The 57,232-nt window shown below is 63.5% G+C and carries 51 protein-coding genes (2 of these 51 running past the window's edge); 22 read left to right on the top strand and 29 right to left on the bottom strand.

Annotation, left to right across the window (positions count from 1 at the left end; translation table 11 throughout):
* From NTU39_RS03795 to NTU39_RS03775, 5 genes are all read left to right on the top strand, one after another.
* Nucleotides 1-691, top strand: the 3' portion of a protein-coding gene (locus tag NTU39_RS03795) for a fumarylacetoacetate hydrolase family protein (protein WP_150665424.1). The gene continues 8 nt to the left of window position 1, outside the view; only the last 691 of its 699 coding nucleotides appear in the window; the start codon falls outside the window, past its left edge; the stop codon is at nt 689-691.
* Nucleotides 692-701: 10 nt separating this feature from the next.
* Entirely contained in the window at nt 702-1,343 is a 642-nt protein-coding gene (gene maiA, locus NTU39_RS03790; protein ID WP_150665423.1) for a maleylacetoacetate isomerase, read from the top strand.
* A 94-nt stretch (nt 1,344-1,437) separates the two neighbouring features.
* Nucleotides 1,438-2,655: a 3-hydroxybenzoate 6-monooxygenase gene (locus NTU39_RS03785; protein ID WP_257959232.1), complete on the top strand. Its 1,218-nt coding sequence runs from the start codon at nt 1,438-1,440 to the stop codon at nt 2,653-2,655.
* Between the two features lie 111 nt (nt 2,656-2,766).
* Nucleotides 2,767-4,110 (top strand): MFS transporter, encoded by a 1,344-nt coding sequence (locus tag NTU39_RS03780; RefSeq protein WP_257959231.1) that lies wholly within the window; start codon nt 2,767-2,769, stop codon nt 4,108-4,110.
* Between the two features lie 119 nt (nt 4,111-4,229).
* On the top strand, nt 4,230-5,171 hold the full coding sequence (locus NTU39_RS03775) for a 2-hydroxyacid dehydrogenase (RefSeq protein WP_150665420.1): 942 nt from the start codon (nt 4,230-4,232) through the stop codon (nt 5,169-5,171).
* Between the two features lie 32 nt (nt 5,172-5,203).
* On the opposite strand, the gene NTU39_RS03770 is transcribed toward NTU39_RS03775, so the two are convergent.
* A complete protein-coding gene (locus NTU39_RS03770) occupies nt 5,204-5,455 on the bottom strand; it encodes an MJ0042-type zinc finger domain-containing protein (protein WP_150665419.1) in 252 nt (83 codons plus the stop codon).
* Nucleotides 5,456-5,495: 40 nt separating this feature from the next.
* The gene (locus NTU39_RS03765) at nt 5,496-6,173 is read right to left on the bottom strand and encodes a hypothetical protein (RefSeq protein ID WP_246184661.1); all 678 of its coding nucleotides are present in this window, start codon (nt 6,171-6,173) and stop codon (nt 5,496-5,498) included.
* A gap of 172 nt (nt 6,174-6,345) precedes the next feature.
* On the opposite strand from NTU39_RS03765, the gene ku reads away from it, so the two are divergent.
* Nucleotides 6,346-7,311, top strand: a complete 966-nt coding sequence (gene ku / locus NTU39_RS03760) for a non-homologous end joining protein Ku (RefSeq protein WP_150665418.1) — start codon at nt 6,346-6,348, stop codon at nt 7,309-7,311.
* A gap of 8 nt (nt 7,312-7,319) precedes the next feature.
* Nucleotides 7,320-9,806 carry a DNA ligase D gene (gene ligD, locus NTU39_RS03755; RefSeq protein WP_257959230.1) on the top strand — a complete coding sequence of 829 codons (2,487 nt, stop codon included), beginning with the start codon at nt 7,320-7,322 and terminating at the stop codon, nt 9,804-9,806.
* Between the two features lie 197 nt (nt 9,807-10,003).
* Here ligD and NTU39_RS03750 read toward each other — a convergent pair whose 3' ends face one another.
* Entirely contained in the window at nt 10,004-10,990 is a 987-nt protein-coding gene (locus tag NTU39_RS03750) for an AraC family transcriptional regulator (RefSeq protein WP_257959229.1), read from the bottom strand.
* 404 nt (nt 10,991-11,394) lie between these two features.
* Between NTU39_RS03750 and NTU39_RS03745 the strand changes: the two genes are divergently transcribed.
* Entirely contained in the window at nt 11,395-12,444 is a 1,050-nt protein-coding gene (locus NTU39_RS03745; RefSeq protein WP_150665416.1) for an aldo/keto reductase, read from the top strand.
* An 88-nt stretch (nt 12,445-12,532) separates the two neighbouring features.
* Here the strand turns inward: NTU39_RS03745 and NTU39_RS03740 are convergent, their stop codons facing one another.
* The 6 genes from NTU39_RS03740 to NTU39_RS03715 all read right to left on the bottom strand — a co-directional run bounded on the left by NTU39_RS03740 (nt 12,533) and on the right by NTU39_RS03715 (nt 19,045).
* Nucleotides 12,533-13,660: a porin gene (locus tag NTU39_RS03740; RefSeq protein WP_257960034.1), complete on the bottom strand. Its 1,128-nt coding sequence runs from the start codon at nt 13,658-13,660 to the stop codon at nt 12,533-12,535.
* 168 nt (nt 13,661-13,828) lie between these two features.
* Nucleotides 13,829-15,169: an MFS transporter gene (locus tag NTU39_RS03735; protein ID WP_257959228.1), complete on the bottom strand. Its 1,341-nt coding sequence runs from the start codon at nt 15,167-15,169 to the stop codon at nt 13,829-13,831.
* 100 nt (nt 15,170-15,269) lie between these two features.
* Nucleotides 15,270-16,025 (bottom strand): class II aldolase/adducin family protein, encoded by a 756-nt coding sequence (locus tag NTU39_RS03730; RefSeq protein ID WP_257959226.1) that lies wholly within the window; start codon nt 16,023-16,025, stop codon nt 15,270-15,272.
* 19 nt (nt 16,026-16,044) lie between these two features.
* The gene (locus NTU39_RS03725; RefSeq protein WP_150665413.1) at nt 16,045-16,908 is read right to left on the bottom strand and encodes a VOC family protein; all 864 of its coding nucleotides are present in this window, start codon (nt 16,906-16,908) and stop codon (nt 16,045-16,047) included.
* A 211-nt stretch (nt 16,909-17,119) separates the two neighbouring features.
* Nucleotides 17,120-18,040, bottom strand: coding sequence for a LysR family transcriptional regulator (locus NTU39_RS03720; protein ID WP_257959225.1), 921 nt, complete (start codon nt 18,038-18,040; stop codon nt 17,120-17,122).
* A gap of 105 nt (nt 18,041-18,145) precedes the next feature.
* Nucleotides 18,146-19,045, bottom strand: coding sequence for a LysR substrate-binding domain-containing protein (locus NTU39_RS03715; protein ID WP_257959224.1), 900 nt, complete (start codon nt 19,043-19,045; stop codon nt 18,146-18,148).
* 192 nt (nt 19,046-19,237) lie between these two features.
* On the opposite strand from NTU39_RS03715, the gene yfcF reads away from it, so the two are divergent.
* Complete coding sequence (gene yfcF / locus NTU39_RS03710; protein WP_150665411.1) at nt 19,238-19,909, top strand: glutathione transferase; 672 nt, start codon at nt 19,238-19,240, stop codon at nt 19,907-19,909.
* A 55-nt stretch (nt 19,910-19,964) separates the two neighbouring features.
* Here the strand turns inward: yfcF and NTU39_RS03705 are convergent, their stop codons facing one another.
* Nucleotides 19,965-20,336: a hypothetical protein gene (locus NTU39_RS03705; protein WP_150665410.1), complete on the bottom strand. Its 372-nt coding sequence runs from the start codon at nt 20,334-20,336 to the stop codon at nt 19,965-19,967.
* Between the two features lie 421 nt (nt 20,337-20,757).
* On the opposite strand from NTU39_RS03705, the gene NTU39_RS03700 reads away from it, so the two are divergent.
* Complete coding sequence (locus NTU39_RS03700; protein ID WP_150665409.1) at nt 20,758-21,855, top strand: branched-chain amino acid aminotransferase; 1,098 nt, start codon at nt 20,758-20,760, stop codon at nt 21,853-21,855.
* Nucleotides 21,856-21,994: 139 nt separating this feature from the next.
* Complete coding sequence (locus NTU39_RS03695) at nt 21,995-22,642, top strand: YitT family protein (protein ID WP_174984890.1); 648 nt, start codon at nt 21,995-21,997, stop codon at nt 22,640-22,642.
* Between the two features lie 19 nt (nt 22,643-22,661).
* Here the strand turns inward: NTU39_RS03695 and NTU39_RS03690 are convergent, their stop codons facing one another.
* On the bottom strand, nt 22,662-23,585 hold the full coding sequence (locus tag NTU39_RS03690) for a LysR family transcriptional regulator (RefSeq protein WP_039395699.1): 924 nt from the start codon (nt 23,583-23,585) through the stop codon (nt 22,662-22,664).
* Between the two features lie 170 nt (nt 23,586-23,755).
* On the opposite strand from NTU39_RS03690, the gene NTU39_RS03685 reads away from it, so the two are divergent.
* From NTU39_RS03685 to NTU39_RS03675, 3 genes are read left to right on the top strand one after another with little or no spacing between them, the layout of a single operon-like run.
* Nucleotides 23,756-24,781 carry a DUF1338 domain-containing protein gene (locus tag NTU39_RS03685; protein WP_150665407.1) on the top strand — a complete coding sequence of 342 codons (1,026 nt, stop codon included), beginning with the start codon at nt 23,756-23,758 and terminating at the stop codon, nt 24,779-24,781.
* Nucleotides 24,782-24,818: 37 nt separating this feature from the next.
* Nucleotides 24,819-26,318, top strand: a complete 1,500-nt coding sequence (gene amaB / locus NTU39_RS03680) for an L-piperidine-6-carboxylate dehydrogenase (RefSeq protein WP_150665406.1) — start codon at nt 24,819-24,821, stop codon at nt 26,316-26,318.
* A 20-nt stretch (nt 26,319-26,338) separates the two neighbouring features.
* Nucleotides 26,339-27,535 carry an aminotransferase-like domain-containing protein gene (locus NTU39_RS03675; RefSeq protein ID WP_150665405.1) on the top strand — a complete coding sequence of 399 codons (1,197 nt, stop codon included), beginning with the start codon at nt 26,339-26,341 and terminating at the stop codon, nt 27,533-27,535.
* A 91-nt stretch (nt 27,536-27,626) separates the two neighbouring features.
* On the opposite strand, the gene NTU39_RS03670 is transcribed toward NTU39_RS03675, so the two are convergent.
* Nucleotides 27,627-29,081, bottom strand: coding sequence for a 2-hydroxymuconic semialdehyde dehydrogenase (locus NTU39_RS03670; RefSeq protein ID WP_150665404.1), 1,455 nt, complete (start codon nt 29,079-29,081; stop codon nt 27,627-27,629).
* 224 nt (nt 29,082-29,305) lie between these two features.
* Between NTU39_RS03670 and NTU39_RS03665 the strand changes: the two genes are divergently transcribed.
* Nucleotides 29,306-30,052, top strand: coding sequence for a GntR family transcriptional regulator (locus NTU39_RS03665; protein WP_257959223.1), 747 nt, complete (start codon nt 29,306-29,308; stop codon nt 30,050-30,052).
* 18 nt (nt 30,053-30,070) lie between these two features.
* Here NTU39_RS03665 and NTU39_RS03660 read toward each other — a convergent pair whose 3' ends face one another.
* The 3 genes from NTU39_RS03660 to NTU39_RS03650 are packed head-to-tail and all read right to left on the bottom strand — an operon-like array spanning nt 30,071 to nt 33,851.
* A complete protein-coding gene (locus NTU39_RS03660; RefSeq protein ID WP_257959222.1) occupies nt 30,071-31,249 on the bottom strand; it encodes a M20 aminoacylase family protein in 1,179 nt (392 codons plus the stop codon).
* A gap of 36 nt (nt 31,250-31,285) precedes the next feature.
* Nucleotides 31,286-32,527 carry a diaminopropionate ammonia-lyase gene (locus NTU39_RS03655; protein ID WP_257959221.1) on the bottom strand — a complete coding sequence of 414 codons (1,242 nt, stop codon included), beginning with the start codon at nt 32,525-32,527 and terminating at the stop codon, nt 31,286-31,288.
* A gap of 55 nt (nt 32,528-32,582) precedes the next feature.
* Nucleotides 32,583-33,851, bottom strand: coding sequence for a Zn-dependent hydrolase (locus tag NTU39_RS03650; protein WP_257959220.1), 1,269 nt, complete (start codon nt 33,849-33,851; stop codon nt 32,583-32,585).
* 160 nt (nt 33,852-34,011) lie between these two features.
* Here NTU39_RS03650 and NTU39_RS03645 point away from each other — a divergent pair, with 160 nt between their 5' ends.
* Nucleotides 34,012-34,485: an Lrp/AsnC family transcriptional regulator gene (locus tag NTU39_RS03645; protein WP_150665399.1), complete on the top strand. Its 474-nt coding sequence runs from the start codon at nt 34,012-34,014 to the stop codon at nt 34,483-34,485.
* 35 nt (nt 34,486-34,520) lie between these two features.
* On the opposite strand, the gene NTU39_RS03640 is transcribed toward NTU39_RS03645, so the two are convergent.
* From NTU39_RS03640 to NTU39_RS03630, 3 genes are all read right to left on the bottom strand, one after another.
* Nucleotides 34,521-35,657, bottom strand: a complete 1,137-nt coding sequence (locus tag NTU39_RS03640; RefSeq protein WP_257959219.1) for a porin — start codon at nt 35,655-35,657, stop codon at nt 34,521-34,523.
* A gap of 89 nt (nt 35,658-35,746) precedes the next feature.
* Complete coding sequence (locus NTU39_RS03635; RefSeq protein WP_257959218.1) at nt 35,747-36,448, bottom strand: HD domain-containing protein; 702 nt, start codon at nt 36,446-36,448, stop codon at nt 35,747-35,749.
* A 5-nt stretch (nt 36,449-36,453) separates the two neighbouring features.
* A complete protein-coding gene (locus tag NTU39_RS03630; protein WP_257959217.1) occupies nt 36,454-37,986 on the bottom strand; it encodes an alkaline phosphatase D family protein in 1,533 nt (510 codons plus the stop codon).
* 123 nt (nt 37,987-38,109) lie between these two features.
* On the opposite strand from NTU39_RS03630, the gene NTU39_RS03625 reads away from it, so the two are divergent.
* Nucleotides 38,110-39,129: a LacI family DNA-binding transcriptional regulator gene (locus tag NTU39_RS03625; RefSeq protein WP_257959215.1), complete on the top strand. Its 1,020-nt coding sequence runs from the start codon at nt 38,110-38,112 to the stop codon at nt 39,127-39,129.
* A 53-nt stretch (nt 39,130-39,182) separates the two neighbouring features.
* Here NTU39_RS03625 and NTU39_RS03620 read toward each other — a convergent pair whose 3' ends face one another.
* From NTU39_RS03620 to NTU39_RS03595, 6 genes are all read right to left on the bottom strand, one after another.
* Nucleotides 39,183-39,926, bottom strand: coding sequence for an amino acid ABC transporter ATP-binding protein (locus tag NTU39_RS03620; protein ID WP_039402185.1), 744 nt, complete (start codon nt 39,924-39,926; stop codon nt 39,183-39,185).
* A gap of 13 nt (nt 39,927-39,939) precedes the next feature.
* The gene (locus tag NTU39_RS03615) at nt 39,940-41,079 is read right to left on the bottom strand and encodes an amino acid ABC transporter permease (protein ID WP_257959214.1); all 1,140 of its coding nucleotides are present in this window, start codon (nt 41,077-41,079) and stop codon (nt 39,940-39,942) included.
* Between the two features lie 26 nt (nt 41,080-41,105).
* Nucleotides 41,106-41,999, bottom strand: coding sequence for an ABC transporter substrate-binding protein (locus tag NTU39_RS03610; protein ID WP_150665394.1), 894 nt, complete (start codon nt 41,997-41,999; stop codon nt 41,106-41,108).
* A gap of 80 nt (nt 42,000-42,079) precedes the next feature.
* Nucleotides 42,080-43,147, bottom strand: coding sequence for a TauD/TfdA family dioxygenase (locus NTU39_RS03605; protein WP_150665393.1), 1,068 nt, complete (start codon nt 43,145-43,147; stop codon nt 42,080-42,082).
* A 469-nt stretch (nt 43,148-43,616) separates the two neighbouring features.
* A complete protein-coding gene (locus NTU39_RS03600; protein WP_150665392.1) occupies nt 43,617-44,321 on the bottom strand; it encodes a GntR family transcriptional regulator in 705 nt (234 codons plus the stop codon).
* A 75-nt stretch (nt 44,322-44,396) separates the two neighbouring features.
* Entirely contained in the window at nt 44,397-44,624 is a 228-nt protein-coding gene (locus NTU39_RS03595; protein WP_257959213.1) for a hypothetical protein, read from the bottom strand.
* On the opposite strand from NTU39_RS03595, the gene NTU39_RS03590 reads away from it, so the two are divergent.
* The 3 genes from NTU39_RS03590 (at nt 44,623) to NTU39_RS03580 (ending at nt 47,096) form a co-directional block, all read left to right on the top strand.
* Nucleotides 44,623-45,006, top strand: a complete 384-nt coding sequence (locus NTU39_RS03590) for a DoxX family protein (RefSeq protein ID WP_246184659.1) — start codon at nt 44,623-44,625, stop codon at nt 45,004-45,006. The genes NTU39_RS03595 and NTU39_RS03590 overlap by 2 nt on opposite strands.
* Nucleotides 45,007-45,212: 206 nt before the next feature.
* Nucleotides 45,213-45,917: a response regulator gene (locus NTU39_RS03585; protein ID WP_150665390.1), complete on the top strand. Its 705-nt coding sequence runs from the start codon at nt 45,213-45,215 to the stop codon at nt 45,915-45,917.
* Nucleotides 45,918-45,956: 39 nt separating this feature from the next.
* Nucleotides 45,957-47,096 (top strand): ATP-binding protein, encoded by a 1,140-nt coding sequence (locus NTU39_RS03580; protein ID WP_150665389.1) that lies wholly within the window; start codon nt 45,957-45,959, stop codon nt 47,094-47,096.
* 6 nt (nt 47,097-47,102) lie between these two features.
* Here NTU39_RS03580 and NTU39_RS03575 read toward each other — a convergent pair whose 3' ends face one another.
* The 5 genes from NTU39_RS03575 to NTU39_RS03555 form a co-directional block, all read right to left on the bottom strand.
* Complete coding sequence (locus NTU39_RS03575; protein WP_257959212.1) at nt 47,103-49,445, bottom strand: patatin-like phospholipase family protein; 2,343 nt, start codon at nt 49,443-49,445, stop codon at nt 47,103-47,105.
* Between the two features lie 161 nt (nt 49,446-49,606).
* Complete coding sequence (locus NTU39_RS03570; protein WP_257959211.1) at nt 49,607-50,308, bottom strand: polysaccharide deacetylase family protein; 702 nt, start codon at nt 50,306-50,308, stop codon at nt 49,607-49,609.
* A gap of 10 nt (nt 50,309-50,318) precedes the next feature.
* Nucleotides 50,319-51,527 (bottom strand): glycosyltransferase, encoded by a 1,209-nt coding sequence (locus tag NTU39_RS03565; RefSeq protein ID WP_257959210.1) that lies wholly within the window; start codon nt 51,525-51,527, stop codon nt 50,319-50,321.
* A 201-nt stretch (nt 51,528-51,728) separates the two neighbouring features.
* On the bottom strand, nt 51,729-52,247 hold the full coding sequence (locus NTU39_RS03560; protein ID WP_257959209.1) for a single-stranded DNA-binding protein: 519 nt from the start codon (nt 52,245-52,247) through the stop codon (nt 51,729-51,731).
* Nucleotides 52,248-52,277: 30 nt separating this feature from the next.
* On the bottom strand, nt 52,278-53,441 hold the full coding sequence (locus tag NTU39_RS03555) for an MFS transporter (RefSeq protein ID WP_150665385.1): 1,164 nt from the start codon (nt 53,439-53,441) through the stop codon (nt 52,278-52,280).
* 520 nt (nt 53,442-53,961) lie between these two features.
* On the opposite strand from NTU39_RS03555, the gene uvrA reads away from it, so the two are divergent.
* Complete coding sequence (gene uvrA / locus NTU39_RS03550; protein ID WP_150665384.1) at nt 53,962-56,826, top strand: excinuclease ABC subunit UvrA; 2,865 nt, start codon at nt 53,962-53,964, stop codon at nt 56,824-56,826.
* A 27-nt stretch (nt 56,827-56,853) separates the two neighbouring features.
* Nucleotides 56,854-57,232: the beginning of an AI-2E family transporter gene (locus NTU39_RS03545; RefSeq protein ID WP_257959208.1), read on the top strand. 650 nt of this gene lie beyond the right edge of the window; 379 of the gene's 1,029 nt are visible here — the first part of the coding sequence; it begins with the start codon at nt 56,854-56,856; its stop codon lies off the right edge, out of view.

Raw genomic sequence — 57,232 nt, 5'->3', positions numbered from 1 at the left:
CGTCTTCACTCCGCCCGCCATCGTCGGCATTCCCGTTGTCGGCAGCAACGACCAGTTCGCCGTGCGTCGCGTGTACTGCGTCGGCCGCAACTACGCCGCCCATGCCCGCGAAATGGGCTTCGATCCGGACCGCGAACCGCCGTTCTTCTTCTGCAAGCCCGCCGACGCCGTGCTGCCGGTTGCATACGGCGACACGCTGGAACTGAAGTACCCGGCGCAGACGAGCAACTACCACTACGAAGCCGAACTGGTCGCCGTAATCGGTAAGGCTGGTTCGGACATTCCGCTCGATCAGGCACTGGAACACGTTTGGGGTTACGCCGTCGGTCTGGATATGACGCGTCGCGATCTGCAAATGAAGATGCGCGAGATGGGCCGTCCGTGGGAAATCGGCAAGGCCTTCGATGCGTCGGCACCGATTGGCCCGATCCATCCGGTCTCCAGCGTCGGTCATGTCGAAAAGGCCGCGATCTCGCTGACCGTGGACGGCGTTCAGAAGCAAAAGAGCGACGTCACGCATCTGATCTGGTCGGTGGCTGAGACGGTTTCGTACCTGTCGCAATTCTTCCGTCTTGAACCGGGCGACCTGATCTACACGGGCACCCCGGAAGGTGTTGGCCCGGTCAAGGCAGGCGAGACGATGGTCACGGCCGTCGAAGGTCTCGGCGAGATCACGGTGCGCGTGGTCTGAGGCAACGGTCATGCAGCTCTACAGCTTTTTCAACAGTTCGACGTCGTACCGCGTGCGCATCGCCCTCGCGCTCAAGGGACTCGCGTTCGACACGATTCCGGTGAACATCCGTGTCGGTGAGCATCGCGCGCAGCCGTATGTCGACGAAGTGAACGCCTCGGCCGTCGTACCCGCGCTGGTCGATGGCGACGTCTCGCTCGGCCAGTCGCTCGCCATCATCGACTATCTCGACGCGAAGTATCCGCAAGCGCGTCTGGTGCCGCAGGACATCGAAGCGCGCGCCCGCGTGCTCGAACTGTCGATGCTCATCAGTTGCGACATCCACCCGGTGAACAACCTGCGCATCCTGAAGTATCTGCAAGGGCCGCTCGGGTTGTCGGCCGAGCAGAAGGACGCGTGGTATCGCCACTGGGTCGCCGAGGGCATGGCGGGTGTCGAGCGTCTGCTGGTGAGGTACGGGCACGGCGCATGGTGCTTCGGCGACACGCCCACGTTGGCCGACGTCTGCCTGATCCCGCAGATCGCCAACGCACAGCGCATGGGTTGCGACCTGTCGGCGTATCCGCGCGCGATGGCGGTGTTCGCGCTGGCGGAAACGCATCCGGCGTTTCTTGCGGCGGCCCCCAGCCGTCAACCGGATTACTCGGCGTGAATGAAGTAACGCCAGCGTCCTCACACGACGCTGGCAGCTTGCGCCGGAAGTGAATGAAAAAGCAGGAGGGCAGACACTGCCCGAGGAGACAAGCATGACGCAACCCCATCAACCCAAAGCGCTGGTCGTCGGCGGCGGCATCGGCGGACTCGCCGCTGCGCTCGCGCTCGCCAACCAAGGCGTGCAGATCGAACTGCTGGAGCAGGCTGAGACCATCGGTGAAATCGGTGCGGGCATCCAGCTGGCAGCCAACGCCTTCGCCGCACTCGATGCGCTCGGCGTCGGCGAAGCCGCCCGCGGACGCTCGGTCTTCACCGACCACATCACGCTGCGCGACGCCATCGACCGCAGCATCATCGCGGAAGTCGACGTTGGCGCGCCTTATCGCGAACGCTTCGGCAATCCGTACGCCGTGATCCATCGCGCGGACATTCATCTGTCGATCCTCGAAGCCGTACAACGCAACCCGCGAATCCAGTTCCGCACGGCCACCCGCGTCGTGTCGCTGGAACAGGATGCGCATGGCGTCACCGTCATCGACCAGCATGGCGAGCGTCACACCGCTGACGCCGTGATCGGCTGCGATGGCGTGAAATCCGCCGTGCGCGCCGCACTGATCGGCGACGAGCCGCGCGTGACGGGCCATGTGGTCTACCGTGCCGTGGTCGACGTCGAGAACATGCCGAAGGACTTGCAGGTCAACGCGCCGGTCGTGTGGGCCGGTCCGAACTGCCACCTCGTGCATTACCCGCTGCGCGGCGGAAAGCAATACAACCTCGTCGTTACCTTCCATAGCCGCGAGCAGGAAGTGTGGGGGGTGCGCGACGGCAGCAAGGAAGAAGTGCTGTCGTACTTCGAAGGCATCGACGCATTGCCGCACCAGATGCTCGACCGTCCGACGTCGTGGCGTCGCTGGGCCACCGCCGACCGTGACCCGGTCGAGCAGTGGAGCTTTGGCCGCGCGACGATCCTCGGCGACGCTGCGCACCCGATGACGCAGTACATCGCGCAAGGCGCGTGTCAGGCCCTCGAAGACGCGGTCACGCTCGGTGCCGCCTACACGGCCGCGAACGGTGACTTCACCGAAGCCTTCCGTCGCTACGAACACGCCCGCATTCCGCGCACCGCGCGTGTGCTTTACGGCGCACGCGACATGGGTCGCGTCTATCACGCCAAGGGCGTGGATCGCTGGGTGCGCAACTCGCTCTGGAAGGGCCGCACGCAGACGCAGTTCTACGACGCCCTGCAATGGCTGCACGGCTGGCGCGCTGAGAACTGCCTGTCGCAAACCCCGTGGCTGGCCGACGCATGAACAAGTAACCGCAATACCCCACGCGGAACAAAAAAATTCTACCGCGTGGGCCCGTCGCGCGACCGCTTGTCTGCTGTCGCGCGGCTTCTGGCACCTTAGAGGAGACACCCCATGCCAGCGAATCCCATCAACGTGACGGCGTTCATCGATCGGCATCGCATCTCGCCGTTCCAGATGATGATCGTCGTTCTGTGCTTTCTGATCGTCGCCATCGACGGTTTCGATACCGCCGCCATCGGCTTCATCGCCCCCGCGATTCGTGCCGAATGGTCGCTCACGCCCGCGCATCTCGCCCCGCTGTTCGGTGCAGGACTTGCCGGTCTGATGGCCGGTGCGTTCCTGTTCGGCCCGCTCGCCGACAAGCTCGGACGCAAGACCATCCTCATCTTCTCGGTGCTTTTTTTCGGCGTCGCGAGCCTCGCGTCGGCCTGGTCGATGGATCTGTGGCACCTCATCGCGCTGCGCTTCCTGACGGGTCTCGGTCTCGGCGGTGCGATGCCGAACGCGATCACGCTGACGTCGGAATACTGCCCCGACTCGCGCCGTTCGTTCCTTGTGACGACGATGTTCTGCGGTTTCACGCTCGGCTCCGCCTTGGGGGGCCTCGCTTCGGCAGGCCTGATCGAAGCGTTCGGCTGGCGCTCGGTGCTGATCGTCGGTGGCGTGATGCCCATCGTGCTCGGCGTGATCCTGATCCGCGCGTTACCTGAATCCGTGCGTTATCTGGTGATGGCAGGCAAGTCGCCGGAGCGCGTAGCGGCGTCGCTGCAACGCATCGCACCGCATGAGGATCTGCGCGGTGCAACGTTCAATGTGGCGATGAAGCCGTCGACCACGTCGCCGGTGCGCCATCTCTTCAAGCCGGAATTGCTGCGTGGCACGTTGCTCTTCTGGGTGACGTTCTTCATGAGCCTGCTGGTGATCTACCTGCTCTCGAGCTGGTTGCCCACGTTGCTTCGCACCAATGGTCTGACGCTGCGTAACGCGGCCATCGTCACAGCGATGTTCCAGGTCGGCGGCACCCTCGGGGCCATCGTGCTCGGCTGGCTGATGGACCGTTTCAATCCGCATTACGTGCTCGCTGCCGCCTACGTACTGGCAGGCGTGTGCGTGGCCGCTGTCGGCCCGTTGGCCAGTTCGCCGGTGCTCGCTTCGGTCGCCGTGTTCTGGGCCGGGTTCTGCGTCTCGGGCGGTCAGGTCGGCGCGAACGCGCTCTCTGCCGAGTTCTATCCGACGGATTGCCGCGCGACCGGCGTGAGCTGGGCAAACGGTGTCGGGCGCATGGGTTCGGTGGTCGGATCGGTCGGCGGCGCATCGATGCTCGCCATGGGCTGGTCGATGCCCGCGTTGTTCGCCGCCATCGGCGTACCTGCGGTGCTGGCCGGTTTCACGATGCTCACGCTCGGTCGCATTCGCCACCGACAAGCCGTGCTCGCCGTCGAAGCAGCGGCCTGATCCGGCATTGATGCACCGCGCAATCCGTCGCGGATAGGGATAGAGTGTGGACTGACGGCGAATCGAGGTGTCTGAACACCTGCCGCCGTCGGTCCAAATTCCTCTGACGGAGATTGAAGGTGTCGCTGCCCCCCTTGCTGGTCATCATCCCGATGCATCCCGAGCAGTTGTCCGAACTGCAAACCCGTTTCGAAGTGATCTACCGCCCGAGCCACCATCCGACGCCGGAAGGCTGGGGACCGGAGGGTGAGCGCGTGCGTTTTGTGCTCACCAACGGTTCGCGCGGCATGAATGCCGCCGAGCTGACGCATCTGCCGAACGTCGAGCTGGTCAGCGCACTCGGTGCCGGTTACGAGAATCTGGACATTCCGGCGATGCACGCACGTAACATCGTGGTGGTGCATGGCGCAGGCGCCAATGCCCCGACCGTGGCGGATCAGGGCTTCGCCCTGCTGCTCGCCGCAATTCGGCGCATTCCGGAATATGACGCGGCGTGCCGCAAGGGCATCTGGCGCGACGCGCTGCCGATGCAGCCCGGTGTGGCCGGGAAGAAACTCGGGATCGTCGGCCTTGGCGCAGTCGGTCGTCAGTTCGCCAAACGCGGCGAAGGCTTCGATATGCAGATTGGCTACCGAAACCGGAACCGTCGCGACGACCTCCCGTCGCACTATCAATACTTCGACAGCGTGACGGCGCTGGCCGAATGGGCCGACATTCTGGTGGTCACGGCACCGGGTGGAGCGGAGTCCCATCACATGATCAATGCCGACGTGCTGCGTGCGCTGGGCAAAGACGGCTTTCTCGTCAATCTGGGACGCGGCAGCGTCGTCGACACCGCAGCGCTTGCCGATGCATTGCGCAACGGCGTGATCGCTGGCGCGGGGCTGGACGTCTACGAAGGCGAGCCGTCGCCGCCTGCGGCACTCATCGACTTGCAGAACATCGTACTGAGTCCGCACGTCGCTGGCCGCTCGCCGGAAGCGGAAGCCGCCACGCTCTCAATGTTCATGGAGAATACCCGCCGCTATCAGACGGGCGAGCCGGTGATGACGCCGCTGTGAGCCGCTGCCCCTCGCGACGCTCACGCAAAGATTCAGTGATTGTCGAGCCCGTCAATGCTCCGCTCGGGAGACGGCGATAGCGTTTCGCCGTCGTTGACGGGCTCGAACTCGATGCTGCTCTTCGCGCTACCTGTCGTGAAGATCGTATCGCACGTCGGGCACTTCACTTCGGCATCCGAATGGAGATAGTCGTGGAGCGCCTGCACGGTCGGCTCACTGGCCGCCACGGCGAATCGGGACTTGCAGGTCGGGCAAACGACGAAACCGGTATGGATCGACAGCATTGTCAGCCTCCTGAACGGTCATCAAGGGACGCAGTCGATTCTACAACCAGTCGGTACGCCGGGGCTTTGCACGGGTCGCATCGCGACCTTCGCGCGTACTGCGCTCATTGGCCGCCACGCCAATGGTCGGCTCGGCATGGGGTTCAGCGTCGCGCGCCGACGCCACATCCTGTGCATGATGAGCGTGCTGCACCGGGTCGAAGTCGCGCCATTCTCCCGCTTCCCATACACCATTCGCCTGCTCGATTTCCGCCGCGCCTGCATCGCGCAACACGGCAATCGCCGTGTCCGCCGTCGATTCGCTGACGTGCGTGGCGAGCATCACCCCGGCGTCTCGCATACCCGCCTGCTTTGCCGACACGCGCTCGCGGCTTTGCATGCGTCGCAAAGCACCGAGAAACGCGCCGAGATAGGCCCCTGCCATCATGCCGACGACAGGGACGAGCCAGAAGCGCCAGATCGCGACGTATAGCAATGCCCCCAGCGCAAGCCCGAAGGCACCGCCTGCGATGATGCCCTGCGCCGCACCCCGGCTCGCCGGACGCGCCGCAGCATCGGCATCCACGTCGCCGCCCATCGGAAACCTAGCGTGCTGGCCGGTGGGATTCAGAAAGAACACCGACACGTCGGACGGTCGAAACGAACGGTCGTACAACCGGCTCGCCACCAGATTCGCCTGATCGAACGTCGTGAATCGCCCTGCCACGATCATCGCCATTGCCTATCTCCCTTTGCTGATGTCATGCATCGATTCCAGTGGGATAAGCGTCCGGCGGCTTTGTTTCATCAAGGAATCCTTATGGCACAGTCATCGGCATTGAGAAAATCAATGCATGGGAACCTGACCTATCCTGCAAGAATCGCAACATTACCCCTCATTGGGAGCATCTATGGCTCGCGCAATCTGGAAGGGTGCCATCAGCTTCGGACTGGTCAACGTACCCGTCACCCTGTTTCCCGCCTCGACGACGCACAAACTCGATCTCGACTGGCTCGACAAGCGCACCATGTCGCCGGTCGGCTACAAGCGTGTGAACAAGGAAAACGGCAAGGAAGTGCCGCGCGACCAGATCGTGCACGGCTACGAGTATGAGAAAGGCAACTACGTCGTGCTCAGCGACGACGAGATCCGCTCGGCCAATCCGACGGCGACGCAGACCGTCGACATTCTGGCGTTCGTCGATGCCACGGACGTTTCCTTCATGTATCTCGACACGCCTTACTACCTCGTGCCCGAGCGTGGCGGCGCAAAGGCCTACGCGCTGCTGCACGCGGCGCTCATCAAGGCGGGCAAGCTCGGCATCGCGCGCGTGGTGATGCACACGCGCGCGCATCTCGCCGTGCTCGCGCCAGCGGGCGACGCGCTCGTACTCGACACGCTGAGATGGCAGGACGAGATGCGCGATCCGGCCGAGGTCGGGCTGACGAAGGAGAAGCTGCAGAAGCTCGCCGCGCCCGGCGAGCGCGAGCTGGATATGGCGATCCGGTTGATCGACGAGATGTCCGGACCGTGGCGTCCCGGCGATTATCACGACACCTTTCAGGACGACCTCAAGGCGCTCATCGACCGCAAGATCGCGTCCGGTCAGACACGCGAGATCGCACAGATCGAAGCGAGCGCGCCGAAGCTGGCAAACAGTGCAAACGTCACCGATCTGATGGCGCTGCTCAAGCAGAGCCTGGGGACGAAGGGCAAGCGCGACGCAGTAACCGTGGATGCGCAGGATGTCGAGGAGAAGCCTGCCAAGGCGCGTAAGTCGGCAAAGGCGTCGGATGGCAAGACGGTTAAGAAGACGGCGGCAAAGAAGGCAACGGCCAAGCGCACCAAGTCGACCAAATCCGGTAAGGCCAAGTGAGCGCGACGATGCCGAGACGCGCCTCAACTAAGCCGACCAACTCGACGAGCGCGAAGCCGGATCGCCGTCGCAAATCCGGCGATCCGCTCGCGGCGTACGACGCAAAACGCGACTTCTCCGCCACACCCGAGCCGCGCGGTAAGCGTTCAGCCCGCAAGCATGCGTTGCGGTATGTCGTCCAACGGCATGACGCCAGCCACCTCCACTACGACTTCCGTCTGGAACTCGACGGCACCCTGCGTTCATGGGCTCTGCCGAAGCAACCGAGTCCGGATGTCAGCCGTCCGCGACTGGCCGTTCAGGTCGAAGACCATCCGCTCGCTTACGCCGACTTCGAAGGCGACATTCCCGCTGGCAACTACGGTGCGGGGCACGTCGACATCTGGGATCGAGGCACCTGGATACCTGACGGCAATGCATCGCGCGATTATGCTCACGGTAAGTTGTCGTTCACATTACAAGGCGAAAGACTCAGCGGTCACTGGACGTTGGTGCGTACCGATAAGCCCGCGCGTCAGCCGCAATGGCTATTGATTCACCGGCATGACGACGGGCATGCATCGGCGCATGCCAAACCGCCGACGTCGAAGCCTGCGACATCACGCAGATCCTCGATCAAGCCGCCCGACGAGGTGCGTCCGATGCTGGCGACGCTAGTCGATCAGGCGCCTTCATCCGAGGGATGGCACGCCGAGTTGAAGCTCGACGGATATCGCGTCCTGATCCGCATCGCGGGCAGCGACATTCGCGTCTTCACGCGCTCGGGTCAGGATTGGACGCACCGATTCCAACCCGCAGTGGCCGCCTTACGCGAACGCGGCCTCCCGAACGCGTGGCTCGATGGCGAGGCCGTCGTCACAAACGAGCGCGGGTTGCCGGACTTTCAGGCGTTGCAACGAGCGTTCGACGAAGACGCCCAGAGCGCCATCGTCATCTACGTCTTCGATCTGCCGTGGTGTAACGGGAAGGATCTGCGCGATGCGCCATTGCATGAGCGTCAGGCGCGACTCGCGAGTATGTTTGAAGGCAAAGAGACGGATGCCGTGCGGGTCCTTCGACCTATCGCGGGCGATCTCGGATCGCTCTGGCACGGCGCATGTGAAGCGGGCCTCGAAGGCATCATGGTCAAGCGCGACGACTCGACCTACGTCGACGGCCGCAGCGACGCATGGCGCAAGCTCAAGTGCTCGCAGCGTCAGGAGTTCGTCGTAGTGGGGTTCACGGAACCCTCCGGCTCTCGACAGGGATTCGGTGCGCTACTGCTCGGCTATTACGACGATGACGGCAAGACGCTGCGCTACGCGGGCAAGGTCGGCACCGGCTTCGATACCGAGGCGCTGCTGCGCATGCGCAAGCAACTCGACGCGATTGAAACGCCGCGCCCTTCGTTGTCCCCTGCACCGCGTCCGGGAGGCCGGGCGCGTGTGCACTGGTTGCGTCCAACGCTGGTCGCCGAAGTACGCTTCGCCGAGTGGACGCGCGACGGTCATGTGCGTCAGGCGTCGTTCCACGCTATGCGTACCGACAAACCGGCGAAGGAGATTCGCCGCGAGACGCGCCGCAGCGGTGCCGTCGACTCATCGAAGGAGATGCCGTCCATGCCGAAATCGTCCGCACTTCCGGTGAAGATCACACACGGCGAACGCGTGATGGACACGCACTCGGGCGTGACGAAAGTCGAGCTAGCCGAGTATTACGCCGCCGTCAGCCAATGGATGCTCCCGCACCTTGCCGACCGGCCGGTCGCTGTGCTGCGCGCGCCGGAAGGTATCGGCGGTGAGATGTTCTTCCAGAAGCATGCGGCGAAGACGATCACCGGCGTGCATGTGCTCGATCCGTCGCTCGATCCGGACCACGAACCGCTGATGCAGATCATTGATACGCGGGGACTCGTCGGGGCCGTGCAGATGGGGTCGGTGGAGTTCCACACGTGGAATGCCCGCAGCGATCTGATCGAGCGTCCCGATCGCGTGATCTTCGATCTGGACCCCGGTAAGGGGGTGACGTTTGCGCAGATCGTGGAAGGCGCGCAACTCATTCGTGGACTGCTGGACGAACTGGGGCTGAAAGCCTTCGTGAAGACGAGCGGCGGCAAAGGGCTGCACGTGGTGACACCATTAGCGAGACGTCACGAATGGGACTTCGCGAAGGGGTTCGCGGAAGCTGTCGCGAAGCATATGGCGCACGTGTTTCCCGACCGGTTCACGGCGACGATGGGACCGAAGCATCGCGTGGGGAAGTGCTTCATCGACTATCTGCGCAACTACCGAGGGGCGACTACCGTGTGCGCATACTCGGCCCGGGCGCGAGAAGGCATGGCGGTATCGATGCCTGTCCATTGGGAGGAATTGTCCGAATTGCCCGGCGCCGACGCCTGGACCGTGCGCAACGCCCTCGATCGCCTCACCGCGTTGAAACAAGACCCGTGGGCGGAGTATGAGAAGGCATCGCAGCAGCGGGTGACGAAGACCATGCTGGATCGGCTTCGTGATTAGGCAGTCCGCCATCGGTATGATCCGATGGCCACATTCAGACACTCCTGACTGCCATGATGAAACCGACCGATTCGAATGCCCACCGTGCGTGGGCTGTTTCCAACATTCGTGAAGCACTTCTCGATCCGCGACCAGCAATACCCAACGAAATCGTCGAACGCCGCTTCGCTATCCGTCGTGAAGCAACTCGGAAACGTCTACCCCCTCGGCGCGCCCACATCCCCATCCTGTAACCACCGGCGCTTATCCCGCAGCGGCGCTTCGCCGAAGACGCGGGCGTATTCCCGGCTGAACTGCGATGCGCTTTCGTAACCCACCGCCTGCGCAGCCGACGACACGGCAACGTCCGCCACGAAGATCAAACGACGCGCTTCCTGCAAGCGCAACTGCTTCTGATATTGCAACGGGCTCATCGCCGTCACCAGCTTGAAGTGGTGATGCAGCGACGACACGCTCATATGCACCTCCTGCGCCAGCGATTCCACGCGCAACGGCTCTGCATAATGGTCGCGCAACCACCGCACCGCGTTCGCGATCCGGTTCATCTGGCTGTCCTGCATCACCATCTGACGCAACAACACCCCCTGCCCGTTCATCAACAACCGGTAGATGATCTCGCGCTTGATCATCGGCGCAAGAATCGGAATATCGCGCGGGGCGTCGAGCAGACGCAGCAGACGCAACACCGCGTCCAGCAACGCAGCATCAAGCCGATTGACGTACAACCCGCGCCCGCAGGGCGACGGCGCTGGTGGCGGCAGATGCTCGTCGCCGATCAGCGAGGTGACGTCTTCCGCCACCAGATTCAGCCGCATGCCCAGATAAGGCGACTGCTCGCTCGCGCCGGACACCTGCGCCACCACCGGCAAGTGCACGGACGACACCATGTAATGCATCGGGTCGTACGCGTAGTTCGCTTCGCCGATCTGCAAACGCTTCTCCCCCTGCGCGATCACGGCGAAGGCAGGTTGCTGCAACGCAGGCTTTGGCCCGCCCGGATGCAAGATGCGATGCACCATCAAACCGTCCACCGCCGTGGGTGCTGTGCCTTCCAACCCATGCGTCGCACGTTCGAGCAGATGCACCAGCTCCGTGCGAGCGGCGTGCGACGGATCGTTGGCGTGACCTTCCTGCGATGGCGCGTCTTGATGCGACGCAGGTGGCGATGTTTTGACGAGATGCATGGCAAGTCCTCGAATCAGGCTGGCCGTCTTCGACATCCCCGGCCGCAATGAATCGAAGCATACGCCTGTCATAAAAAATTGCCTGATCCTCTGGAAGCACATCCACACGATCAGGCATGAATTCCGGAGAATCCGGCAAGATTCGATCTGTACCGGCGATCATCCGACGACAAACCAAGACAGTACCCTGTCACCTTACTGCCATGTTCAACAACGCTTTGCCGCCAAATGACGCGCCGAACGGCTCCCACCATCGCACTCGATTGCAGAATCAGGCAGGAAATGTGCAGGAACAGGTACTGCTTGCCTGATGCCCCGCGACGCATAATGCATCCCATCCCGTGCACACCGTCCCCCTCACCGACGGCCACCTGCGACGGGCAGCTACTCAACGGAGCGATGCAATGCGACAACGGAAACTCGGCAACACCGGCCTCTTCGTCTCGGAACTGTGCCTCGGCACGATGACCTTCGGCGGACAGGGCGACCTGTGGAGCAAGATCGGCCAATTGCAGCAGAACGATGTCGACGCGCTCGTCGGTCGCGCGCTCGATGCGGGCATCAACTTCATCGACACCGCCGACGTCTATTCGGAAGGCCAGTCGGAGATGCTCACCGGACAAGCCCTGCGCAACCTCAATGTGCCGCGTGACAGCGTGGTCGTCGCCACGAAGGTCTTCGGGGTCACCGGCGCACAGGGCAGTAACTCGCGCGGCCTGTCGCGCTATCACATCATGGATGGCGTCAAGGCCAGCCTCAAGCGCATGCAACTCGATCACATCGATCTGTATCAGGTGCACGGCTTCGACCCGGTCACGCCCATCGAAGAGACGCTCAGCGCGCTCGACACGCTGGTGCGTCAGGGCCACGTGCGCTACATCGGTGTTTCGAACTGGGCCGCGTGGCAAATCGCTAAGGCGCAAGGCATCTCGGCACGCCTGAATCTCGCGAGCTTCGCGTCACTTCAGGCGTATTACACCGTCGCCGGGCGCGATCTGGAACGCGACATCGTCCCGATGCTGCGCAGCGAGAACGTCGGCCTGATGGTGTGGAGCCCGCTGGCAGGCGGCTTGCTCTCAGGCAAATACACGCGTGACGGCCAGACGGAAGACGGCGCACGCCGCCAGAGCTTCGACTTCCCGCCGGTGAATGTCGAGCGTGCTTACGACGTGATCGACGTGATGCGCGGCATCGCCACTGAAAAGGGCGTGTCGGTCGCGCAGATCGCACTCGCCTGGTTGCTCGCGCAGCCGGTCGTCTCGACGGTCATCATCGGGGCCAAGCGCGCGGATCAGCTCGACGACAACATCGCCGCCACGCGCGTCACGCTGAACGAACGCGAACTGTCGGCGATCAACGCCGCGAGCGCGCTGCCCAGCGAGTACCCGGGCTGGATGCTCTCGCGTCAGGGCGACCCACGTCGCGCGCAACTCGCCGAGGCTGGCTTGCTGTAATCGATCGACACCGAACGTCTACCGCGTTCGGAATGAGAAACGGCGCCCTGCGAACACAGTCCGCCGTTTTTTTCATGCGATCAGAAGATCAGAACGTATGCCGCATGCCGACGTTCACGCCCAACTGGCTCGCGCCCGCTGCGGGCGATCCCCCTGCTCCGCCCGAACTGACCGAGTAAGCCGCATGCTCGCTGTTGCCCAACCAGGCGACCTGCGTATACACCGCCGTGCGCTTCGACAGGAAATACGTACCGCGCAACGTGGCCATCGTCGCCCGCGCGTTCTGACGGGCGTTCAACATGCGGAAGACTTCGCCGTCGACGGCAAATGCCGGGGAGAACTGATACAGCGCCCCGATGTAGAACATGTCGGAATTCACGTCGGCGACGGCGGCCGACGCGGTCTGCACGCGACGTCCCAGCCACCCCGCGCCCGCCTTCCAGTTGCCGCCTTTCACATAGCCGTTCAATTGCCAACGGGTGTCCTTGTCCGACGAACTGGTCAGCGGCACCGCCGCCGCGCCGTTGAAGAAGCTCGCAGCTGCGCCCGCACCGCCGCGTTGCTCGTCCCATGCCCCGGCCACCCCAAACCACGCCGTGTCGTACTTCAGCATCGCGGAGACCTGACGGCAAGCCGTCATCTGTCCCGGCGTCTGACCGGCACAGGTGCCTTGTCCGGGCGAGTTGCCGGTGCCGCCGCTGTCGCGTCCGAACGAGTAGGTCGCGCCGACGGTAAGTCCGCTGAACACCCCCTTGTAGGCGACGGTGTTGTCGCTGCGCGCATTTGGGATGTAGTTATCGAGCGAGCCGCTGCCGTACAGGTCCGGACCGAGAATGTCGGCATCGTTCATCACCCAGAACGTCATCGAATACTGACGCCCAAACGACAGCGTGCCGTATTGATTCGACAACCCGACCCACGCCTGACGCCCGAACAACCGTCCGCCCTGATTCAGATCGCCCGCGCGCACGTTGAAGCCGTTCTCCAGCATGAACAGCGCGTGCAGACCGCCGCCAAGGTCTTCGTCCCCGCGCAGGCCCCAACGCGACGGCAACGAACCCGTGTTGGCTGGCATGCGTACGAGCGAACTGTTGTTGGGCCCGGCGTGCGAGATGTATTCGATGCCGGTGTCGAGAATGCCGTAGAGCGCCACGCTCTGGGCCGAAGCGGAAGTGGTGGCCAATGCGAGGCCGGCAGCCAGCGCGAGCGCAGGCAGTCCCTTGTGGATCACGGTGATGTCTCCATGGATACGTGTGGTGGCCTGACCTGTGCCGGTCAGTTGCAGCGCCGCCGCATCGCCGTCGGGGGACGTGCGCTTGCGGCGGGTACTTCGCAGACGCACGCCGGAGGTTCGGCGTGCATCCGTTGAGTGCTCAGGCGAGGATCAGACGGTGCCCGGTGCAGGCTGCGTCGCCGATGCAGCGAGCGAACCGCCACGCCCCACGCGACGACGCATTACCAGCATGAGCGCCGCCGCAAGAAACGCCGGAATCGCGACGATCTGGAACGCCTGCGCCGTGCTCGACGCCGAGGCGATCAGCACACCGCCCAGGCTCGAACCGAGGATCGAGCCGAGACGGCCGACGCCCAGCGCCCAAGCCACGCCCGTCGCACGGGAAGCAGTCGGGTAGTACGCCGCCGTCAGGGCGTTCGCGCCGGTCTGCGATCCCGCAATGCCGAAGCCCGCGAGGAACACGACGAACATCAGCCAGCCCGACTGGTGCGTCACCGCACCCAGCACGCCCAGCGCGATACCGGCCATCACATACGAAGCCGCCAACACGCGATACGGACTCGTGCGGTCCATCGCGAAGCCGATCATCACTGCGCCGACGGTGCCGCCGAGCGGCAACATTGCACCGATGCGCGCCGCTTCCGCGAGCGTGTAACCGGAATCCTTCACGACCAACGGCAGCCAGCTCGTGAGCAGATAGAACGCACACAGCGTGCAGAAGTACGTCGCCCAGAGCAGCAGCGTGCCCATGATGTAACGACGCGTGAACAGGCCGCCCACCGCCGAATTCGTCTGCCCGGCAGGCGTCACCTCCGGGTCGATGCGCGTGACTTGCGGGTCGATGTGACGGGCGATTTCCAGCAGCTGATCGGCACGGTCGCCGCGCGCCGCGAGGTAGCGCATCGACTCCGGCAACCAGCGCATGAGCACCGGCACGAAGGCGATCGGCACCACGCCGCCCGCGATCAACACGCCGCGCCAGCCGATGTGCGGCAGCGTCTGTGCGACGATTTCACCGCCGATGGCGAAGCCCAGCGTGAAGCCGCAGAAGGTGGCCGTCACGAGCAGCGAGCGCATGCGCTCGGCGCAATACTCGGAACTGAGCGTGATGGCGTTGGGCATCGCGCCGCCCAGACCAATGCCGGTGATGAAGCGCAGCACAGCCAGCTCCGTCGGGCTATGCACGTAAGCCGAGGCGATGCTGCCGAGCGAGAACATAATGACGGAGAGGATCAGCACGCGCTTGCGGCCGATGCGGTCGGCGAGCGGCCCGAACACGAAGCAGCCGAGCATCAGGCCACCGAGGCCCGCGCCGAACACAGCGCCGAGGCTGGTCGTCGCCATCGCCCATTCGCTGCGGATGGCCGGTGCGAGGTAGCCGATGGCCGCCGTGTCGAAGCCGTCCAGTGTGACGATCAGAAAGCACAGGGCAATCACGCGCCATTGAAATGGCGTGATGCCTCTGCGGTTCATCAAAGCGGATATTTCCATGTCTGTCTCCTGTGCGGTAACTACCGCGAGAGCTGCGGGCCGTGGCGTCTGTCGACGACGCTCTGTGCAGGGGGCACGCAGCCGGTTGGGGGCGATTACATCAAGAACGGTGGTGTGAAGAAGATGAAGACGGGCGCGCGAGAGCGTCGGGCAACTCCGGGTCGCCCGCCGACAGGTACTCCCACATGCGCTCGATGATCCGGCCCGAGCGCGTGGCGCGCGCACGGCATTCGTCGTCGTTCAGCACGGCTGCGGGCAGCGACGCTTCGAGCGCGAGCACGTCGAGATCCACGCGCGCGGCGTCTTCGAGGTACCACGTGAGCGCGACCATCGCTTCGAGCGAGTCGGCGGCAACGACAGCGCCGTTGCCGCGCATGACGACGGCAGCATTCGTGCCCATCGTGGCGATCACGGCGGCAGCCTGTTCGTCGGAGCGAATCAGTTGCGGGTCGTCCCAAAGCGGCACGCCGGGTGCGAAGTAAGTGCCCGGCCCGTGCAGCGCGCGCGGCGTGCGGCGAAGCGTTGAGAGCGACATGGTCCTGGGCGGCATGGTGCGCGCAACTGCACCGATGTCAGGACGCGAGCGATAGATCTTTTGATGCAGACGGACTTCGCCGAGCACGCCGTCGGGCAGCGGGCCGTCGATCGGCACCACAGTGCCCGTCTCGCCGATGCCGATGAGTCCCATCGGACGTGCGGCGCAGACGACGAAGCGATCCGCATCGATACGCGCACTGCAATGCCCGTACGCATGCGCCAGCCCGGCGCGTGCCAGCGTGCGCGCCGCCACCCGCACCGCGCGATCGATGTCGGCAATGCCACCGTGACGGGCGGCATCGAACGTAACTTGTGTCATGGGGATACCCGCCAGCAGGTCAGGACGAAAACTCAGGGATCTCGGGCTTCGCGCCCCACATGCAGAATCCGGTCGGATCGAACGGGAACTGACGCGGCACGTATGTGGCTTCGTCCTCCGGCGCGATCTTACGCACGCCCGTGGAGTACTCGTAGACCATGCCGTCCGGCCCCGCGAAGTACAGGAACATCGCGTGCGACGTCGGGTGTCGCCCCGGACCGAAGCGAATCGGCACGCCCTGCTCGCGCAGGAAGTACCACGAGCGCATCAGGTCGTCGATGCCGTTCACCTGAAAGTTCACATGCTGAATGCCCGCACGCCTGGCCGGGAACAGTGCGATCTTGTGATGGACGTCGTCGATGCGAAGCAGCGGCGCGTCGCCGATACGGTCCGACACACGGGCGTTGCACACGCTGGTCCAGAAGGCTTCGTCGCGACGTGCGTCCGTCGTGCACAAACCCACGTGGCTGAACGAATCGATACCCGCGTCGCGCTCGCCGTGATAACCGCGTCCGGTCTGCGCCGCGCGCAGCACCAGTTCGATCTGGTTGCCGGTGGGATCGCGGAACGTGAGGAAATCGGCCACGCGGCGCAGGTCGGCCTCGTCGCGCGTCCCGCGTCGAAACTCGATGTGCATGGCGTCGAGTTGTGCTGCTGCGGCGTCGAAATGCGCATCGCTCGCGACGTCGAACGCCACCGTATGGTCGGCAGGGTCGCCCTCGAAGTAGCACACCGAATGATCGCGGCTGTCGCTGCGAAGGAATACGAAGCCGGCTTCCCGACGCACTTCCTGCAACCCGAGAATGGTGCGCGCATAGCGTGTCGCACCTTCAAGGTCGCGCGTCCCCAGCCGCACGTAACGAATGTCGTGCAGATTGATCACCGCTTGTCTCCTGCGGATATTGTTCGTGTCCCGGACCTGCGTCCGGTGACTTCAATGTCGTGAGGGATACGATAAGGACCGGCGTCGCATGACGCCAACAAATTGCGTAAATGCGCGGTATTTACGTCGTGAATTGGGGGTGCAGCATGCGGGCGCGACGCTGCCTCGCATGCATGCGCAGCGAGTGTGTGTCGTCAGACGGGAGGACGGATCAGTCTTCGCCGTGGAACAGGCGGAAGATCGTGCTGCGCAGCCAGCGATGGCCAGCGTCGGTGTGAAAGCGCTCGTGCCAGAGTTGCGAGATGTCGAACTCGGGGCCGTCAAACGGCAGCGCGTAAGTGCGCAGGTCGGCGGCCGCCTTGAGGGCGCGCCCCAGACGCGTCGGCACGCACACCACCAGATCGCTCGCTGCGATCAGCGCCGAGAGTCCCATCGAGTGCGCCACGCGCAGCGCCACGTGACGCTGCTGCCCCGACTGCGCAAACCAATGCTCGACGGCGGTCTCGAACACGTCGTGATGACCGGCCGTCGGGCGGTAGACGGCGTGCGCCGCGTGAAGGAACGTCTCGGCCGTGAGCTCGCCGCGAATCGTCGGATGCCCTTCGCGCACGAGGGCCACATAGTGCTCGCGAAACAGGCGCTGCTGATGGAAGCCGGACGAGAAACGTGTGAACAGGCCGAGCGTGAGATCGATGTCGCCCATCGCCATCGCGTTCTGCGCTTCGCGCGGGGTCGTGTCGACCGTGACGATGCGAACGCCGGGCGCTTCGACGGCGAGCGTAGCCATGAGCTTCGGCATGAAGATCAGTTGGCCGATGTCGCTGAGGTAAAGACGGAACGTGCGCTGCGCATTTGCCGGGACGAAGTCCTGCGGCGCTTCGACGGCACCACGAATCAGGCCGAGTCCCTCAGTGACCGGCGGCGCCAGCGATGCGGCGAGATCGGTCGGCAGCATGCCTTGCGGTGTTTTGACGAACAACGGGTCGCCGAAGGCGAGCCGCAGACGCTTGAGCGCATTGCTCACCGCCGATTGCGTGAGGTTCAGTTCCTCGGCCGTGACCGTCGTGCTGCGCGTGCGCAGCAGCGACTCGAACACGAGCAACAGATTCAGATCGAGCGAGCGTAAGTTCATCTCTGCCAGGCAGTCCTGCAAGAAGCGTCCCGCATTTTAGGCAACCCGCAGCAGCGCGCGCAGTGCGGGAAACCCCTGCGCCGCGCACGGCCGCGTTCATGGTATTTACGTGCGCGCATCCTCGCGCGCCAGCGCGTGCAGACGCGCGATCACTTCCAGCACTTCCGGACGCTTCTCGCGCTTGGCCGTCACCACGTGGTATTGCAACGGACAGACGACTTCGGCGTCCGACAGTCGCACGAGACGGCTGCGCGCCATCCACTCGCTGGCCAAAGGCGCACGGGCAAGCGCAATACCCAGCCCCGCTTCAGCCGCCGCAAGCACCACCGTGTAATCCTCGAATCGGCGATCACGCGCACGCGGTCGCAGCGACACGCCGTGCGCACCACACCACGCGCGCCAGCCCGTGAGATCGGAGTCGTGCAGCAAGGGCATCGCCAACATCTCGGACACACTCGCGCCCTTCAGACGCTGCGCAATCTCGGGCGAGGCCACCGGGTACAGCGTCTCACCCATCAACGGTTCCGAATCGACGCTCGCCCACCCGCCACGACCGTAACGCAAGGCGATGTCCACTTCGCCCGCGCCCACGTCGGCGTTGCGATGCTCGGTCGTCACATGAATGTCGATGAACGGCTTGCCCGCTTCGAGCGATTGCAGGCGCTCAAGCAGCCACAGCTTGGCGAACGACGGCACCACGCTCAGGCGCACTGCCGGGGCCTTGCGCGCCTGATGCCACTGATCGGCAGCCGCGTCGATCACGTCGAAGGCATGTTCGATGCGGCCCAGAAAGCGCTGACCGTCGCACGTCAGGCTCACCCCTCGCCCGTGACGCTCGAACAACGCACAGCCGAGCCAGTTTTCAACGGCCCCCACCCGGCGGCTGATGGCCCCGTGCGTGAGGCCGCTCGCTTCGGCGGCCGCCGTGAACGAGCCGTGACGGGCGACGAGACAGACGGTTTCCAGATTCGCCAGCGGCGGACGGGCGCGAGGTTCGGCGTTCATGGTTCGGGGGATATCGAGTTGGCGTGCGGGTGAATATTGGGGACAGATAAGTGCGCGAAAGTGCGCGGCAAGCTGTGAGTCTGGCTCACAGCTTGCCAGCGATTTGTGCAGTAGCTTATCACCACGAACGTACGGCAACATAAGCGTCTGCGGGCAATTTCGCCCCGCGCACATTCCCTTCAGGAGCCCATCGTGTCAGCCGCAGCCCCCGCCTCTTTCACGCTATACGTCGACGCCCAGTTCACCAGCCCTTACGCGCTGTCGGTTTTCGTCACGCTGCGCGAGAAAGGTATTCCGTTCGATCTGCGCACCGTCGATCTCGATCAGGGCGCGCATCACGAAAGCGGCTTTGCCGACCTGTCGATCACGCGTCGCGTGCCGACGCTCGTGCATGGCGATTTCACGTTGTCCGAATCGTCCGCCATCGTGGAATATCTGGAAACGATCTCCCCCGACGTGCCGGTGTATCCGGCCGACGTTCGCGACCGTGCGCGTGCCCGGCAGGTACAGGCATGGCTGCGTAGCGATCTCGGTGCGCTGCGCGAGGATCGTTCGACGCAGGTGATCTTCTACGGCCCGTCCGATGCGCCGCTGACCGACGCGGGCTACGCCGCGGCAAGCAAGCTGATCGCCATCGCCGAGAGCCTGCTGCCCGACGCACGCATGTCGCTGTTCGACAAGTGGTGCATTGCCGACGTCGACCTCGCGGTCATGCTCAATCGTCTGGTCTATAACGACGACGTTGTGCCGCCCGCATTGGCCGAATTCGCGCGCCGTCAGTTCCTGCGCCCGGCGGTGCAGGAGTGGATTGCGATGACGCGTCCGCCGCGCCAATGCGATCTGGTGGACGGGAAGGCTGCCTGATCGGTACTGATGCGGGTACTGATGCGCCTTGACGGTTGAGGCATCCGCTTCGCCGTCAGGCGGCAACCATCGCCAGTTGCTGGCGGTGGATGCGGATATGCAGCAGCACGAGCAGACGGTGCGGGCAGTCGTCGCGCAAGGCGACGCTGTCTGTGCCGCGCGGACCCTCAGCACGTTCAACGCCATCGAACCTGACATGCCGACTGGCGAGCGCCGCCTGAAACGCGGCCGACGCCAGCGAGCGCGACGCCAGTAACAGCAGCAATAAAGACGCCGCCATCGCAATACGAAAATCTGCCGAGGTGAAGATACGCTCGGGCACATCGAAGACGAGCATGGCAATGACCACGCAGACGTCGATGCACACAGCGCCCAGCGAGGCCACGATCAGATACGCGCGCAACATTCGAATCGTTGTCGACTTCATCTGTCTCCTCTCCCTGTTTGATCTACGGGCGGAACGTCTGCGAATGCTGCAGCCCCGCTGTTGAACAGTGCGCGCTTCGCTTGTGGGGACGTTCCCGACATCATGCGCCTTCGATATTAAATGTCGAGTGTCAGCCGCCCTGTGACCTGAAATGTTTTTTTACACACTGTTACCCCGCGACGCAGTGGTTTCGTGGCAGACGTGCGCCCACGCAACTTTCGGAAAATCACGCATTTTTCTTGCGAAAATCGTCCAAATTCCGATATTTTTCGGCGCAATATTGCCCAGAACCCCGTCGTGACGGGAGAAGCGGTGAATTCAGTCGACAGGCGGGCCCCGAAAGGAGGAAAATACTCACCTTGCCGTTTACGTTAACGGCACTGTCGACTAAAGCCACCTCTGCCGAGACATTTGAAGAAACATGAGCGCCGATAACCAACTGCGTTTTGTCGTGGAGCCGCACGCCAACCCCACCCCCGCCGACCAGATCACCGCCGCGCTGGCGAACCCGGTATTCGGCCGCGTATTCACGGATCACATGGTCACGATCCGCTGGACCGAAGGTAAGGGCTGGCATGACGCGAAGGTGGAAGCCCGCCGCCCGTTCCAGATCGATCCGGCGTGCGCCGTGCTGCACTATGCACAGGAAATCTTCGAAGGCATGAAGGCCTATCGCGGTGAAGACGGCAAGATCTCGCTGTTCCGCCCCCAAGCCAACGCCAAGCGTTTCCGCGAGTCGGCCCAGCGCATGTCGATGGCCGATCTGCCGGAAGCCGTCTTCCTCGAAGCCGTGGAAAAGCTGGTCGACATCGACCGTGCATGGATCCCGGGCTCGGAAGGCAGCAGCCTCTACATCCGTCCGTTCATGTTCGCCTCGGAAAGCTTCCTGGGCGTGCGCGCCGCGCATGAATACATCTTCTGCGTGATCGCCTGCCCGGTCGGCCCGTACTTCAAGCCCGGCAAATCGGCCGTGACGGTGTGGGTCTCGGACCAGTACACCCGTGCAGCTCCCGGGGGTACGGGTGCTGCGAAGTGCGGCGGCAACTACGCCGCCAGCCTGATTGCGCAAACGGAAGCGAGCGCCAAGGGCTGCGATCAGGTCGTGTTCCTCGACGCCGCACAACATCGCTGGATCGAAGAACTCGGCGGTATGAACGTCTTCTTCGTGATGGACGACGGCTCGCTCCAGACGCCGCCGCTCTCGGGCACGATCCTGCCGGGCATTACCCGCGCGTCGATCATCGAACTGGCACGCCGCGAAGGCATGACGGTCAATGAGACGCCGTACGAATTCGCACAGTGGCAGGCCGATGCGGCCAGCGGTCGTGTGAAGGAAACGTTTGCGTGCGGTACGGCTGCGGTCGTGACGGCCATCGGTCAGGTGCGCCACGCCAACGGCGAATTCAACATCGCCGACGGCGGCGAAGGCCCGGTCACCAAGCGTATTCGCGATCAGCTCACGGGTATTCAGCGTGGCAAGGTCGCCGATCCGTTCAAATGGGTCCACCACGTCGCGTAATCGCGCGTTAATACCGTATCTACATAACAAGCTGTGAAGCTGCGCGTCGCCCGAGACAGCGACGCGGGAAATCTTCGGCGGCGCGTTCCGGCATCAGGAGAGCCGGGCGCGCCGTCTTGTCGTTCCTGAATTACTGATCATGAAACACGATACGGGCGCTGTATCCGGCGCTATTGCGGCAACCGACACAATCGGTGTGCCGCACTCCGTGCTCGAAGACATCTATGCGATGGTCATCGGCATGGCATTTGTGGTGGTCGGTCTGGTGCTGCTCAAGGCTGCCGGGTTGGTTACCGGTGGCGTGGCTGGCATCGCACTGCTCGCCTCTTACGTCTTTCCGCTACCGGTGGGCACCATCTTTACGCTGGTGAACATTCCGTTCTTCCTGTTCGCGTACTTCACGATGGGCGCGCGCTTCGCGCTCAAATCCACGGTCGCGAGCTTCGGCATTACCTTCGCCCTCGCGGCCATGCCGCAGACGTTCGACATCGCCTTCGTCAATCCGCTGTTCGCCGCGTTCGTCGGCGGCACGCTGTGCGGCATGGGCATTCTGGCGTTGGCGCGTCACGGGGCGGGCGTCGGTGGCACCGGCATCGTCACGCTGTGGCTGCAACGCAAGCGCGGCATCAATGCCGGTATCACGCAGGTGTGCATCGACACGACAATACTGATCGCGTCGCTCGCCACAATTCCGGCAGGACGCGTCGCCTGGTCCGCTATCTCGGCTATCGCCATGAGTGCGATGGTCGTTGCGTGGCACAAGCCGGGACGTTACACGGGACGCTGATCGATCGCGTCGTCCACCATCAGGCGGGGCGATAGTCCGGACGGTACGTCGGTCGATACGCTTTCGCCTGATCGAGCAGCCACTCGCGGAAAACGCTGAGTGGCTGCCCGTGCGTCAGTTCCGTCGGGTAGACGAGGTAGTAGGCCGACTCGGCCACGCTCTTCACGTCGAACGGAATCGTGAGACCGAGCGTCGCCAGCTGTCCTTCGACGAAGAACTTCGGCACCAGCGCAATCCCCAACCCCGCCGCCGCGCCCGCAATGAGCATGGTGTGAAGCTCGTAGCGCACGCCCTGCAACGCCCGGTGGTCCTCGACGCGCTGCTCTGCAAACCACTGCGACCAGGCGCTCGGACGCGTTGTCGAGTGCAGCAACGGATACGTCAGCAAATCCGCCGCGGTGCGCACCGGTCCCTTCAGGATCGACGGACGGCACACCGGCACCACTTCTTCCCCAAACAGATAGTCCGACGACGTGCCCGGCCATGTCGGCTGGCCGAAGTGAATCGCCGCCTCGAAGTGCGTCTCGTCGAACGTAAAGAGGTCGGTGTGCACGCCCATGTTCACGCGAACGTCGGGATGCCGGTCGTCGAAGTCTTTCATTCTTGGAATCAACCACTCTGACGCGAACGTGGGCAACACCGCCAGTTCCAGCGAGCCGCCGCCGCTGCCGTGGGCCATGATGGACAGGGTGTCGCGATCCAGTTGTTCGAGCGTACGGCGCACCTGCGTGCCATAAAGCCGCCCAGCGCGGGTGAGCACCACGCGCTGCTTGGCACGTACGAACAGCCGCACGCCCAACTGCGTCTCCAGCGTGGCGATCTGACGCGACACCGCGCTCTCGGTCAAAAACAGCTCGCGGGCCGCATGGGTAAAGCTTTCGTGCCGGGCGGCCGCCTCGAACGCGAGCAGCGCCGCCGTGCCGGGGGTCTTGAATTTGCGCATGTTGATTCGAAAAACGCATCAAGTGGCAATTTTATCTCGCTTTACGCGAGACGCATCCATTCCAATAATGCAGTCACTGCAAGAAGGCATGACGGTGCGCCGCATGCCATGCCCTGACACCTTCACCCTGTGATGCCGCACGAGACGGCGTCCCCCTGCGAGACAACCTGATGCGCAACGCCAACGTGCAGTCCTTGCTGGTTTCCCTGATCGGGGAGGCGCGTACCGACGCGCTTTTCGCCACGCTCAATTCGCCGTCGATCCTTTCAGACTTCGAGCCGGGGCGCGTCACGCGCGCCGAACTGGCGCAAGCCATGAACATGGCGCTCTTCGAAGGGCTGCTCGCGCGCTCGCAAAACGGCCGCACCTATACCGAGGAGGCGATTGCCGCCGGGGGCGGCGTCTACTTCGACCACGGTGCGCTGCGCACCGTGCGCTGGGACCAGAACGGTGCCCTGCCGCCGGGCGAAGCGGCGTTCACGCGTATTCTGCGTCCGCTGGGTTTCAAGCTGAACGGCCGCTATCCGCTGGATCGCCTCGGCATGACGGGCCGCGCCTACGCGCATGAAGATGCCCCCGAAGAAATTTCGCAATTCTTCGTGAGCGAACTGCATCCCGAGCGTTTCTCGGAGACGTTCCAGCAAGCCGTGTCGCGCGTCGTCGGCACCTCGAAAGACCCGCTCACGCCGGCGGCCGTCGGACATCTGTGGGAACTGGAGCGCGACGGCACGTTGCCGCTGGAGAGCGCGCAGGCGCTACTGCCGGTGATCGTGGGCGCGTTTGCCCGTCAGCACGACGTGCCGAGCGAAGCCGACTACGAACTGTTGCTGGCAGAATCGGCCGAAATGGCGTGGATTTCCACCGAAGGCAATGCGTTCAACCACGCCACCGACCGCGTAGAAGATGTGTTCGCGCTGTCGGACGCCGAGAAGGCCAAGGGCCGCCCGATGAAGCCCGAAGTCGAGCGCTCGCGCTCGGGTCGTGTGTTCCAGACGGCCTATCGCGCCGACACCGTGCGTCGCGAGTTCCGTGGCAAGAACGGTGAAACGCTCACCCGCGACGTGCCGGGCTCGTTCTACGAATTCATCACGCGTCACCGCGAGTACGACACCGCCAATCGCTGCTGGAAAATCGATCTTCGTTTCGATGCCGGTAACGCGCAGGGCATTTTCAAGATGACGGCCAACGCCAAGTAATCAACGAATCAACGCTGAATTCCATAAGGGTATTAACGTGAACGCGACCTCCATCCTCAACGAACTGGGTATTGCCAAACTGGCCGAAGCGGGCGACATCGCCGTGCACTCGCCGATCAACGGCGAACTGATCGGCCGCGTGGCCAGCGCGTCGGTCGTCGACGCACAAGCCGCCCTCGCTCGCGCACACAAGGCGTTCACCGCATGGCGCAATGTACCCGCCCCGCGTCGCGGCGAGCTGGTGCGTCTGCTCGGCGAAAAGCTGCGCGAGCGCAAGCAGGCACTGGGCGCGCTCGTCACGCTCGAAGCGGGCAAGATCCTGCAAGAAGGTCTGGGTGAAGTGCAGGAAATGATCGACATTTGCGACTTCGCGGTCGGCCTGTCGCGTCAACTCTACGGCCTGACGATCGCCTCGGAGCGCCCCGGCCACCGCATGGCCGAGACGTGGCACCCGATGGGCGTCTGCACCGTCATCTCCGCCTTCAACTTCCCGGTCGCCGTGTGGTCGTGGAACGCTGCGCTGGCGCTGGTGTGCGGCAACGCCGTCGTGTGGAAGCCGTCGGAAAAGACGCCGCTGACCGCGCTGGCCGTCAACAAACTGATGGAAGAAGTGATTGCCGAATTCGGCGACGCACCGGAAGGCCTGACCGCGCTGATCATCGGCGGTCGCGACGTCGGTGAAGCGCTCGTCGCAGATCCGCGCTCGGCCATCGTGAGCGCCACGGGCAGTACCGAAATGGGTCGCAAGGTCGGCGTGGAAGTCGCTCGCCGCTTTGGCCGTTCGATTCTCGAACTCGGCGGCAACAACGCCGGTATCGTGACCGAAAGCGCCAACCCGGAACTGGCCCTGCGCGGCATTCTGTTCTCGGCGGTGGGCACTGCCGGTCAGCGTTGCACCACGCTGCGTCGCCTGTTCGTGCATGAGAGCGTGTACGACAAGACCGTCGATCGTCTGAAGACGCTGTACGGCAAGGTCGCCATCGGCAACCCGCTGGAGCGCGGCACGCTGATGGGCCCGCTGATCGACGAAGGCGCGTTCAAGCGCATGCAAAGCGCACTCGATCAGGCACGCGCACAAGGCGGCAAGGTGACGGGCGGTGAGCGTCACGCGGTGGCGGGCAACGAAGGCGGCTTCTACGTGAAACCGGCCATCGTCGAAATGCCGTCGCAAACGGAAGTCGTGCTGACGGAAACGTTCGCGCCGATTCTCTACGTGCTCAAGTACAGCGACTTCAACGAAGCCATCGACGCTAACAACGCGTCGTCGCATGGCCTGTCGTCGTGCGTGTTCACGAACGACCTGCGCGAAGCCGAGCGCTTCACATCGTCGGCCGGTAGCGACTGCGGTATCGCCAACGTCAACATCGGACCGAGCGGCGCAGAAATCGGCGGCGCGTTCGGCGGCGAGAAGGAAACCGGCGGTGGCCGTGAGTCAGGTTCGGATGCATGGAAGGGTTATATGCGCCGCGCCACGAACACGGTGAACTACTCGTCCGCCCTGCCGCTCGCGCAAGGCATCGACTTCTCGATCGAGTGAAGTCGCGGTAGCCGACCGACATGTACGACTTTACGACTCCCTTCGCGAATCCGGCTGGCTCGCCGATTCGCGAGTTGTTCAAATACCTGTCCGAGCCGGGCATGATCTCGTTCGCCGGCGGTTATCCAGCGAGCGATCTTTTCGACGTCGACGGTCTGGCCGCCGCTCAGGCGCGTGCGTTCGCTCAGCCGACGCGTTGCCTGCAATACGGCCCGACCGACGGTCTCGCGGAACTCAAGGCGCAGATCATCGCGCTCATGGCGCAACGCGGTGCACCGTGTGCGTCCGAGGAATTGCTGGTGACGACCGGCTCGCAGCAGGGGCTCGACCTGTTGCTGCGCGTGATGGTCGCACCGGGCGATGTCGTCGTGACGGAACAGCCCGCCTATCCGGCAACGTTGCAGGCGCTGCGTCTGCAACAGGCGAAGATCGTCACGGTGCCGGTCGATGCAGACGGTCTCGATGTCGCACAGCTAAGCATGCTGCTGCGCGACGGCAAGATTGCCGTACCGAAGCTGCTCTACACGGTGCCGACGTTTGCCAACCCGACCGGGGCCACGCTCTCGCGCGAACGCCGTATTGCGTTGCTGAAGCTGGCAGTGGAATACCGTTTCGTGATCGTCGAAGACGATCCGTACGGCGACCTGCGCTTCTCCGGTGACGCCGTGCCTACGATGCTCGGTCTCACGGCCGACGTACCGGGATCGCGTGACTGGGTGGTGCATTTCTCCAGCCTGTCGAAGATCGTCGCGCCCGGCTTGCGGGTCGGTTGGACGGTCGCACCGCCGGAGATTGCGCGACGTTGTGTCGTCGCCAAGCAGACGGTCGATCTGTGCAGTGTGCCGTGGACGCAGGCCGTCGCTGCCGAGTATCTCGCGGAAGGGTCGCTCACGCGGCATTTGCCGAAGATCACCGAGGCCTACCGTCTCAAGTGCGAGGCGATGTGCAACGCCTTGCGCGACAAGCTTGGCGATGCGATTCAGTTCCACGCACCGCAAGGCGGCATGTTCGTGTGGGCGCGACTGGCGGCGGTGAAGACGAGTGCGCTGTTGCCAAACGCGATTGCCGAGAAGGTGCTGTTCGTGCCGGGCACGGCGTTCTTTGCCGACAACGCGGACGAAGCGTCGCTGCGTCTGTCGTTCGCGGCCCCCGCTGTGACGGCGATTGAAGAAGGTGTGGCACGTCTCGCACGTGCGATGGACGCGACGGGCAAGTAAGTCGCGTCATCATGACAAGGGCCTCGCAGGCCGTCCAAACATCGGACGGTTTGCGAGGCCCTTGGCGTTTATATGGCTCCGGGGTCAGCGCTTACAGCTTCACGCAGACGTTACGCAGCTCAGTGTAGAACTCCAGCGAGTGCACGCCGCCTTCGCGTCCGATGCCCGACTGCTTCGCGCCGCCGAACGCCGTGCGCAGGTCACGCAGGAACCACGCGTTGATCCAGCACACGCCCACTTCCAGCGCCGCGCCCATGCGGTGTGCGCGGCTGACATCCGACGTCCACACCGTCGCGGCCAGCCCGTAAGGCGTGGCATTCGCCATCGCGATCACTTCCTCTTCCGTATCGAACGGCGCGATGTGGCAGCACGGCCCGAAGATCTCTTCGCGGATCACCGACGCCGTCTCCGGCAGTCCCGTCCAGATGGTCGGCTGCACCCACGCACCGTCTTTCATCGATGCGGGCATGTCGGGGACACCACCACCGGTCACGACCGTCGCGCCTTCTTCGCGCGCCTTCGCGTAGTACGACAACACCTTCTCGCGATGCACCTGCGACACGAGCGGGCCGAAGGTCGTGCCTTGCGCGTACGGATCACCGATCTTCAGCGATTCGGCACGCTCCTTGAGCGCCGCCACGAAGCGCTCGAAGATCGGACGCTGCACGTACACGCGCTCCGTGCCGAGACACACCTGACCGCTGTTATCGAACGCCGAGCGCGTAATGCCCGCGACGGCCTTGTCGAAATCCGCGTCTGCAAACACGATGCCCGGGTTCTTGCCGCCCAACTCGAACGACACCGGACGCACGCCATTCGCCGCGGCCTTCATGATGGCTTCGCCGGTACGCGTCTCGCCCGTGAAGGTGATGCCGTTCACGCCCGGATGCTCCGTCAGGAACGCACCCGCAGACTCCGGCCCGAAGCCGTGCACCACGTTGTAGACCCCCGGCGGCACACCGACTTCGTTCATGACTTCGCCGAGTAGCGTGGCGGTCGCAGGTGTTTCTTCCGACGGCTTCACGACCACGGTGTTACCGAACGCCAGCGCGGGACCGACTTTCCACGTCATGAGCAGCAACGGCAGATTCCACGGGCAGACGACGGCGATCACACCGCGCGGCGTGCGCACGCCGTAGTTGAGCGCGTTGCCGCCGTCGGGCGTCGTCATCGCAAACGACTCGGTCGGCACGTTCTTGATCATGTCGGCGAACACCTTGAAGTTCGCCGCACCGCGCGGGATGTCGAGATGGCTCGCCAGCCCGTGCGGCTTGCCGGTGTCCGCAATCTCGGCGGCCAGGAAGTCGTCGAAGCGGCGGTTGATACCGTCGGCCACCGCATGCAGCAGCTCCACGCGCTGTGCGACGGTCATCTTGCCCCACGGGCCGTGAAGCGCAGCGCGGGCGGCACGCACGGCGGCGTCGACTTCGCTGCGCCCGGCCTCGTGAACGAGCCCGATCACGCTGTTGTCCACCGGATTACGGTTCTCGAAGGTGCGCGGGCTGGACACCCACTCACCGTTGATGAAGTTCTGGAAATCCTTCATGTCTCACACTCTCTGTCTGGTTGGATGCGGGACGGCGTCGGGCCCCGATAACGAACACAAGCCTGACGTCGGCATGGAGCACAAGATAAATCCGCCGCCCGATTCTCGTCAACATTTTCTCGAGAATTTTTATTTATCTCGATTTTTTGTAGATTTTGCGACAACCCAAAGGAAGCCGCTTATACTCTCGGCACTCGTTCCCACAGGTCCTGATCGCCTGACACATGCATAGCCCGACCGCACCCTCCTCCCAGACTGCTCCGGCCGCAGATGCCACGCTGGCGCAAAGCGCCTACATGCGTCTGCGCAGCGACATCGTCGAGGGGCACCTCGCGCCGGGCGAGAAGCTACGCGTCGAGCATCTGAAGGATCGGTACGAAGTGGGCGCGGGGACGCTGCGCGAAGCGCTGGCGCTGCTGGTGGCGGACGCACTCGTCGTCCAGCACGGCCATCGCGGCTTTCGGGTGACGCCGATCTCGCTGGCCGATTTCATCGACATTACCGAGACGCGCGTGCAGTTGGAGACCGAGGCGCTACGCCAGTCGGTCGCGTTGGGGGACGATGCGTGGGAAGCCGATCTGACGAGCGCCTTCCACCTGCTCACGCTCGCCGAAGAGCGGCTGGGGAAGGATGGCGAGCAGGACGTCGGGCAGTTCGCCCAGTGGGAAGCGCGAAACCGCGCATTTCATGAGGTGTTGATTCGTGCTTGCCCGTCGCGCTGGCTGCACCACTTTCTGGCGATTCTCTATCGCCAGTCCGAACGCTATCGACGGCTGTCGATCACGCACCGTCCAGTGCCGCGCGACGTCCATGAAGAACATCAGGCGATCTTCGACGCGTGCCTCGCCCGCGACGCCGACCGCGCGGCAACATTGCTCGCCGCGCACATCCGCAAGACGCTGGAAGCCGTTCGCGAACTGCCTGACGCCGTGATCAACGCCGGGACGGTGCCACTCGCAGCCGTGCGCTAAACCGACAAGCGCAGACGCTCAGCGCGGCAAGCTGTCGCGCACGATCTGTGCGAAGTAACGCGCGCCGAGCGGCAGAATCGCGTCGTTGAAGTCGTAGCAAGCGTTGTGCAGCGGAATCGCGCCGGGCTCGTCGCCACTGCCGTTGCCGATGAACGCGAAGTTGCCCGGCACATGCTGCAAGAACACGCCGAAGTCTTCCGACGCCATCACCGGATCGGTCTCCACGTCGACCATTCCCTCGCCTGCCACCGTTTGCGCTGCGCGCACCGCCAGCGCCGTGTTGTCCGCCCAGTTCATCGTCGGCGCGAACTCATGCGTGTATTCGAATTCGCAGTGCGCGCCGTGCATCGCGCACGCGCCCATGCAGATGTCGCGCATGCGTGCTTCGATCAGTTGCTGCACGTCCGGCGTGTAGCTGCGCGTGTCGCCCCGGATCTCGACGTTCGTCGGAATCGCGTTGCGAATGCCGTCCGTGATGAACTCCGTGCACGACACCACCGCCGATAATCCCGGGTCGACGCTGCGCGACACCACCGTTTGCAACGCCACGACAATCTGTGCGCCGATCACCAGCGGATCGATACCCATGTGCGGCCGCGCTGCGTGCGTGCCCTTGCCACGAATCCGGATGACGAAGTTGTCCTCGCTGGCCATGATGCCGCCCACTCGGGTGGCAATGCGTCCCGTCGGAATGCCCGGCATGTTGTGAACGCCGTAGATCGCATCGATGGGAAAGCGCTCAAGCAGCCCGTCGGCAATCATCGCCTTCGCACCGCGACCGTGTTCCTCGGCGGGTTGGAAGATGAAACGCACCGTGCCGTTGAAGTCGCGCGACTCGGCCAGCAGCTTCGCTGCCCCCAGCACCATCGACATATGCCCATCATGACCGCAGGCGTGCATCTTGCCGGGGACTTGCGACGCGTAGTCGCGACCCGACGCCTTCTCGTCGATCATCAACGCATCCATGTCGGCACGAATGCCAATCGCGCCCTTGCCGTCTCCAACGCGCAGATTCGCCACAATCCCCGTGCCGCCGATATTGCGATGCACGTCCAGTCCGAGGCTTTCGAGAATCGTCGCTACCGTCTGCGAGGTGCCGACTTCCTCGAAGCCCGTTTCCGGCTGACGATGGAACGCGTGCCGCCATCCGGTCAGCGCCGTGGCGAAATACGTCTCTTGTGCGGTGTCGTGACTCATACGTGGCTCCGGCAATAGGATTGATCGATGACGAGGTTAGCGTGCGAGCCACACCCGCTGGCGCGCCTCGACCGACGTGGCTGGCTCGCCGACCAGTTCGGCATAGACGGACGGGGCCGTCGCGCCCTCGGTGCTGATGAGCAACACGCGCGAGTCCGACGTGAGACCGAGCGCCGACGCCATCGCTGGCGTGGCTGCCGCCAGCATCAACCCCGCCAGCCCGGCCACACCGGACTCCCCGGCGACGAACGGCACATCGTTGCCGGTGCCGCGTGCGAGCCGCTGCATAGCCTGCACTGCCTGCGCGTCCGTGACGGTCATGAACGCATCGACCGACGGTTGGAGGAAACGCCATGCGAGCGGCGACGTCTCGCCGCACGCCAACCCGGCCATCACCGAATCGACCGATCCCGACGCCGACGCGGCTTTCCCTGCGATGGCGCTCTGGTACAGACAGTCCGCCTGCTCGGGCTCGACCACCACGAACGTCGGCCGCCAGACGCCCCAGCGCTCCCACAGATAGCTCACGATGCCCGCCGCCAATCCACCCACTCCGCCTTGCAGGAAAACGTGTGTGACGGGGCTGGCCGAACCCTTTTGCGACGCGTCGCCATCCAGCGCTTCCGAGACTTCCGCCGCCACCGTGCCGTAGCCTTGCATGACGTCGCGCGGGATGACTTCGTATCCATCGTAGGACGTATCCGAAACGACATGCCAGCCGTGACGCGATGCCAGCGCCGCCGCTTCTTCGACGGAGTCATCGTAATTGCCTGCGATGCGCACGATCTCTGCACCATATGCCGCAATCGCTCGCTCACGTTCTTCGCTGACATGTGCGTGCAGAACGATCACGCAGCGGCAGCCGATGCTTTGCGCAGCAGCCGCCAGCGCGCGACCGTGGTTGCCGTCCGTCGCGCTGATCGCCGTGAAACCGGCCAGCGCGTCGCGATGCTCGCCGTTGAGCAGCGACTTCGCGGTGAACCCCTTCCCATCGTATTGACTCAGCAGCAAGCGCACGAGGGCAATCGGCGCGCCCAGCGCTTTGAAACTGCCGAGTGCGGAGCGCAGCGCTTCATCCTTCACCAGCACGCTGCGCACACCGAGCGACGCCGCCAGGTCCGGCAGCGAACGCAGCGGCGTAGCGCCGGGTGTCAGTCCCTCCCAGTGCGCAAGCCACTCACGGCTCTGCTGCGCGCGAGCGATGCTCATGATGTCCTGGAGGTCGGCCGGGTACGGCACGCGTGCAGCCTGCGGGTTGACGTAAAGCTTGGGGGGCATGGGGGGCTCCGGTATTGCGGGATGTGACTGGATGTTCCTGACGGCAATTGATGACTTACTGCGACACGCCCAAGCGTTGGGCAACGACGTCGAGCAGCACCTCGGCACCGCGCACCAACTGGTCGTCGTCGGTGTGTTCGCGCGGGTTGTGGCTGATGCCGCCACGGCTCGGCACGAAGATCATCGCGGCCGGGGCGATGCGCGCAATCATCTGCGCGTCGTGTCCCGCGCCCGACGTCATGCGCTTGTACGACAGACCGCGACGCTTGACGCAGGCTTCGATCGCATCGGCCAGTTCGGCGTTGAAGACTACCGGCGTGAAGCGCGCCAGACGTTCCGTCGAAATGCGCACGCCTTCGGCTTGCGCGATCTCCGTCAGGAAATTGGCCAGACGCGCTTCGCTCTCGGCAAGACGCTGTTCGCTCGGATCACGCATGTCGACGGTGAACACCGCGCGGCGCGCAATTACATTGATGACACTCGGTTCGAACTTCATCGTGCCGACGGTCGCGAGCGTCGTGCCGGATTCGACGGCAATCCGGCGCAGCTCGGTCACCGTCGCCGAGGCCACATAGCCTGCGTCGTGACGCAGACGCGTCGGAGTCGTGCCCGCATGGTTGGCGTTGCCCTGCACGGTGATCTGCTGCCACGAGATGCCCTGCAAGTTCTCGACGACGCCGATCTCCAACCCCTCGGCTTCGAGAATCGGACCCTGCTCGATATGCAGTTCGAGGTATTCGTGCGGGACGAGCGTGCCCGGCTCCATCTCACCGGCGTAACCAATGCGCACGAGTTCGTCGCCCAGACGCGCGCCGTCCGTCCCGACGGCGTCGAGCGCTTCGTCCACCGACAGCCCGCCCGCGTGCACGAGCGACCCCATCATGTCGGGGTGAAAGCGCGCGCCCTCCTCGTTGGTGAATGCCGCCACCGTGATCGGACGTGACGGCGCAATACCTGCGTCGCGAAACGCCCGCACGACGGCCAGACCACCGAGTACGCCATAGCATCCGTCGAGTGCACCGGCGTTGACGACCGTATCGATGTGCGAGCCCATCATCAGCGGGCGGGGCATGCCGCCCGACGCATCCTTCGTCGCCGAGGGCAGCGTGCCGAAGATATTGCCGATGCGGTCGATCTGCACGTCGAGATCGAGCGCGCGCATCCACGCGACGACCTGATCGCGGCCAGCCTTCTCGTCGTCGGTCAGCGCGACGCGCGTGCGTCCACCCGCGACGGGATCGGTGCCGATCTCGCCGAGTTCGCGAAGTTGTTGGAGCAGGACGGGGCCGTTCAGGCGAAGCGCGGGGGTTTTCGTGTCGGACATGAGGCGGTCAGTTGTTCTTGTAGGGGGGCGAAAGCGCGCTACGGCATAGACTTCGGAGGGTCGCCGCTAGCGGAGTATCATCGGACAGCCTGAATAATATTCCGGAGCGCGCGTAGGATTTACGCGTTTTGGGCGTCTCTATCGAATTTTTATTACGCAAATGAGCCTCGACGGTTACGACATCGCCCTCCTTGCGGCGATTCAGCAGGATGCGACAACGCCTCAGCATGCGCTGGGAGCGCAGGTCAATCTGTCGTCTGCGGCAGTGAACCGGCGGCTAAAGAAGCTCGCGGAGGAAGGCGTGACGCGCAAGACCGTCTCGCTGGTCGACCCGGAGCAGGTCGGTTATCCGCTCACGATCATCACGGAAGTCGAAGTCGAGAACGAGCGTCTCGATCTGCTCGACGCCATGAAGCGCAGCTTTCTTGCGTGTCCGCAGGTGCAGCAGTGCTATTACGTCGCGGGGGAATGCGACTTCGTGGTGATCATGGTCGTGCAGAACATGGCGCAGTACACGGCACTCACGCGTGCGCTCTTCTTCGAGAGTAACAACGTCAAACGCTTCAAGACGCTCGTCTCGATGAGCAACGTGAAGGTCGGGCTGGAGGTGCCGCTGGACGCCGTCGCGGGGTGAACCCGACGACGACGCAGAAATGCGCTCGTTGCGGCTCAGAACTTATGCCGCACGCCTGCGGTGACATACATCTGCGAATTCACGCCCGCGTCGACGTAGACGGTGGCAATCGCCGCCTGTGCCGGACCAATGCCGTTGTAACCCGTGGCGTGCGCATACGTCACCACACAGAAGAGGTCCGTGCGCTTGCTGAGGCTGTAATCCACCGCAGCACTGACCTGGTGGTAGTGCCCCGACGAGTCCCCCGATGAATTCAGGTAGTCGTACCCCGTCTGCGCAGCGAGCGCGGGCGAAATCTGCCACACGGCGTAGACGCCATAGCTGTCGTAGCGCTGCGTCGTTCTGAAGGTCGAGGCGGCATCCGCGTTGTAGTACGACTGGCTGTAGTAGCCGCCGAGCGTGACGTTGCCGAGCGTGTAACGTCCCCCTGCCCGGTAGATGTCGATGGACTTCGCACTGGCGTACGCGCGGTTCACGGCGCTCACGAAGAAGAAATCGGTCGTGCTCGACGGACGCGTCGTCGCGCGCGCGTTGCCGTTATCGATATGCAGATACCCCGCTGCCAACCGCGCCGGGCCGAACGTGTAGGAGCCTGCGGCACTGTACGTCTGGCCGGAAGCCTGCGCGCCCGCCACACCACCGAGCGCGTACATGCCTTCGATCTGCACGCCGCGCCACACCGGGCTCGTCCACTTCACGGAATTGCTCACACGCGCCGTGTTCTGCGAGTTGTCGACGTCGCCCGGCGCGGTCCAGTAGCCCGCGACGAAGAAATTGCCCTGCGTCGGCAACACCTGATCGATCAGCGGGTCGTACTGCCGCCCGATCAGCACCGAGCCCCACTCACGGCTCGTCAGCCCTACATAGGCCTGACGCCCGAACTCCCGAGAGCCTTGCAGTAACTTGCCGTTGGTCGAATCGAAGCCGTTCTCCAGCTTGAAGACGGATTGCAGCCCGCCGCCAAGATCCTCGGTGCCGGTAATACCCCAGCGCGTGCCGAGACCGTTGCCCGTCACCATCGATATCTGGCTTTGCTTGCCACCCGCGTGATTCACATATTGCAGGCTGGTATCGATGATGCCGTACAGCGTCACCGAACTCTGCGCCAGCGCCACGGACGGCATCGCGCAAACGGCACCCAGCAGCAGACCTGCCGCGACGGGCATCTTCATCGTGTTGTTTCGCATAACTAATTAAATTGTCAACAGTTGACGAATTTTCATTCGTCAGCGTTATGGGATCAGGAAGGGTTCAGAAGCGATCAGGACGTTGGGCGTGTCGTGGTGATTTCGTCTCGCAGCAGCTCGACATAAGCGCGCATGGTGGTGATGCGGTGTTCTCCGATGCGTCGCGCGGTGGCGGTCGTCAACCCGTCGGCGAGGTGCAGCAGCTTGGTCTCGAAGTGATCGAGTGCAAAGCGCCGGTCGTCCAGTTCGCGACGCGTGGCGAAGGGATCGAGCGGGTCGTAAAGCCGCGAGCCATTGCGACCTGCGACGTAGAACGTGCGGGCGATGCCGATGGCGCCGATGGCGTCGAGCCGGTCAGCATCGCGCAGCACGCGCGCTTCACTTGACCGGGGTTCGATCCCCGCCGAGAAGCTATGCGCTTCGATGACGTGCGCGGTGGCGTCGATGCGTCCGGCATCCCAGCCCAGCGTGCGCAGCACTTCACTCGCCTTCTCCGCCGACAGCCGCGACGCCTGTGCGCGGCGCGGGTCCGTCTTCTCCACTTGCACGCAGTCGTGCAGCAGCACCGACACGGCCAGCATCTCCAGATCGAGCGATGGGCCGTCGGCGGCGATTTCCGTCACCAGTTTCCACACGCGAATCAGATGCGACCAGTCGTGCGAGCCGTCGTCGCTGTCCTGCTGATCGGCAGAAACCCCCATGATCCGGAGCACGTCGGCAATCACGTCGCCATAGGGGAAGAAGGCTTGCAGCAGCGGATGAGTTATAGCGTTCATGGCGTTCAGATTTCCTGTGCGCCGGTCTTGCCGTTCTCGACGACGAAGCGTTTGCTCGTCCGGACGGTGCCACCGGGCTTGTCGGTAAAGTCGATCGTGCGCAGATCGGTGAGTAGCGAGTCGCGCGTGACCGTGCATCGCATGTAGCCGCGCCGCTGACTCTCGTAGTAATTGACGTGCGGGTTCAGCGGCAGTCCCTGCGCCATCGGCTTGTCGAGCGGCTCGGGCCACTGCGCGCTGATCGACGTACCCACCAGTTCGGTCATTGGTGCCGTGCGCGGGTCGTCACCCACATTGCGCACCACGGACGAGATCATGTACGAATGAATGTCGCCCGAGAGCGAGACCGGGTTGGGCACACGCGCCGCGGTGATCTGGTCGAGGATGCGATTGCGCTCGGCGGGATAGCCGTCCCACGATTGCAGGTAGCGGTAAAGGGCGTCATTGTGCCGCATGTCGAACGGCGTCATCTTGACGGTCGAGGCGATCACGTTCCACTGCGCAGGTGTGTTCTGCAAACGATCCTTGAGCCACAGTTCCTGTCCCGCGCCTAGCATCGAACGCTCAGGCGCATCGTTCGCCTTACATGCCTGCTCGTAGACGCCGAACGCGAACTTGCTATCCGACACCGAAGCGCACGGCGTCTCCGAATCGCGGAACTGGCGCGTGTCGGGAATCGTAAGACGCATCAGATTGCCGATGTCGTAGCCTCGCTGAATCTGCATGGCGGGCGACGCAGGTAGCGGCGCGTAGCGCACCGGCTGAAACTCGTACCACGCCTGATACGCGGCCGCGCGACGATTGAGTTGTGCGACGTCTGTGGTGTTGTCTTCGAGGCCGTCGTGATTGTCGAGCGTGAGAATGAACGGGAAGGTTTCATGCGCACGTCGCAATGCGGCGTCAGTCTTGTACAGCGCGTGACGGCGACGGTAGTCGTCGAGCGTCATCGGCAGCGCGCGGCGCTCGTGGTCACGTACCCCGCCGCCACGGCTCACTTCGTAGATGTAATCGCCGACGTGCATCACAAACGACGGATCGTCGGCGGCCATGCCGTCATAAGCATCGAAATACCCTTGCTCCCAGTTTTGACACGACACGACATTGAAGCGGAAGCGCGAGATATCGGCGCGCTCGGACGGCAACGTGCGAGTGCGCCCGACCGGGCTCAGCTCGTTGCCGCAGCGAAAGGCGTACCAGTACTCGCGATCCGGTGCGAGTCCGGTGACATCGACGTGTACCGAATGTCCGTACATCGGCTGTGCGACGGCGACGCCGCGCCGCACGACCTTCGTCATCCGGCGGTCGGTGGCGACCATCCACTCGACGTTCACCGGTGTGCTGGCCACAGGGCCCGTGTCGACGGTGTCGCGTGCGAGACGCGTCCAGAGTACGACGGCGTCCGCTGTCGGATCGCCACTGGCGACCGAGAACGGAAAGCGGGTGCCGTGCGATACGCTGCGCGCGCTCGATTGCCGGATGATCACCGCCGGAGCACCCACCAGAAGACCGGAGCCGGCGAGAAAGGTACGACGCTTCATTGCTGTTTCCCATTACACTGCGAATGCGTCGAAGTATGCATTTCGGATCGTGTCATACGTATGACTGACGGATTTTAACCACTAAACTCGAATTTTTAAAAATTCAACGCGTGAATGAACGCAATGAGCGATAAGAAGAAAAGCCCTGCGGCTGCGCGTCCGACGAGCCGCGATGTCGCCCGCCTGGCCGGTGTTTCCCAATCCACCGTGTCGCTGGTGTTCGGTGGCAAAGCCGAGGGGCGCGTCACGCCAGAGCGGCGCGAACAAATCCTTCAGGCGGCCCAGACGCTGGGCTATCGGCCGAACTCCTCGGCACGCGGCCTGAAGCTCGGCACGCAGAAGCTGCTGGCGCTTGGCGTGCCGAACGTCTCGAACCCCTACTTCGCTTCGGTCTTGAAGTCGGTCATCGGGAGCGCTGCGGCCAACGGTTACGCCACCGTGCTCATCAACACCGGCGAGTATGGGAACGATCCGGAGCGTCTGCTGCTCAGTCTCGATGCGCACGCCTTCGACGGCATGATCTTCTGGGAAGCGTCGTGGACGGCGCGGGCGCTGGAAATCATGCCGACGTCCGTTGTCGTGGTCGACGGCGATTCGTCTGCCGATGCCGACGTCTTCATCGCATCGGATGTGATCGTGCGGGAGATGGTCGATCATCTCGCATCGCTCGGGCACACGCGCATCGCACGTGTGGGCTTCGATCTGGAAGCCAACACGTTTCGCGTGCGCTCACGGGCCTATCGGGAAGGCTTGCAAGCGCATGGGCTGGCGTACGACGCCCGCCGCGAGATCGAAGTGCCGTTCGGCGAAACCTCGTCGTCGAGCATCGAAGCATTGCTCTCGCAGCCCGATCGTCCGACGGCTTTCGTGTGCGACGACGACCTGCTCGCGCCGCTCGTCTATCGCGCCGCCACGCGTTGCGGGTTGAAGATCGGGGAGTCGGTGTCGGTCGTGGGCGTCGGTGATATCGAACTCGCGTCGCTGCTGGAGCCGCCGCTGACCACCATTGCCATTCCCACGCAATCGCTCGGCGAGTCGGCCGTCGACACCTTCCTACGCAAGCGCGCCGGACAACCGACGACGGTCAGCACCGTGCAAACGCGGCTGATCTTGCGGGATTCGACCGGCCCCTGCATCGTCTGAACGACGCGACAAAGAAAAACCCCCTCGAACTGTGAGGTGCGAGGGGGTATCTGTTACAGACGCTTGGCTTGCCGGATGCTTCGCAGGAAAGCCCGTGTGCGCTCTTGCTGCGGGTCACCGAAAATCTGCTCCGGCGGTCCCTCCTCGCATACGGCACCGTCGCACAGGAAGCAGACCTTCGACGCCACTTCGCGTGCGAAGCCCATCTCGTGCGTGGCGAGCAGCATCGTCATGCCCTCGTGCGCCAGATCGCGCACGATGTTGAGCACTTCGGACACCAGCTCCGGGTCGAGCGCCGACGTGATTTCGTCGAGCAACAACACCATCGGGTCCATCGCCAGCGCGCGTACGATGGCCACGCGTTGTTGCTGACCACCCGACATGCGGTCCGGATACTCGTTCGCCTTGTGCGCCAGACTGAAGCGCTCCAGCAACGCCATCGCGCGTTCTTCCGCTTCGCGCTTAGGCTGCTTGAGCACGCGAATCGGCGCGAGCGTGACGTTCTCCAGCACCGTCATGTGCGGGAACAGGTTGTAGCCCTGGAACACGATGCCGATATCCCGGCGCAGCGAATTGACGTCCACGCCGGGGCCGGTAATACGGTCGCCGTGCACGAGGATCTCGCCCGCGTCGATGGACTCCAGCCCGTTGATACAGCGCAGCAACGTCGACTTGCCGGAGCCGGACGGACCGATCAGGCACACCACCTGATGCTCCTCCACCGTCATCGCCAGACCGTTGATGACCGACACGTCGCCGTATGACTTGGCAATGTCGCGAATCTCGATGAATGACATGGTCGTTCGCTCCTCAGGCACCGCCAGCACGCATGCGGGCGCGGTCGCGTTTGGCCATCCGTTCCACGAAGCGCACCTGCGGAACCGAGATGATGATGAACAGGATGGCGACGGTCGTTGCCGCCGACAGGTTGTAGTGGTTCGACGCGATCACCATCGACTGGTTGAAGGCGTCGATCACCCCGACGACGTTCACGAGCGCCGTGTCCTTCTGCAACGCGATGAAGGCGTTGAGCAACGGCGGAATGATCTGCCGGATGCCCTGCGGCAACACCACGAAGCGCAACGTCTGCGCGTACGACAGGCCGAGCGAGCGCGCCGCCGCCACCTGCGACCAGTGCACGCCCTGAATACCGGCGCGATAGATCTCCGCCACGTACGCGCCGACGGTCAGCGTCAACGCGATCACGACGTAGGTCGTGAGCGACAAGTCCTTCAGGATCGGCACACCGGTGAGCGGCAAACCGAAGCCGACCAGATAGATCACCAGCACCGCAGGCATCGCGCGGAAGATGTCGACGTAGGCCGTAGCGATGAACCGCAACGGCTTGCCAGCATTACCCGGTGCGAACATGGCGAGTGCGACGACCAGGCCCCAGATCAGCACGAAGACTTCCGCAATCAGGAAGATCTTCACGTTCACCCAGAAGGCTTCGAGCACGAGCGGGAACGTCCCCGCGATGAGCGGGACGAGGAAAAACGTCTTCGCCACCGCGAGATCGTTCGCCAGCACAAACTGCAACGCGAGCACGACGATCAGTTGCGCGAGTGTGTAGCCCAGCGCGATCCAGCTTTGCACCCCGGCTTCGGCCTTCGCCACGCGCGCAGCGACGATGTCGCGACGCGACGTGGCGCTTCGGAAGTCCCGGTAACGCGCAAACGCGCGCACCAGCGGAATGAGCACGAGCAACGAGGCCAGCCCGAGCAGAACCGTACCGACCGGCACCCACCAGCCGCCCAGCTGATTGGCCATCAGCCCTTCACGCAGGGCACCGATCGTGTAGACGCTGCTGGCGACGGCAATCGCCGCCCCCAGCAATGCGCACAGGCACAGCACCGTGGGTGCCGACGGGGTGCCGCCCACGTTCAGACGGCGCTCCCGGCCCATGCCACCGAGGATGGACCCCGGGGCCTTTTGAGAGGATTGGCTCATATGGATTGACTCGGGTCGCCCCGACCTCACGGCGTCAGGATCGGCAGCTTGGCGGGATCGGCACCGAGGCTCGGCACGAGGTACTGCGTGGCCAGACGGTCGAACGTGCCGTCCTTCTTCATCTCGGCAATCAACTTGTTGAAGGCGGCCAGATTCGGCGAATCCTTGTTGACGAGACCACCCCACTGTTCGCTCGTGTCATAGCGGCCGACGACTTCAAAGCGGCCTTCGGACTTCTTCGCAATGGACAGCACGTTCGGCGTGTCGTACAGCACAGCGTCGACCTGACCGGCGGCGAGTGCGGCGTACATGGCAGCGGCGTCCGTGTAGACCTTCGGGTGTTCGGCGACCTTCACCTTGTCCGTCAGATACGGCAGGATCGTGGTGCCCTGCTTCACGCCCAGACGCATCTTCTTAATGCTGTCCTTGTCGACCTTGGTGCCCGTCTTCACGAGAACGCCCTGATCCGAGCTGAAGTACGGATCGGTGAAGTTGACGACCTTCTTGCGCTCGTCGGTGATGGTGATTTCGCTCAGCGCGATATCGAAGCCCTTGGCCTGCCCCGTCACGACTTGCGCGAACGAGCGATTGACGACGATCACGCGATCCAGACCGGCGCGATAGGCCATGTTGGCGGCCATGCAGTACTCGAAGCCGTCTTTGATGGTGTCGGGCGAATCGCCGTTCCACCAGCCCGGTGCGGGCAGCACGGGACGCACCGACAGTGCGCCCGGCGTGACCGTTTCGAGCTTGACCGAGCCGCGCGTGCCGGTGACCTGGCAATTGCCGAAGTCGGGCGCTGCGGAGGCTGCCGTCGACAAGACGCAGAGGCCGCCCAGCACGAGCGGAATGAGCAGCGAGCGCAGATGAGTCGACTTGCGGGTTGCGCGGTTGTTGTCCTGCTGTTCGATCGGTTTCATGAGGGGGTCTCTCCTTGCGTCTTTGGTATGTGATTCGGGGCGCGAGCGCGGGGGCTTCAGTGGTTCAGTATCCCAGTGTGTCAGGCGGGCAATGCCGCAGCCGGTTGAGCGATGCCGCCATGCGGCTTGCCCGAGGCGACATCGCCCCAGAGAACGGCGTGATCGTCGGGCAGGGCACGGGAGTTCGGCATCGACAGCCACAGGCGCATGAGCATGCGGTCCTGACCGGTCTGCACATCGTCCACGAAAGCCGTGCGGCCGTGGTACACGATGTGATTGTTCAACAACTGAATGTCGCCCGGCGCGAAACGCATCTGGAAGCACTCTTCTTCGGCCAGCGCCATGAGCATCTGGATGGCTTCGTGCTCGGCGTCGCTGAGCTTGCGCACGCCCGGCAGCATCTGGGCGTTCTCAATATAGGTGAGCGAGAAGTGGCTCGTCAGCTTGCCGTCTCGCACGCCGAAAATCGGCAGGTCGTAAGCGATGTGTTCGCCACCGGCTTCCTCGCCGAAACGGCTGCGCGGAATCGCATTGCACAACAGCGCGTGCAGATCCGGACGGCGCTTGAGCATCTCGTTGTAGACGGTCGCGCTGCTCGCCAGCTTGCTCACACCGCCTTCCGATGCCTGACGCACGCACAGCAGACCGACCACGTCGCAGCGGTCCGTGTGAAAGCGCAATTGTCCCGGCGATAGCGTACGTGCGCCGGAGGAGAGGAATTGCTTGCCCGAGCTGTCGACGGTCGCGCCGTAGAGCTTCGCACCGACGCCCATGCCTTCGTCCTTGATCTCGCGCATGACCTCGCCACGGCAGTTCTGGAACATCGGCGTGCCGAGGTGTGCGCCCAGCGCGTACCAGATGCGACGCAGTTGTTCGGCGTCATAGCGGCTGACGTCGAGACCACGAATCTTGACCATGCCGGAGCCGTTTTCGAGTTCTTCACGAACGTCGTCGAAGAACGCGCCCGCATCGGGCAGCGGGAAGTTCTGACGATTGATGTCGCGCCAGTCGACGTTGCGCGTTTGCGCCAGTGCGGCATCGATCTGATCGAGCACGTGTGCCGGGAATGTCTTGACCCAACGGTCGTTGTTCACCATTTCGGCACCGCGCCAGACGGCAGCGCCCTGAAGACTCTTCGACTCGGACATGAAACCTCCTGATAGATGTAATGAGTAGTTCGTCCTGCGTTGTATATACATGTAAAGACATTACACCCAGCTTTTCGATTCCGGCAATCAGGGGTTGCGTCGGATCAGGGAAAGTCCTAGCGCTGGAAAACAACACAGCGGCGAGGTGTCCTGGGTGCGCTCTACATCGCAGTGCGGGCGCGCGCAGCGCCTCTCTGGCAGACGACAGACGAGACAAGTTTCGGGCTCATAGCCCCGCGCGGGACTGCCCGAACAGCCGGGTACGCAAAACCCCGGTCACATGGACTATACGCGAACAAAATTGAGTCCGTATATCATTTATTATTTTCGTATACGATTTTGAGCGCACGAAGAGAGCTGAAAACGAAAAAGGGGAGTGCTTTCGCACTCCCCTTTCTCCTTCAGCTCTGGATGTTGCGCGTCTTCGAGAGGCGTTCCCAGCGTTGTTAGAACGGATTATACGGCGTGCTTACGCCTTCCCGTTCAACCGGAAATACGCCATCACTTCGCGTTGCGTTTGTTCGAGGTGTTTGCGCAGCAGACGCACAGCGGTTTTCGTATCGCCCGCAGCGCAGGCCTGATGGATGGCGATGTGTTCGTCGGTCGAGCGCTGGTGGTCGTTGACGGCCGAGAGGTGTGCGCGCAGAAAACGTCCCATGCGCTCTTGTGCGGCCTGCGCCGTGGCGACGAGGCGCGGGCGATTCGCCGGTGCGTAAAGTGCCTGATGGAATGCGAGATTCAGATCGCTCCACGATTGCGGTGTGTCGGCCTTCGCGTAGCGTTTCAACAATTGTTCGGCCAGCGCGAGATCGCTCGGCGCCATGTTCGGCACCGCAATCTCAAGCGCACGGCATTCGAGTGCGATGCGCATGTCGAGCATCTCGACGCAATCGTGCACCGTGAGCGGCGAAACAATCGCCCCCGAATGACGCTTGAGCGACACCCATCCCTCGGATTGCAGACGCATCAGCGCCTCACGTACCGGAATCTTGCTCACGCCCATTTGCGCCGCAATCTCGTCCTGACGAATCGGTGCGCCTTCCGGCAATTCGCCCGATACGATCTGACGGCGAATGGCGTCGTAAGCCCGGTCCGCCGTCGAGAGCGAAGCTTCATCGAGCGTGGCAGTGGCGGCGAGGTTGCCGGTCGCGTCTTCGCGAGAGGATTTGGTCACAGCGCAGAACCCGTCGAGGCCGAAGTGGATAACGCGTCGATTATACAAATTCCTATTTCCGTATACGTTTCGACGTCATCGCATGATTGAGCATTTCTTGGACATCCGGTGATCGCGTGTCCCTTCAAAGGTTTCACGTCGATTGTTCCGTCCATGCAACTTAAAGTTTCCCGGGCAGGTATTTCGTGCCGCGTATCGCATCGATATGATGAGCGCCACCTGCGACAGCACATCACGCAGGAACGCATCAATGCCGACGTCTTTGTCGAATGAAATTCGCTTTTGGATGAAAACAATCACCATGCATCGTTTCAACATTCAGTGGTTTGCACGGGTGCTGATGTCGGCCCTGTTCCTGATCGCCGGGGTTCGCAAGATCTTCGCCTTCAAGGCGACCGTCGGCTATTTCGCCGCCATCGGTCTGCCCTTTGCCGAAGTCGTGACCGCGCTGGTCATCCTGATCGAAGCCGGTGGTGCCATCGCGTTGATTCTGGGCTGGCGTCTCAAGCCGCTGGCGCTGCTGCTCGCGATCTACACCGTCGCAACGGCCCTCATCGGTCATAAGTTCTGGGCCGCCGACCCCGCGCAATTCAGCGGTCAACTGAACAACTTCTTCAAGAACATTGCGATTGCCGGTGGCTTCCTTCTGCTGGTCGCACAACCGGACACGTCGTCGAAGACGTAAAACCTTCGGCCCGGCGTGCCCGGGCGAGTCGCTCGGGCGCGCGCCCGGGGAACACCCCGAGAGGCTCACGGCCCTCGGGGTGTTCTTTATTAAGCAGATGCCGAAAACACAACGCATCGACGTTGGAGAATTGTCGAGTTTTGTCGCCAGGCAATACCAGCGCGACAGAAATCGTTACACTCGCGCCATCTCCCTTCAGCATCCACATGTCCGCCCGCATCCTCCTCGTTGAAGACGACGCCCGTCTGTCCGCCCTGGTTTGCGGCTACCTTCAGAAGCACGGCTATCAGGTCGAATGCGTGCTAGATGGCGCTCGGGCCGTGCAAACGATCCTGCGCCGCCGCCCCGATCTGGTGATTCTCGACGTCAATCTGCCGGGCAAGGACGGCTTCGAGATTTGTCGTGAAGCACGCGCGCAGTATCGCGGCATCGTCATCATGGTGACGGCGCGCGACGAGGAATTCGACGAAGTGCTGGGACTGGAGCTGGGCGCCGACGATTACGTCCACAAGCCGGTGGAGCCGCGTGTGCTGCTCGCCCGCATCAAGGCGCAGTTGCGTCGCAACGAGCACCTCATTCCCGCGAGCAACTCCCCGGAGAGCATCACGCTCGGCCGGTGCCGCATCGACCGGGGCACCCGGTCCGTCACGCTGCCGAATGGCAAGCAGCCCGACCTGACCTCCGCCGAATTCGATCTGCTCTGGGCACTCGCTTGCTCGGCGGGTGAAGTGGTGACGCGCGACGCGCTGGTGCGTCACTTGCGCGGCGTGGAGTTCGACGGCATCGACCGCTCGGTGGACGGCGGCATCTACAAGCTGCGACGCAAACTCAACGACGATCCCACCGCCCCGCAATGCATTCTGACGGTTCGCGGCAAGGGGTATCAACTCAACAAATCCTGCTGGGACTGACCCGGCACGATCTCACGACCGGCCAGCCCGGCGCACATCATGCCCGCCAACCCTTTCCAGCCCTATCGATACTGCCGGCTGCGGTGGCAGCGATTTCGTCGTTCATGGACCGACACGCGCGCCGACCGGCGTCCGAGTTGGTCGCGGCTGTTCGTGCGCACGTACACGAACCTGCTGGGGCTTTGTCTGCTGGTGCTCGCCGTCCCGGCGCTCTTCATCCTGTTTAACGCGCCGGACAGCGTATGGCGCACGAGTCTGGGGACGGCCCATTTTCTGGTGCCCGTGGTACTGAGCACGCTGCTGTTGCCTGCCATCGTCGCGTATCGGTGGATGCGCCCGGTCTGGGTCGATCTCGTGATGGTGCGCGAGCGTGCCATCGACTTCAGCGGCGGCCGCTTCCATACGCGCGCTAAAGAGTCGTACAGCGTCATCATCGGTCCGCTGGCGCGCACGCTCAACGCGCTGGCCGAGCGCATGGAAAAGCTGATCGCCACACAGCGCGATCTGACCAACGGCATCTCGCACGAACTGCGCACACCGCTCGCGCGTCTGCGCTTCGCACTCGAGATATTGCGCGACCCGACGTCGTCTGCCGACGCATGTCAGCAAGCGCTGGCGAGCATCGATCTGGACGTGACCGAACTCGACGAACTCATCGACATGAGTCTGACTTTCGCGCGACTGGAGTACAGCTCGCTTCAGTCGAATCTGGAAACCACGTCGGTTGCGCATTGGTTCGCCAATCAGGTACGCGACGCCTCCCTGCTCTACGCCGAGCGCGACATCACGTTGGAGTGCAATCTCGCGCCGTCGTATCAGGTCGTCATGGATAAACGACTGATGGCATACGCCATGCGCAATCTGCTGCGCAATGCGAGCCGGTATGCGCGCTCGCGCATCGTCGTGGGGATGCAATTGCGTCACGGGAACATCGGCATCTACGTGGAAGACGACGGCCCCGGCATTCCGCCGGACGACCGCAAACGAATCTTCGACGCTTTCGTGCGACTCGACCGCCGCACCGGCGGTTACGGACTCGGTCTCGCCATCACGCAGCAGGTCATGCAGGCACATAACGGCAACGTTGCCGCTACCGATCCCGTCACCCTGGGCGGGGCGCGCTTCGAAATCAGCTGGCCCGCCATCACGCCCACCGGCGCTCCCTCGGTAACGTCTTAAGCCAACTCAATACGTACGTCCCAGCTGGAAGTAGACGTTGTTGCGTCCGCCCGGCGCGAACGCCACACCGAAGTAGATCGGGCCGAACGACGTCGTGAGTGCGGTAAAGACGGTGACGCTGCGCTTGAGCGAACCGCTGCCGAAGGAGTCGTCCACCGCCCAGACATTGCCCGCTTCCACGCTCACCCCGACGAACAGACGCCGGATCGGCGATGCGCTGAACGACGCAATCCGGTTCATGTACGTGATGTTCCCGTACATCATGGAATTGCCCGCCAACTGATCTGCGGCGTACGCGGACAAGTGCTGGAAGCCACCGAGCGTGAAACCGAGCGGGTTCGTCACGTTGGTGCCGCCGAAGTTGTTGCCCGCCTCCACCGTGGCGCTCACGCTGTGTCGCCCGTAGCTCATCGCCACCATGCCCTTGCCGTACACCTCGGTGTAGCTGTTGCTTCCCGCGAACAACGACCGCTCTGCGCGCAACTCCGTGAAGTAACCGCGACGGGCGAATTGCGGGTCGTCGAGCTGGTCGATCACCAGCTTTGCGCGAGCGCTCAACTGACGTCCGTAAATGTCGGGGAAGAGCAGTTGCTGCGTCGACTGTGTATCGTCGTCATCGTTGCCAATCGGCAAGTTGTATTGGGGCACCGCCGTGCCGTGCGCATACACCAGACCGACACGGAAGTCGCCCAGCGTCGCTATCGGGAAGCCAATGTCGACACCGGCACGCTCCGTGGTGAGGCGATACCGCGTGAGTCTGATATCGCCCGACTCGTCGTACACGTTGGCGTGACGGCGCTGAATCTCCACGTACGGCGCGATGTAAGCGCCCCACGGGTTGGCGAACGGTTGACGCAACTCACCATGAAACTCAAGGACGTCGCTGCCGAGCGTGGCGTCGGCACGGGCTTCGAGACCGCTGCTCGTCAACCACGGACGGCGATAGCCGAGGTGCAGACGGAAGCTGCCCTCTTCCTTCGACGTCGCCGACAAGCCGAGGCCGAACAGCAGGAAGTTCGGTCCCCAGCGCTTTTCCTGTGCGGTGATGACGAGCTTGTGCTCGCCGTTCTCTTCCACCATTTGCTGCGTGACGCTCTCGAAATCGTCCTCGTTGACGAGCGCGAGCAGATCCTTGTTCACTGCGGCCGGATCGTAGACGTCGCCCTCCTTTACATGCAGCGCCGCCCGGATGCGCTTCGCTGGCACCACCCCGCGCGAGTTGATCTCGACCTTCGTGATGCGTACCGCTTGCGCCGCCGCCTTGCCGTGCGCAGCACGCCACGTGGCATATTGCTCAGGACTCAGCGCGAGCCGCTGAAGCTGTGGCAGCGCGGCCTGTGCAGCGGCTTCGCCCGCCGCGATGCCCTGTGGCGCGTTCTCGAAGTCGGTGAATGTCAGACGGCCGAGATCGGGCTGAATCAGCACGTCGGTTGCGCGAAGCTGCTCGCGCTGGCGCGCCACGTTCTGGCGAATCAGAATGCCGACCATTTGCTGGAACACGTCCGCTGGCGACGACAGCGCGTTCAGCGGGCGCAGCGGCGAGCCGATGTCCACGGCAATCACGACATCCGCCCCCATCGAGCGCGCCGTCTCGATCGGCAGGTTGCTGACGATGCCGCCGTCGACCAGCGTGCGGCCATTGACGTCCACCGGCGAGAAGAGACCGGGCAGCGCCATGCTCGCGCGAATGGCCTGCGGCAACGAGCCGTGATCGAGCACGACCATCTGGCCGGTCTGCAAGTCGGCGGCAATCGCGCGGAACGGCACGGGGAGCTTGTCGAACGACACTGAGCCGCCGATGTTCGGCGTCCACTCCTGCAACAGGGCCTGAAGCCGGTTGCCATGCACCAGCCCCGACGGCAACTGGAAGCCGTTGCGACCGAAGCCAAGGGAGAAGCTATCGACGTAGTAACGCTCGTCTTCGCGCTGCGACTGCGGAAGATCGCTGCGATCGGTGACGTCGAACGCAACGTCCGCGAGGTTCACGTGTTCGAGACGAGCGCGCATGTCGGACGCACTCAGGCCGCTCGCGTACAAGCCGCCGACGACTGCGCCCATGCTTGTCGCCGCGACGCAGTCCACCGGAATGCGATTGTCTTCGAGCACCTTGAGCACGCCGAGGTGTGCGTAGCCTCGCGCACCGCCGCCCGAAAGCACCAACCCGACCGACGGACGGCCCGGATCGCCGCCTTCGACGCGACAGATCGTCCCGGGTGTCGCGGGTGCAGTGGGCGCTGCAGCCCGCGCCGCCGGGGTGAGCAGGACGAACAACCCACCGAGCAGCAGGCACGCGCCGAGCCAGCGAAAACCGTCCCCGTCGCGCAGATGAAGTTTGGGGAAACGGCTCATGGCTTACGGTGAGATTTGGGAAAAACGCAAGAATACCCGCTTTCCGTTTCACCTAATGGACCAAAAAAGCGACACAAATCCCGCAGGTTGCGTGTATGGGATCAGTCAGGCGGGCAGTGTTCCGACGGACGGTCGACTGTCCCGATTTGATGCGGCGTGCGTTAGCTCGCCAGACATTTGAACAACAGGCGGAAGGGGCCGACATCCGGCGCGACAGCCAGACGGGGCAGAAGGAAGGGGTCGTCGTCACGGTCGACCCGACCGCGTCGCGTGGTCGTGGCGTTGCGATACCCGGCGCGCTCGACGATGTCGCGCACGTGTCGGGTGACGTTGCCATACGGGTAGCAGAACGCCTCGATGTTCGTCCCGCAAATCGATTCGAGTTGGTGCTTGGCGCCGACGATCTCTGCCGCAGCGTCGTCCAGCGTCAGGTCCGGCAGCGACACGTGATTGAGTGTGTGCGCGCCGACCTCGTGCCCGCGACGCATCCACGTCAGGAGCCGGTCGCGGTCCATGAGCGGCGCGGGGGACGGGACGAGGTGGGCGTCCCAGTGATTGGTCCCGCCCAGATGATCTGCCACGAAATAGCAGGTCGCCGTGAAGCCCACCGAATCGAGCACCGGCATCGCGTGATCGAAGACGTTCTGGAAGCCGTCGTCGAACGTGATGCCGAACACTTTGGCGCGCCCCGGTGCACGAAGATACAACTGAAGCTCGCACATGCTCAGGCCCTGATAGCCGAAGCGGCGAAGCCAGGCCATCTGCGACGCAAACGTATCGGGGTCGACGCGCAGCCCGCGCAGCGGATTGTCGTGCGGCGGCACTGTGCAAATCTGGTGATACATCAGAATCGGAACCGACATGGCAGGGGCCTCAGGCGGCTCGCTTCTGATTGCGTCTCTGACGACGCAGTGCAATGCGGAGCCACTGACGCATCGAGAGATTCGCGCGCGTCGGGGGTTGCGACCTGACGCGCGCGGCGGTGGCGTCCAGATACACGCCGTAGGTCGCCCCGACGAAATCGTCGAAATCGAACTCGGTGCGTCCCTTCATCCGTGCCATGTGCCCCATGTGCCGCATGCGCTCCGGTTTGTCGGCGATGTGCATCAGCACGTTGGCGATGGCTTGCGGATCACGCGGCGGCACAATCCAGCCGTCTACCCAAGGGGTAACGTTTTCCGGCAGTCCGCCGACCTTCGTCACGAGGCTGGCACAGCCAGCGGCCATCGCTTCGCGGCATGCATACGACAGGCTCTCGTGATAGGAGAGGACGAACGCGACATCGGTCGCTGCGAGCAGATGGTGGACGTGGTTGATCGGCCCCGTGAAGAGGATCTGCGCGTCGAGGCCGCATTCCTCGACCATCGCGCGTTGCTCAATGCTCGGTTCAGTGCCCGCGAGCCAGACACGAAAGCGCTGACGTGTCGCTTCGGGCAACAGTGTGAGCGCTACGACGAGGTCGGCCCATCCCTTCGCCGCGCCGGTGCCCGCCGCGCTGCCGAGCACGATGCTGTCGTCTGCGCTTGCGCCGAGCAGAGCCGAGCGACGGCGCAGGCGCTCCTCCTCGTTGAGCAGTTCGGCACCCGGCGAACGCACGCCGTGTTTGATCACCACGATGTTCGGATAGGACGACTCGCGTCTGAGCATCGTGCGGACGTAATCGCTCACGGCGATGGTCCGGCTCGTGCCGAAACTCGCGCGTAACCAGTTGCCGAACGAGTTGACGGGATAGGTGTTGTGTTTGGTGAAGACGATTTCCGGGCGCACCGTCAGCCCGGCGACGGCCAGCATGACCTGACGATGATCGGGAGAACCGTTGACGTGCACGACATCGAAGCGGTGCTCGCGAATCAGCCGACGCAGGCGCAGCGTCTCTTGCCAGAAGCGATACCAGCGTGGTTTGAAATCGATGTCGACCGAAGTGATGCGCGGCAGCCGCTTGATCTGCTCACCGAGCCAGCTACCGGGAGGCGTAGCGACAGTGATCTCATGGTCGCGGCTCATGGCGAGCGCGAGTTCCCGGACGTAGGTGTCCTGCCCGCCGCCGCAACCGACGTGAAAGTTGGTGTAAAGAATCTTCATGCGTTCCGACCCGATGGTGTCTCCACGAATGGTAGAGAGACCCGGGGCGGGACGGTGTCGAGACTCAATGAGTTTTGTTTCGTTTTGTTGCCGGGCGTACGGGCGTACTGGTGAGTGAACGTATGGACGCAAAAAAACCCGGCAGCGCAACGCTTGCCGGGTTTTGTCGACGGGGTGAGATTTCGCCCCGGTCGTCTCGACTCAGAACGGAATATCGTCGTCCATGTCGTCGAAACCGCCGCCGGATTGCTTGGCCGGGGCTTGCTGACGGGCACCGCCGCCGCCACCGCCGCCGCCGCCGCCGCGCGAGTAACCGCCGCCACCGCCTTCGTCGCCACCACCGCCGCGCGAGTAGCCGCCACCGCCGCCACCTTCACCGCCGCCGCTACGGCCACCCAGCATCTGCATCTGGTCAGCCACGATTTCCGTGCTGTAACGCTCCGTGCCGTCCTGCGCTTGGTACTTGCGCGTACGGATACGGCCTTCGATGTACACCGACGAGCCCTTCTTCAGGTACTCGTTGACGATCTCCGCCAGACGGCCGAAGAACGACACACGGTGCCATTCCGTCATTTCCTTGAATTCGCCGGACTGCTTGTCCTTGTAACGGTCGGTCGTCGCCAGACGAATGTTCGCAACCGCATCGCCGCTCGGCATGTAGCGGACTTCGGGGTCGGCACCCAGATTGCCGACCAAAATCACTTTGTTGACTGATGCCATAAATCTTTCTCCGGTATTGCTGAAATCCGATCAGGATTGACGAGGCGCAGGGGTCCTCATCGGTGCGGCGATTATAAGCCACACGAAAGCACCGGCTGCACAAGTCAGGAAGATTGCGTTTTGACCGTAGTGGGTCATCAGAAAACCCCCTAGCGCTCCACCGCAGAACAAGCCGAGTGCCTGAGTCGTGTTGTACACCCCGACAGCCGCGCCCTTACGCTGTCCCGGCGCCAGCTTCGACACCAGCGACGGTTGCGATGCTTCGAGCACATTGAAGCCCAGGAAGTACACGAACAGCACCACGGCAATCACACCGACCGTCGGCGGCAATCCGCCGAGCGCCACCTGCGCAATGGCCACCAGTGCAATCGCCGAAAGCAGCACGGCCTTCATCTTGCCGCGCTTTTCCGCGGCGATGATCGCGGGCACCATCGCGATGAACGACAGCCCCATCACCGGCAGGTAAATCTCCCAGTGCTGCGCCACCGGCAATCCGGCCGCGACCAGCATGCGCGGCATCGCCACGAAGAGCGCCGTCTGCGTCGCGTGCAGCACGAACACGCCGAAGTTCAGACGCAGCAGTTCCGGGTTATGCAGCACTTCCGAGAATGGCGCAGGCCCAGCCTTGGCGTGGATGGGCGGCGTGGGCACCACCCACAGCACCACGAAAATCGCCAGCACCGCGAGTATGCCGATCGCCGAGAACAAGCCGCTCATGCCCAGCCAGTGATACAGGAACGGCGCACACACGATAGCCACGGCAAACGACACGCCGATGCTGCCACCGATCATCGCCATCGCCTTGGTACGGTTCGCGTCGCTCGTCAGATCCGCCACGCAGGCCATGACGGCCGACGAGATCGCCCCGGCCCCCTGAATCGCGCGGCCGACGATGATCCACGTCAGATCGTGCGCCATCGCTGCCACCAGCGAGCCGATCGCGAACACGATCAGTCCGAAGATGATCACAGGCTTGCGCCCGAGGCGATCGGACGCCCACCCGTACGGGATATAGAGCAGGGATTGCGTCAGACCGTAGATACCGATGGCCAGGCCGACAAGGAAGGTGTCGTTACCGCCCGGAATCGTCTGTGCGAAGACCGAGAACACCGGCATGATCAGGAACAGCCCGAGCATGCGCAATGCAAAAATCCCCGCGAGCGACGCGCTGGCGCGCACTTCTAGCGGGGTCATGCGGCCCCCTCGGCCGCGTGTCGAGGCAGGAGATGCGGAAGTCACGGAATCAGTCGACATTACGTCCTGAGAGATGGAAAAAGCGCTTGCGGCCTCGGAATTGTCTGATGTTTGCATTCGGACGACGGGGTGTGTCGCCCCGCCTGGCAGGTTCGCACACGAGACCCGGTAGGGTCCGGAATGCCCAACAGGCCCGCTAGGCTTGGCAGAACGGTCGGACGCCAGCCTCTGGAAATCGGGCGGTTCGTCCCCATCTGCCTCCCATGCCGCATCGGCGCCCGAGGCAGCCCGTCAGCAGGGATCAGCCCCGGCAATCAAACTTAGGTATATTAGCAGGTTTAGCCGCCCTGATTTCCCCCCAGCGGCCCGCCCGACCGCTCCCGCCGCCTGCTGCGTCGATGCCCGGCCAACGCCGTGCCGGCGCGGTCCGACGTCCCGGGAAACTCAGGCTCTTGGGGGCCGGAAACCGCCCCGCGACAATTCGCCGCGCGGATTCCTCGGCGACGACCCGGAACCGTCAATGGAAACCATTCGTATTCGTGGGGCTCGTACCCACAACCTCAAGAACGTCAATCTCGACCTGCCGCGTCACCAGCTTGTGGTGATCACCGGCCTGTCGGGCTCCGGCAAGTCGTCGCTCGCTTTCGATACGCTTTACGCGGAAGGTCAGCGTCGCTATGTCGAAAGCCTGTCGGCGTATGCCCGTCAGTTCCTGCAACTGATGGAAAAGCCCGACGTCGATCTCATCGAAGGCCTCTCGCCTGCGATCTCGATCGAGCAGAAGGCCACGTCGCACAACCCGCGCTCGACCGTCGGCACGGTCACCGAAATTCACGACTACCTGCGTCTGCTCTATGCGCGCGTGGGTACCCCGTACTGCCCCGATCACGGACTGCCGCTCGAATCGCAAAGCGTTTCGCAAATGGTCGACGCCGTGCTCGCGCTGCCAGAAGACACCAAGCTCATGATCCTCGCGCCCATCGTCGTCGATCGCAAGGGTGAGCATGCCGACCTCTTCGAATCGATGCAGGCACAGGGCTTCGTGCGCTTTCGCATCCGCTCGGGCGGCGGCGCGGCCAACGAAGGCACGGCACGCGTGTACGACATTGAATCGCTGCCCAAGCTCAAGAAGACGGAAAAACACTCCGTCGACGTGGTCATCGACCGCATCAAAGTGCGCGCCGATCTGAAGCAACGTCTGGCCGAGTCGTTCGAGACGGCGCTGCGTCTGGCCGACGGCCGCGCGATTGCGCTGGAAATGGATACGGACAAGGAACACGTCTTCAGCTCGAAGTTCGCGTGCCCGGTGTGCTCGTATTCGTTGCAGGAACTCGAACCGCGTCTGTTCTCGTTCAACAACCCGATGGGCGCATGCCCGACCTGCGACGGTCTGGGACAGATGACGTTCTTCGATCCGAAGCGCGTCGTCGCCTTCCCTGCACTGTCGCTCGCGTCCGGTGCGATCAAGGGCTGGGACCGTCGCAACCAGTTCTACTTCCAGATGCTGCAAAGCCTCGCGGCGTTCTACGACTTCGACGTCGACACGCCCTTCGAGGAAATGCCGGAAGAGACGCAGAAGATCGTGCTCTACGGCTCAGGCGAGCAGGAGATTCCGTTCACCTACGTGAACGAGAAGGGCCGCACGTCGGTGCGCTCGCATGCCTTCGAAGGCATCATTCCGAACCTTGAGCGGCGCTATCGCGAAACCGACTCGGTCGCCGTGCGCGAAGAACTCGCCAAGTATCAGAACAACCGCGCTTGCCCCGATTGCGAAGGTAGCCGTCTGCGTCGCGAGGCGCGCTTCGTCAAAGTCGGCGAAGACAAGCAGGCACGTGCCATCTACGAGATCGGCAATCTGCCGCTGCGCGAAACGCTCGGCTACTTCCACGAACTGGTGCTGCACGGCGCGAAGCGCGAGATTGCCGACAAGATCGTCAAGGAAATCGTGGCGCGTCTCACGTTCCTGAATAACGTCGGTCTCGACTACCTTTCGCTGGAACGTAGCGCCGATACGCTCTCGGGCGGTGAGGCGCAACGGATTCGTCTCGCGTCGCAGATCGGTTCGGGCCTGACGGGCGTGATGTATGTGCTCGACGAGCCGTCCATCGGTCTGCATCAGCGCGATAACGACCGTCTCATCGGCACGCTCAAGCACCTGCGCGATCTCGGCAACTCGGTGATCGTGGTCGAACACGACGAGGACATGATTCTCGCGAGCGACTACGTCGTCGACATGGGACTCGGCGCGGGCATTCACGGCGGCACTGTGATTGCGCAGGGCAGCCCCGAGCAGATCGAGAACGCCGCGGAATCGCTGACGGGTCAGTACCTCTCGGGCGCACGACGCATCGAAGTGCCGACCGAGCGTCGTGCGCCGGGCGAGGACTATCTGCGCATCGTCGACGCCACGGGCAACAATCTGAAGAACGTCAATCTGGACCTGCCTGTCGGTCTGTTGACGTGCGTGACGGGCGTGTCCGGCTCGGGCAAGTCCACGCTCATCAACGACACGCTGTATCACGCCGTTGCGCGCCATCTGTATGGCTCGTCGGCCGAACCGGCACCGTATGAGCAGATCGATGGGCTGGAGCACTTCGACAAGGTCATCAACGTCGACCAGTCGCCCATCGGACGCACGCCGCGCTCGAACCCTGCCACGTACACGGGGCTGTTCACGCCGATTCGCGAACTGTTCGCCGGTGTGCCCGCTGCCAAGGAACGCGGCTACGACCCGGGCCGCTTCTCGTTCAACGTGAAGGGCGGACGCTGCGAAGCCTGTCAGGGCGACGGCGTCATCAAGGTCGAGATGCACTTCCTGCCGGACGTGTACGTTCCGTGCGACGTCTGCCACGGCAAGCGCTACAACCGCGAAACGCTCGAAGTCCAGTACAAGGGACGCAACATCTCGGAAGTGCTCGACATGACGGTCGAGCAGGCGCACGAGTTCTTCAAGCCGGTGCCGGTCGTCGCGCGCAAGCTGAAGACGCTGCTCGACGTCGGTCTCGGCTACATCCGTCTCGGTCAGTCGGCCACCACGCTCTCGGGCGGCGAAGCGCAGCGCGTGAAGCTCTCGCTCGAACTGTCCAAGCGCGACACGGGCCGAACGTTGTATATCCTTGACGAACCGACCACGGGCCTGCACTTCCACGATATCGAACTGTTGCTGACGGTGATTCACCGGTTGCGCGATCAGGGCAACACGGTCGTCATCATCGAACACAATCTGGACGTGATCAAAACGGCCGATTGGGTGATCGATCTCGGGCCGGAAGGCGGTGCGGGTGGCGGGCAGATCATTGCGCAAGGCACGCCCGAGCAAGTCGCAGCGAGCAAGGCTAGCTTCACCGGCAAGTATCTGGCGCCGTTGCTCAAGCGTGGCAAGTAACGCTTCATCGGAAAAGGACGTCATCTCATGGAACCGCGCTCTGGCTGGACTCCGGACCGGAACTTCTGGGTCGAAGCCGCAAGTTATGTCTTCGCGGCGGTGGCCCTCTGGCTGATCCTCGGTATCCACCTGCTGTCGGCGGTGCTGGCGGGCATGGTGGTGTATCAGCTTGTCCATGTGCTGGGGCCGCGCCTGCAATTGCGCATCTCCAGCGAGCGGGCACGGCTGGTCGCCGTGGCCTTGCTCTCGGCACTCATCGTCGCCCTCATGACGGCGCTGGTGTTCGGCATCATCACCTTCTTCCGCAGCGACGCGGGGCACCTCGAACACATCAATGGCCGCATGATGGAGGCAATCGAGCAGGCGCGCTCGCAACTGCCGATGTGGGTGACCGACCGTCTACCTG

Source organism: Pandoraea commovens, assembly GCF_024704525.1.
GTDB lineage: Bacteria > Pseudomonadota > Gammaproteobacteria > Burkholderiales > Burkholderiaceae > Pandoraea > Pandoraea commovens.
The sequence above is the reverse complement of the archived record's forward strand: the minus strand, read 5'-3'. Positions and strand labels throughout refer to the sequence as shown.

What these genes read in the sequence shown, in the direction of transcription:
- NTU39_RS03785 (WP_257959232.1), top strand. Translation starts at nt 1,438, where the DNA reads ATGACGCAACCCCATCAACCCAAAGCGCTGGTCGTCGGCGGCGGCATC.
- NTU39_RS03605 (WP_150665393.1), bottom strand. Translation starts at nt 43,147, where the DNA reads ATGTCCGAGTCGAAGAGTCTTCAGGGCGCTGCCGTCTGGCGCGGTGCC.
- NTU39_RS03780 (WP_257959231.1), top strand. Translation starts at nt 2,767, where the DNA reads ATGCCAGCGAATCCCATCAACGTGACGGCGTTCATCGATCGGCATCGC.
- NTU39_RS03575 (WP_257959212.1), bottom strand. Translation starts at nt 49,445, where the DNA reads ATGAGCCGTTTCCCCAAACTTCATCTGCGCGACGGGGACGGTTTTCGC.
- NTU39_RS03675 (WP_150665405.1), top strand. Translation starts at nt 26,339, where the DNA reads ATGTACGACTTTACGACTCCCTTCGCGAATCCGGCTGGCTCGCCGATT.
- NTU39_RS03585 (WP_150665390.1), top strand. Translation starts at nt 45,213, where the DNA reads ATGTCCGCCCGCATCCTCCTCGTTGAAGACGACGCCCGTCTGTCCGCC.
- NTU39_RS03765 (WP_246184661.1), bottom strand. Translation starts at nt 6,173, where the DNA reads ATGGCGATGATCGTGGCAGGGCGATTCACGACGTTCGATCAGGCGAAT.
- NTU39_RS03750 (WP_257959229.1), bottom strand. Translation starts at nt 10,990, where the DNA reads ATGCATCTCGTCAAAACATCGCCACCTGCGTCGCATCAAGACGCGCCA.
- NTU39_RS03635 (WP_257959218.1), bottom strand. Translation starts at nt 36,448, where the DNA reads ATGAACGCTATAACTCATCCGCTGCTGCAAGCCTTCTTCCCCTATGGC.
- NTU39_RS03645 (WP_150665399.1), top strand. Translation starts at nt 34,012, where the DNA reads ATGAGCCTCGACGGTTACGACATCGCCCTCCTTGCGGCGATTCAGCAG.
- NTU39_RS03655 (WP_257959221.1), bottom strand. Translation starts at nt 32,527, where the DNA reads ATGCCCCCCAAGCTTTACGTCAACCCGCAGGCTGCACGCGTGCCGTAC.
- NTU39_RS03560 (WP_257959209.1), bottom strand. Translation starts at nt 52,247, where the DNA reads ATGGCATCAGTCAACAAAGTGATTTTGGTCGGCAATCTGGGTGCCGAC.
- NTU39_RS03665 (WP_257959223.1), top strand. Translation starts at nt 29,306, where the DNA reads ATGCATAGCCCGACCGCACCCTCCTCCCAGACTGCTCCGGCCGCAGAT.
- maiA (WP_150665423.1), top strand. Translation starts at nt 702, where the DNA reads ATGCAGCTCTACAGCTTTTTCAACAGTTCGACGTCGTACCGCGTGCGC.
- NTU39_RS03715 (WP_257959224.1), bottom strand. Translation starts at nt 19,045, where the DNA reads ATGAACGCCGAACCTCGCGCCCGTCCGCCGCTGGCGAATCTGGAAACC.
- NTU39_RS03690 (WP_039395699.1), bottom strand. Translation starts at nt 23,585, where the DNA reads ATGCGCAAATTCAAGACCCCCGGCACGGCGGCGCTGCTCGCGTTCGAG.
- NTU39_RS03640 (WP_257959219.1), bottom strand. Translation starts at nt 35,657, where the DNA reads ATGAAGATGCCCGTCGCGGCAGGTCTGCTGCTGGGTGCCGTTTGCGCG.
- NTU39_RS03590 (WP_246184659.1), top strand. Translation starts at nt 44,623, where the DNA reads ATGCATCGTTTCAACATTCAGTGGTTTGCACGGGTGCTGATGTCGGCC.
- NTU39_RS03630 (WP_257959217.1), bottom strand. Translation starts at nt 37,986, where the DNA reads ATGAAGCGTCGTACCTTTCTCGCCGGCTCCGGTCTTCTGGTGGGTGCT.
- NTU39_RS03735 (WP_257959228.1), bottom strand. Translation starts at nt 15,169, where the DNA reads ATGGAAATATCCGCTTTGATGAACCGCAGAGGCATCACGCCATTTCAA.
- NTU39_RS03565 (WP_257959210.1), bottom strand. Translation starts at nt 51,527, where the DNA reads ATGAAGATTCTTTACACCAACTTTCACGTCGGTTGCGGCGGCGGGCAG.
- NTU39_RS03660 (WP_257959222.1), bottom strand. Translation starts at nt 31,249, where the DNA reads ATGAGTCACGACACCGCACAAGAGACGTATTTCGCCACGGCGCTGACC.
- NTU39_RS03625 (WP_257959215.1), top strand. Translation starts at nt 38,110, where the DNA reads ATGAGCGATAAGAAGAAAAGCCCTGCGGCTGCGCGTCCGACGAGCCGC.
- NTU39_RS03770 (WP_150665419.1), bottom strand. Translation starts at nt 5,455, where the DNA reads ATGCTGTCGATCCATACCGGTTTCGTCGTTTGCCCGACCTGCAAGTCC.
- ku (WP_150665418.1), top strand. Translation starts at nt 6,346, where the DNA reads ATGGCTCGCGCAATCTGGAAGGGTGCCATCAGCTTCGGACTGGTCAAC.
- NTU39_RS03720 (WP_257959225.1), bottom strand. Translation starts at nt 18,040, where the DNA reads ATGAACTTACGCTCGCTCGATCTGAATCTGTTGCTCGTGTTCGAGTCG.
- uvrA (WP_150665384.1), top strand. Translation starts at nt 53,962, where the DNA reads ATGGAAACCATTCGTATTCGTGGGGCTCGTACCCACAACCTCAAGAAC.
- NTU39_RS03580 (WP_150665389.1), top strand. Translation starts at nt 45,957, where the DNA reads ATGCCCGCCAACCCTTTCCAGCCCTATCGATACTGCCGGCTGCGGTGG.
- NTU39_RS03555 (WP_150665385.1), bottom strand. Translation starts at nt 53,441, where the DNA reads ATGACCCCGCTAGAAGTGCGCGCCAGCGCGTCGCTCGCGGGGATTTTT.
- NTU39_RS03730 (WP_257959226.1), bottom strand. Translation starts at nt 16,025, where the DNA reads ATGACACAAGTTACGTTCGATGCCGCCCGTCACGGTGGCATTGCCGAC.
- NTU39_RS03700 (WP_150665409.1), top strand. Translation starts at nt 20,758, where the DNA reads ATGAGCGCCGATAACCAACTGCGTTTTGTCGTGGAGCCGCACGCCAAC.
- NTU39_RS03570 (WP_257959211.1), bottom strand. Translation starts at nt 50,308, where the DNA reads ATGTCGGTTCCGATTCTGATGTATCACCAGATTTGCACAGTGCCGCCG.
- NTU39_RS03705 (WP_150665410.1), bottom strand. Translation starts at nt 20,336, where the DNA reads ATGAAGTCGACAACGATTCGAATGTTGCGCGCGTATCTGATCGTGGCC.
- NTU39_RS03695 (WP_174984890.1), top strand. Translation starts at nt 21,995, where the DNA reads ATGAAACACGATACGGGCGCTGTATCCGGCGCTATTGCGGCAACCGAC.
- NTU39_RS03745 (WP_150665416.1), top strand. Translation starts at nt 11,395, where the DNA reads ATGCGACAACGGAAACTCGGCAACACCGGCCTCTTCGTCTCGGAACTG.
- ligD (WP_257959230.1), top strand. Translation starts at nt 7,320, where the DNA reads ATGCCGAGACGCGCCTCAACTAAGCCGACCAACTCGACGAGCGCGAAG.
- NTU39_RS03610 (WP_150665394.1), bottom strand. Translation starts at nt 41,999, where the DNA reads ATGAAACCGATCGAACAGCAGGACAACAACCGCGCAACCCGCAAGTCG.
- NTU39_RS03620 (WP_039402185.1), bottom strand. Translation starts at nt 39,926, where the DNA reads ATGTCATTCATCGAGATTCGCGACATTGCCAAGTCATACGGCGACGTG.
- NTU39_RS03650 (WP_257959220.1), bottom strand. Translation starts at nt 33,851, where the DNA reads ATGTCCGACACGAAAACCCCCGCGCTTCGCCTGAACGGCCCCGTCCTG.
- NTU39_RS03595 (WP_257959213.1), bottom strand. Translation starts at nt 44,624, where the DNA reads ATGGTGATTGTTTTCATCCAAAAGCGAATTTCATTCGACAAAGACGTC.
- NTU39_RS03685 (WP_150665407.1), top strand. Translation starts at nt 23,756, where the DNA reads ATGCGCAACGCCAACGTGCAGTCCTTGCTGGTTTCCCTGATCGGGGAG.
- NTU39_RS03615 (WP_257959214.1), bottom strand. Translation starts at nt 41,079, where the DNA reads ATGAGCCAATCCTCTCAAAAGGCCCCGGGGTCCATCCTCGGTGGCATG.
- NTU39_RS03670 (WP_150665404.1), bottom strand. Translation starts at nt 29,081, where the DNA reads ATGAAGGATTTCCAGAACTTCATCAACGGTGAGTGGGTGTCCAGCCCG.